A 55,990-nucleotide genomic window follows, 5' to 3' on the forward strand; every position below is an offset into this window, starting at 1 on the left:
ACGGAGTCCACCAGGGACCTGCTGCGCCTCACGGCCGTGCGCTCCGTCCCCCTGCACTTCGTGTCGACGCTCTCCGTCGCCCCGCCCCTCGGCCTCGCCGCCGAGGTGCCGGAGGCGTTCCTGCCGCCCCACGCCGGACTGCGCTACGGCTACCAGCAGTCGAAATGGGCGGCCGAACGCCTGCTGGAACAGGCCGCCGAACGGGGCCTGCCGGTCACCGTGCACCGGCTCGGCCGGATCGTCGGCCCCCACGGCACCGGATACGTGAACGAACGGGACTTCCTGTGGCGTGTGCTGCGCGCCGGCGTGCCCGCGGGCCTCGTCCCCGACCTGTTCGAGGAGGAGACATGGACCCCCGTCGACCACGCAGCCGAGGCTCTGGTCCAGCTCTGCCTCGGACAGCGCCCTCCGGCGGCCACGGTCTTCAACCACGCGTCCGGCGCCCCGGTGCGGCTGAGCGACCTCTACGACTGGCTGGAGGAGTACGGCTACCCGCTGCGCCGGGTGTCCCTGGCCCGATGGCGGGCGGAACTGCCGCGCCTCAGCGGCGATACCGGTGTGACGGCGTCCGTGCTCGCCTTCTTCGAGTCCCTGGACGCGGACCCCGCCGAGGAGACCGGGCCCGGCCTGCGCCTCGGACGGATCCGCGCGGACAACGTCGTCAGTGGCCTGCGGGACAGTGCGATCAGCTGCCCGCCCGTCGGCCGGGACCTCGTCTTCCGCTATCTGGACCACTGCGTCGCGACCGGAACACTGCCTGCCCCGCCCACCGCACACGGCCGCCCCGCCTCGCCCGCGAAGTAGCCGGCACTCCCCGGGAACTCCCCGGGCCGTCCCCCCGACTACTGCAACGGAACCCTCCACAGCACGAGCAACTCCCAGCAAGGAGCACGCATGTCGAAGAAACGGCCGGTCGCCGTCGCCCTGGCCGGAGCCCTCTGCCTGGCGACCGCGGCCTGTGCCGACTCCTCGGCCGACCGGCCCGGCGGCACCGGCGCGGGGGCCGCCGCGGACGCCGCCAGGTCCGGCTACCCGGTGACCCTGGACAACTGCGGAGTGTCCGAGAAGTTCGACAAGCCGCCCAGCCGGGTGGTCGTGATGAACGGCGCCTCGGTGGCCGAGGTGTCCACCCTGCTCTCCCTCGGCCTCGGCGACCGTGTCGTCGCCAACCAGCAGAGCTACGGAATGTCCGAGGTCCCCGGCCGAGTCAAGGCCATCAAGGCCCTGCCCACCGGAAACGTCGAGGTCAACGACGCCTACGACATCCCGCGCGAGGCGATGATCGGGCTGCGCCCCGACCTGGTGCTGTCCACGACGTCGTACGGCTTCGACGCCAAGAACGGCTTCGCCACCCGCGACCAGCTGGAACAGGCCGGCGCCGCCACCTACGTCTCCCCGCAGGGCTGCACGCAGGACACCTCCGGCATGACCATCGCCGACAGCTACACCCTGCTGCGCGACCTGGGGAAGATCTTCGCCGTGAGCGACCGGGCGGAGCGGCTGATCGCCGCCTCCGAGAAACACATCGCCGGGGTCTCCGCCAAGGTCGAGGGCACGAAGCGGCCCAGGGTCATGGTCCTGTTCTCCAACATGGCCATGGGCGGCAACGACTTCAGCTCGGTCGTCGCCAAGGGCATCTACAACGACATTCTCGCCAAGGCCGGCGGCACCAACGCCTTCGCGTCGGCGTCCAGGACCTCCTTCGCCGACCTGAGCAAGGAGAAGGTGGCCGCGACGGACGTCGACGCGCTCGTCGTCATCGGCTACAACGACCCGAACCCGGCGGCCTACGCCAGGAAACTGCTGAAGGAGTTCCCCCAGTGGCCGGCCGCGAGGAACCACACGTACGTGACGCTGTCCGACTCGATGTACCTCGGCCCCAGCAACGACCTGGCCGTCGAGAAGATCGCCAGGATCCTCCACCCCGACAGGTTCTGAGCGGCCTGCGCCTCCCGCTCTGCGTCGCCGCCCTGCTGGTCGTCCTCGTCGCCGTCATGGTGGTCGCCGTGAGCATCGGGGCGGTCGGCATCCCGGTGTCCGACGTGTGGCGGATCCTCCTGCACCACGTCACCGGCCGGGGAGCCGCCGGCGACCCGGCGCTGGACCAGATCGTCTGGACCTTCCGGGCCCCCCGCGTCGCCCTGGCCGCCGTGGTCGGCGCGGGCCTGGCCGTCGCCGGGGCGGTGCTCCAGACCCTGGTCACCAACCCGCTCGCCGACCCCGTCGTGCTCGGCTTCTCCTACGGCGCCTCGCTGGGCGCCGTCCTGGTCATCACCCTCGGCGGTGTCGCGATCGGCGGGCTGGGCGGACTGGGCGTCTCCGGGGCGGCGTTCGCCGGCGCCCTCGCGGCCGGGGCCCTGGTCTTCGCCCTCGGACAGCGCAGGGGCCGGCTTGCCCCGACCCGGCTGGTCCTCGCCGGGGTGGCGGTCGGCTACGTCCTGCTGTCGGTGACCAGCTTCGTCCAGCTGCTGGCGACCCCCACCGAACTGCGCACCGTCATGTTCTGGATGCTGGGCAGCGTCGCCGGCGCGCAGTGGTCCCAACTGCCCGTCGCCACGGGCGTGGTCCTGGCGAGCACGCTCGTGCTCACGATGCTCGGACGACGGCTCAACGCGCTGCTGGCCGGCGACGAGTCCGCCACCGCACTCGGGGTCGACGTCAACCGGCTGCGCGCGGTCCTGCTGGTGATCAGCGCCCTGCTCACCGGCACCGTCATCGCGGTCGCGGGAGGCGTGGGCTTCGTCGGCCTGATGATCCCGCACCTGGTCCGTCTCACCGTCGGCGCCGACCACCGCCGGCTGCTGCCCCTGACCGCGCTCCTGGGCGCCGTCTACCTGGTCCTCGTGGACCTGCTCTCCCGTACCGTCAACCGCCCCAACGAACTGCCGCTGGGCATCCTCACCGCCCTGCTCGGCGCCCCGTTCTTCCTGTGGCTGCTGCGCCGCGACAAGGGCCTGGACACCGCATGAGGCGGACCGCCGTATGAAACTGACAGTGGACCGGCTCCACATCACCCTGGACCGCCGGCCGATCCTCCGGGACGTGCGCCTGGAGGCGGAGAAGGGCGACATCGTCGGGCTCGTGGGCCCCAACGGCAGCGGCAAGTCCACGCTGCTGCGCACCGTCTACCGCTCGCTGCGGCCCGCCGGCGGAGTGGTCGAGGTGGGCGGCGACGACGTGTGGCGGCTGTCCGCGCGCGCGGCCGCCCGCCGCACGGCGGCCGTCCTCCAGGACACCGGGGCCGTCACCGGCCTGTCCGTCATCGAGACGGTCGCCCTCGGCCGCACCGCTCACCACGGCCTGCTGGGCCGCGACGGCGCCGAGGACCGCCGAGCGGTGGCCGAGGCCGTCGCACGCTGCGGAGTCGAGCCCTTCGCGGACCGGGACTACGCGACGCTCTCCGGCGGCGAACGCCAGCGCGTCCTGCTGGCCCGCGCCCTCGCGCAGCGCCCGCGGCTCCTGGTCCTGGACGAGCTCACCAACCACCTCGACATCCGTGCCCGCTTCGAGCTCCTGGACCTGATCCGCAGCACCGGGATCACCACACTGGCGGTGCTGCACGACCTGGACCTGGCCGCCCGTCTCTGCGACCACCTCGTGGTGCTCCACGAAGGCGCGGTGGTGGCGGCGGGCCCCGTGCTGGAGGTCCTGACGCCGGACCTGCTCGCCGACGTCTTCGGCGTACGGGGCCGCACCGAGCGGCACCCGGACGGCGTCGTGCGCCTCACCTACGCGGCCCGGCCCCTCGCCGACGGCCGGGAGGCCGAGCCCGGCCGCTGACCACCCCTCACCTGCCGTACGACACGGTCGGATCGGCCGACCGGCCGACCGGCTGACCGGCTGTCCGGCTGTCCGGGTTCGGACGGTCGGTCCCGCCCGCCGGGCGTCAGCCGTCGTGTGTCAGCCGCCGGGCGTCAGCCGTCGTGTGTCAGCCGCCGGGCCTCAGCCGTCGTGCGTCAGCCGTCGGAGGAGACCGACGGCGCGGTCGGCGTGGGCGGCCCCGCCATGGCCGCCAGCTCCTCCGCGGTGCGCGGGCCCGACGCGCCACCGGGCAGCAACCCCTGGAACCGCAGCAGTTGTGCGGCCGCGATGCCCCACGGCAGCCGCAGTCCCGCCTGCCGCAGGAGTTCCGTGCGGGCCAGTGTCGCGGCGGCGGGCCCGGTGCGCACCGCGGACGGGGTGAGCAGGGCCACGTCGTCGGCCCAGCGCAGGGCGAGGTCGACGTCGTGGGTGGCCATGACCACGGTGGTGCCGGACGCGCGCAGGCCGTCGAGGGTGCCGAGGAGCAGTTCCTGACCGTCCGGATCGAGGCCGGCGGTGGGCTCGTCGAGGATCAGCACCCGTGGCCGCATGGCGACGGCGCCCGCGATCGCGGTCCGTTTCCGCTGCCCGTAGGAGAGCAGATGGGTGGGCCGGTCCGCGAGGGCCGTGATGTCCAGCGCGGCCAGCGCCTCGTCCACCCGCGCCCGCACCTCGTCGTCGGGCAGGCCGAGGTTCAGCGGCCCGAAGGACACGTCCTGGGCCACGGAGGCGGCGAACAGCTGGTCGTCCGGGTCCTGCACGACCAGCTGGACCGTCGTTCGCAACCGGGTCAGTCCCGCGCGGTCGTACGTCACCTGCCGCCCCTCGACCGCCAACCGGCCGGTACGCGGCTTCAGTCCACCGCTGAGCAGCCGCATCAGGGTGGTCTTGCCGCTGCCGTTGCGGCCGAGCAGGGCCAGTGCGCGGCCCTCGCGCACCTCGAAGTCGAGGCCGTCGACCACGGTGGGGCCGTCCTCGTAGGCGAAGGACGCGCCGCGCAGGGCGACCAGGGCGGCCTCGGTCATGTCAGCGGCCTTTCCAGTACGAGGGTGAGGGCGGTCAGCGACACCAGCAGGACCGCGCTCGCCGCCGTGAAGCGGACGGACACCCGGGCATCGGGCACCAGCACGCGCAGAGTGCCGTCGTAGCCGCGGCCGGCGAGACCGGACTGGAGGCGGGCCGCCCGGTCGAAGGCGCGGACGAACGCCGTCGCCCCCAGCCCCGACAGCGAACGCCAGGCCGCCGTCCGGGTGGTGTGCCCGAGCCGCGCGGCCTGCGCCTCACGGATCCGGCGCAGGGAGTCCAGCAGCAGGAAGCTCATGCGGTACGTGACCAGCGCGACGTCGACGACGGGCGCGGGCACCCCCGCCCGCACCAGCCGGGGGAGGAGGTCGGACATGGGGGTGGTGAACGCGAACAGCAGGACGCCGAGGGAGGCCGCCGACGTCCGCAGCAGCAGTTGCCCGGCACGGGCCGGACCGCCCTCGGCCAAGGCCACGAAGCCGTTCGGGCCGCCGACCTGGATCAGCAGGGTGGCGGCTCCGGTCACGCAGAAGCCCAGCGGCACCCGGTACGCACGCCACAGCCGGCGCCAGGGCACCCCCGCCGGGCCGAGCAGGACCACGAGCGCCGTCACCAGCACCAGGGCCGCGCCGGGCCAGGGGGGCAGCGAGATCGCGAAGACGGTGAGGCCGAGGCCCAGCACGGCCTTGTCCACGGGATGGCGGCGGCGCCAGCGACTGCTGTGCGCCGCCGCGTCGATCGGCAGCACGTCGGGCTCAGACCTCTCGGGCCGTGGGGTCCTCGGCGCCGCGGGGCGCGGCCTCCGGGGCCGTCGCCGGGCCCCCGGCCTGTGCCAGGGCACGCTCCTCGCCTTGGCGCCGTCCGCGCCGCAGGCCGAAGTAGTAGGAGAGGACCCCGGCACCGATCGCCGCCTGGAGGGCGAAGAGCGCCGACTCGATCTCACCGGAGGGGGGTTCGTACAGCGGCGAGAACCACGGCTCGTAGTCCGGCTTGATCTCGGTGATCGCCGTCTGGGCCTCGGTGTCGGCGCCGGTGAAGGGTTCCTCCTTGTGGTCGCCGAGCCCGAGGACCAGGGGCAGTACGGCGAGCAGGACGACGGCGAGCAGCAGCAGGGAGTTGATCTTCGCGTTCCTGCTCACCGGGCCACCGCCTCGGCGTTCGCGCCGGTCTCCCGGCCGGCCACCAGGACACCGAGCCGGGTCAGTTCGCCCTTGCTGGACTGCACGAGCAGCCGCATCACCAGCACGGTGAGGAGCCCCTCGCTGACCGCGAGCGGGATCTGGGTGACCGCGAAGATGGAGCCGAACTTGCCGAGCGCGCCGAGGAATCCGCTGCCGGGGTCGGGGAAGGCGAGGGCCAGCTGCACGCTGGTGACGCAGTAGGTGGACAGGTCGGCGACGAACGCGGCCGCGAACACCGTGACCATCAGCGGCAGATCGAAGCGCCGCAGCAGCCGGTAGACCCCGTATCCCGCCCACGGACCGACGACGGCCATCGAGAAGACGTTGGCCCCGAGTGTGGTGAGGCCGCCGTGGGCGAGCAACAGGGCCTGGAAGAGCAAGGTGATGGTGCCCAGCACCGCCATGATCGGCGGCCGGAAGAGAAGGGCGCCCAGGCCGGTGCCGGTGGGGTGCGAGCAACTCCCGGTGACGGAGGGCAGCTTCAGGGCCGACAGAACGAAGGTGAAGGCGCCGGACGCGCCGAGGAGCAGCGTGCTCTCGGGGTGTTCCCTGACCTCACGGGTGAGCGACCGTACTCCGTGGACGACGAACGGGGCGGACGCGACGCCCCAGGCGACGGCATGCGCGGGAGGAAGAAATCCCTCGGCTATGTGCATGGTTCAGCAGACCCTCTCCAGCACCTCGTGGATGGTTGACGCGCCTTGGCCGGTCTCCTGGCTCACGGGTACCACCGAACTCCGCCTTCCCGGGTCCGAGGACCCAGTGGCTGCCCGCGAGGGCCGGAGCCGGACTTCCCGATCACAGTGGCGAGGGCCGCACCGGCATCACACCGGATTTCCCGTTCACCAAGGCGTGGTGACAGTAATGCCCGCACCAAGGGAGTGACAAGCGGAACACAGGGGCACACAGGGGGCGCTCGCCGCCGCCCCGGACGCCCGGTCCTTCGCCCGCCCCGAATCCGGGCGCTCTCGCGGTCCGGCGAGCGGATGACGAGTGCCACGCCTCACACTTTTCCGGCACGACATCCCGCGCGCACACGGCCGTTCACGATGTGCGCGGAGGCGAAGGAACGGAAGCGCGGCGGGGCACCGGGACGCCACCGACCGCGGTCACCGTAGCTGTACGTAACCATTCGCTGCTTTGCATAGCGCCCCGCCGAGAAGCCGGGCGTGCCCCGGCGAGGTGACCGGCCGCGCCCGCCCGGTCACACTCCGGTCGCCGGTGGGCATGGCGTCCGGAACGCGGTGACGATGAAGGTGAAAGACAGCAAACCGCCGACGTGGCGTGCTCCCGCGAGCAGGGGAGGAGTGCGGCGTATGGGCAGGACGGATGCCCCGCGGCCCGGCACACCGGGCCGGCCCCTGCCCGGTGCCGGCTCCTCGCCCACCGGCCTGCTCGATCTGCTGAACGTCGCCGCGGTCGTGCTGGACGCGCACGGGCGCGTGGTGTTCTGGAGTCCACAGGCGGAGGAACTGTTCGGCTACGCCGCGCCCGAGGCGCTGGGCCGGTTCGCGGTGCGGCTGCTGGTGCACCAGGAGCACTGGGACGAGGTGATCTCGCTGTTCGGCGAGGTCATGGAGTCCGGCGCCGACTGGGCCGGGGCGTTCCCGGTCCGGCACAAGGACGGCAGTACGCGGCTGGTGGAGTTCCGCAACATGCGGCTGCTCGACGATCTCGGGGACACCTACGCCCTGGGCCTGGCCGTGGACCAGGCGATGGTGGCCCGGGTCGAGCGGGGCCTGGCCCTGTCGGCACGGCTGGTGTCCCAGTCCCCGATCGGCCTGGCCATCCTGGATCCCGACCTGCGCTACGTGACGGTGAACCCGGCACTGGAGCGCATCCACGGCGTCCCCGCCGCCGCGCATGTGGGCCGGCATGTCCGCGAGGTCCTGACCTTCCTGGACGCCGAGGCCGTCGAGGGACGCCTGCGCCAGGTGCTGGAGACCGGGCAGCCGGTGTCCGACCGGTACGTGGTCGGCCGCACCGCCGCCGACCCGCACCGCGAGCACGCCTGGTCGGTGTCGTACCACCGGCTGGAGGACGCCGCCGGCCGGGTGATCGGTCTGGCCACGTCCGTCATCGACATCACCGAACGCCACGAGGCGAACCTGGCGACGACACGCGCCCGCAACCGCCTGGCCCTGGTAGCCCACGCGTCCGCGTCCATCGGCACGACCCTCGACGTGGAGCGGACGGCGCACGAGCTGGCCGGTGTCGTCGTACCGGACCTGGCCGACGTGGCCGCGGTCCACGTGCTCGACAGCGTTCTGCGGGGGCGGTCCCCCTCCGAGACCGGACCCGCTCGCTTCCGGGTCGCCGCCGTCGCGACGGCACCCGCCCGCGCGACGGCACAGGCGGCGGCCGACCCGCCCGGCGGACTCGCCTCGTACGACAGCGACCGTCTCCTCACGCGCTGCGTGCGCACCCGCAAGCCGGTCCTGGTGGCCGAGGCCACCCGCGGGGACCTGTGGCACATCGCCCGCACCAGCGAGGCCGCCGCCCTCCTGGAGGCGACCGGTGTGCACTCCTATCTCGCGGTGCCGCTGCTGGCCCGCGGCGAGGTCCTCGGAGCGCTCAGCCTCGAACGCGCCGGCACGCCCGAGCCCTTCGACGAGGACGACACGCTCCTCGCCTGCGAACTGGCGAGCCGCGCCGCGACCTGCATCGACAACGCCCGCTGGTACCAGAGCGTCAGCGACACCGCCCTCGCCCTCCAGCGCCGCCTGCTCCCCGAACTGCCGCCCCGCCTGCCCGGACTGGAGATCGCCTGCCGCTATCTGCCGGCCGGAGCGGTCACCGGGATCGGCGGAGACTGGTTCGACGCGATGCGCCTGCCCGGTGACAGGACCGCTCTGGTCGTCGGCGATGTGATGGGCAGCGGCATCAACGCCGCCGCCAGCATGGGCCAACTGCGCAGCGCCACCCGCGCCTTCGCCCAGCTGGACCTCGACCCGGCTGAGGCGCTCCGCCATCTCGACCGGCTGACCGAGGACGTCGAACACACCATCGCCACCTGCGCCTACTGCCGGTACGACCCCGAGCGGGGCGAGTGCCGGGTCAGCGTGGCCGGTCATCTGCCCCCGGCCCTCGTCCGGTCCGGCCGGCCGGCCGAACTGCTCGACGTGCCCTCCGGTGTGCCGCTGGGCGTGGGCGGATGGGCGTTCAGCACGACGGCCTTCCCCTTCCGCCCCGGCGACCTCCTCGCCCTGTACACCGACGGACTGGTCGAGACGCGTGAGGACCCCATCGACGCCCGCCTCGGCATCCTCCGCGACGCCCTGACCGCCATGGCCGGCGAGGACCTGGAAGAGGCCTGCGACCGGGTCCTGGAGACCCTCCGCCCCCCGGCCGGCGACGACGTGGCCCTCCTCCTGGCCCGCGCCCGGCTCTGACCGGCTCGGCTCGCCGCCTCAGCGCGCCGCCAGGGGCGTGGAGAGCCGTCCGGCCATGACGGCGTCGGCCGAGGAGAAGGGTCTGCTGCCTCTCCCTCTCAGCAGCACCGGCAGGCCCCATGCCATCCCCTCGTGGATCAACGCGATCCGCATGTCGCGGTCGGCAAGGCGCTGCCGTGCCGAGTGTGCACCGAAGTCCGGAGCACACTCTGGACGATGGCCCGGCCGGGAAACGCTGTGAATCCCCCAGAATCGGGGATGGCGTGGGCGGACGGGGCGGGGAGGCGCCTCGTCCGGGCCCGGGTCAGCGCAGTCTGCCGCGGGGCTTCAGGGGTACCGCCGGCAGTTCCGGCGCGCGCAGCGGGGCCCCGTCGTACCCCTTCACCTCGCCGAAACGGCTCCCCTTCGCCCAGTCCTCGCGGGCCTGCTCGACCTCGGCCTGGGAGCGGGCCACGAAGTTCCACCACATGATCAGCTCCTCCGCGAAGGGTTCGCCGCCCAGCAGCATGAACCCGGCGTCCGACTCCGCGCGCAGCGGGAGTTCGGTCCGCCCGCAGCCGAGGTAGAGCATCGAGCCGGGGAGCACCGGCACCCCGTCCACGTGCACCTCGCCGGACATGGCCAGCACGCCGTACTCGAAGTCGGGTTCGAGGGGCAGACGGGTCTCCGTGCCCCGGCGCAGGGCGAGGTCGGCGCCCACGATGGGGGTGTACGTCGTACCGGGCGAGACCGAGCCGTCCAGGCCGCCGAGGAGCACCGTGGCGGTCAGGCCGGGTGCCGTGACCGTGGGCAGGTCCGGGTGGTACTCGAACTTCGGGCCGGTGTCGCGGTGTTCGTCGGGCAGGGCGACCCACAGCTGCGCGCCGTGCAGGAAGCGGGCGTGCGGGCGGGGGCTCTCCTCGGAGTGGCTGATCCCGCGGCCCGAGGTCATCAGGCCCAGCTGCCGGGGCCCGATCGTCTGCCGGCTGCCCGTCGAGTCGCGGTGCAGCACCTCGCCCGCGTGCAGCCAGCTGACCGTCTGCAGCCCGATGTGCGGATGCGGCGGGACCTGCATGCCGGGCTCGTCGGCGATGTCGTCCGGGCCGTAGTGGTCGACGAAGGCCCACGCGCCGATCATGCGACGGCCGAGGTTCGGCAGCAGCCGGCGTACCTCGGTCGACTCGCCCAGCTGCACATGACGGGGGCTCAGCAGTTCGCGGACCGGCTCGGCGACGACGAAGCCGCGGCCACCGCAGACACTGGGCACGGGCGCGCGGTCAAGGTTGCTCATGCCGCCCAACTTAGCGCCGCGGGAGCCGGCCGGGGTGTGCGCGAACCCCGATGTCACCCGGTCCGGCACCGGACACGCCACGCACCCCGCCCGCCCGGAGCGGGGCTCACGGGCCGGGGACGCTCGGGGTGGGCCGGGCGGAGCGCCTCCCGGGCCGGGTCTGCTCGGGTGGGCCGGGCGGAGCGGCTCACGGGCCGGGTGTGCTCGGGGTCGGCCGGGCGGAGCCCCCTACGGGCCGGGTGTGCTCGGGGTGGGCGTGCTCGGGGTGGGCCGGGCGGCGGACGGGCTCACCGCGCTCGGGACCGGGGACGGTGTGCCGATCGGCGGGTGCGGGGAGCGGGCCGGGCCGGCCGGGCGGGGCTCCCCGCCGCGCAGCGCGAAGAACACCAGCGCCGCCACGGCGGCCAGGGCCAGCACGCCCACCACGGCACGGCGCACCGGTACGCTCCGGATCCGCGCCGGTCGGGACGGCGGGCGCAGGGGCCGCAGGTCGGCCGGGCCGACGGAGTGCGCACGTGCGGCCAGCGCGGCCCGCAGCCGCTCCTCGACCGGCGTCGCCGTGGTCCCCGTACCGGGCTCGTTCATCGCAGTCCCTCCAGACGCCGGCCCAGAGCGTCCAGGGCCCTGCTGGCCGTGGACTTGACGGCACCGCGCGACAGCCCGAGCGTCGCCGCGATCTCGGCCTCGGTCAGATGCGACCAGTAGCGCAGCACCAGCACCTCCCGCTGCCGCCGGGTCAGCGTGCGCAGCGCGGCGAGCACCTCCCGGTGGTCCTCGTGCAGCAGCACGTCCTCCTCCGGTGCGGGCGCGTGTCCTTCGGGCTCGGGGGTGTGCGCCCGTACGGTCCTGCGGCGCCGCAGGACCGAGCGGGCCGCGTTGACGACACTGGTCCGCAGGTACGCCTCCGGATCGTCCAGCGCCGCGAGGCGGTGGCCGTGCCGCCGGAACAGCGCGGTGAAGGCGTCCTGTACGACGTCCTCGGCCGTGGGCAGGTCGTCCACCAGAAGCACCGCCAGGCGCACCAGCGACAGCCGGCGGTGGTGGTACAGCTCCTCGATGTCCGGCTCGCCTCCGGCCCCGGCGGCCGGCCGGGTGCCGGCGCGGGGCTCGGCGCCGGGCGCGGCGGGTGTCGTACCCGTACCCGTGCCCGTGCGGGCGAGGACGGGCAACCGCAGCGCGTGCGTGAACCGCCGCCAGGAGGCGGGGCGCTTCGGGGTGCCGGTTCGGTCCCGGGGCAGGGCCGCCGCCGGTGGTGTCGCTGTCGTCATGGATCTCCCGGTGCCGGGTGCGGGGGAGCCGCCGCGCGACGGCTCCCCCGCACCGGCCCTGCCTCAGTGCTGCTGCGGAACCGGCGCCGGCGTGGCGTGACGGTGGTGCGGTACGGGCGCCGGGCGGGCCGGCTCCGGCGCGGCGGTGGACGGCACGGGGCTCGGGATGGCCTGTCCGGGAGTGGCCGGGACGGGGGAGGGGGTGGCGGTGCGGGGCGTGGCCGGGACGGGGGAGGGGGTGGCGGTGCGGGGCGTGGACGGTACCGGGGAGGGGGTGGCCGTGCGGGGCGTGGACGGTACCGGGGAGGGGGTGGCGGAGCTGGGCGTGGACGGCACCGGGGAGGGGGTGGCGGTGCGGGCCGGGGCCGCGGAGTGGCCGCCGTCCTGCGCCGCCTGGGCGGTCATGGTGCCGGCGACGGCCAGGGCCGCGCCTACGGCGGAGACCCCCAGCGCGGCGCGCAGCCGGTGGATGCGGTTGGGGCGCGGGGCACGGTGTGCGGACATGTGTTCCTTCGGTCGCTCGGGTCGGACATCTGGTCGAAGTGGAGGCCTCCACCCCGACAGACGTCCGACCCCGTCCGAGGTTGCAGGTGACGGCGGAGAGATTTCCCGCCCGGCCTGCCGCCCCGCCTTCACCGCCCCGGCGAGCGATCGCCCCGGGACCGATCCGGGTGGGGAACCGCCCTGCTGCCGGCGAGTGACGCCCCGGGTCCAGGGTGAGCACCAGCCCCTGCCCCGGCCGAGCGACCGTCCCCGCCCCGCCTCCGCCGCCCCGGTGCGTGTCAGCCCAGCCGCTTCAGCAGTTCCCCGGCGACCGGGGCCGAGGAGGCAGGGTTCTGGCCGGTGATCAGGGTGCGGTCCACCACCACGTGCGGCGCCCACGGCTCACCGGCGCGCACGTCCACGCCCGCCTCCGTCAGCCGGTCCTGCAGCAGCCACCTGGCCCGGCCGGCCAGGCCGCCCTGGGTCTCCTCCTCGTTGGTGAAGGCCGCGGCGCGATACCCGGCGAAGGCGTTGGTGCCGTCGGGGCGGACGGCGGCGAGCAGGGCGGCGGGACCGTGGCAGACCACGGCCAGCGGTTTGCCCGAGTCCAGGGCCGCGACCAGCACCCCGCCCGACTCGACGTCCACGGCCAGGTCCTCCATGGGGCCGTGCCCGCCGGGGTAGAACACGGCGGCGTAGTCGTCCAGGTCCACCTCCGCGAGCTTGACCGGCGTCCGCAGCTCGGTCATCTCCTCCAGCGCGCCGGCGATCTCGTCGGCCCTCTCCCGGCCCCCGTTGACCTCGGCGGCCAGGCTCGCCCGGTCGACCGGCGGCAGCACGCCGCCCGGCGTGGCGACGACGACCTCGTGCCCGGCGGCCCTGAGGGCGCGCCAGGGGACCACGGCCTCCTCCGCCCAGAAGCCGGTCGGGTGGGTGCTGCCGTCGGCGAGGGTCCAGTGATCGGCGCCGGTCATCACGAACAGGATCTTCGACATGGGGTTCTCTCTTCGGGGAGCGTGCGTCTGCGAGACCGAACGTAGGCGACCCGGCCCATAGGGAACCAATGAAGCATCGTATGGCTGGTATTGGATCTCCTATGGGGCGGGCGGGAATACCGGGAGGTGATACTCGGACCCGTGGAGACCGCTTCCCTCGACCTGAACCTGCTGCGCACCTTCCTCGCGGTGTACCGCTCCGGCTCCTTCACCGGCGCCGCCCGGCTGCTCGGGCTGTCGCAGCCGACGGTGACGACGCAGATGCGCGCGCTGGAACGGCAGACCGGCCGGGAGCTGTTCGAGCGGCTGCCGCGCGGGGTCATGCCGACCCCGGTGGCCGACGAGCTGGCGACCCGGGTCGCCGCACCCCTGGACGAACTGGCCGCCGTCGCCGGTCCCACCCCGCCGGCCGGTGCCCGGGCCGAGCCCGTCCACCTCGCCGGCCCGGCGGAACTGCTGTGCACGACCGTCCTGCCGGCGCTGGCGCCGCTGGTCGCGGCGGGCGTACGGCTGCGGGTGTCGACCGGGCTGACCGATCCGCTGCTGGACGAACTGCGCGCCGGGCGCCACGACCTGGTGATCGCCACCACCCGCCCGCGTGGTCGCACCCTGCACGCCGTTCCGCTCACCGACGAGGAGTTCGTCCTGGTCGCCGCCCCGGTCTGGGCCGAGCGGCTGAGGGGCCGTCAGCGTGCCCGTCAGTCCGCCGAGGGCGCCCGGCCCGGCGCGCGGGAACCCTTCGACCCCGCCGTCCTGCACGACGTCCCGCTCGTCACCTACGCCGAGGATCTGCCGATCGCCCGCCGCTACTGGCGGCACGTCTTCGGCCGGCGGCTGTCCCGTACCGCCGCCGTGACCGTGCCCGACCTGCGCGGTGTCCGCGCGGCCGTGGCCGCGGGCGCCGGGTTCAGTGTGCTGCCCCGTTACCTGTGCCAGGAGCTGCTGGCGTCCGGTGACCTCGTCGCGCTGCTGGAACCGGAGGACCCGCCGATCAACACCGGCTTCCTCGTCCAGCGCCCCGGCGCCCCCGACAACCCGGACGTGGCCCGCGTCCGCGCCCTGCTGCTCCGGGCGGCACGCGGCTGGTAGGCCTCGCGCAAGCACGCCGCCCGGCGCCGCCGTCACCGTCGTCGCCGGGGGAGGCCGCGAGCACGGTCACCCTCGGGCGCGAGCACCTCACCCTCGGACGGTGCGTGGCGGCGCCTAACAGCACGGCCTCGGAGTCGAACTCCAGCCCCGGGCAGTGCCGTGGCACCCGGTCCACCAGCTGGGCCGCGACGTCGTGCACCGCCCGGAGGTGGGCCACCGGCCGGGGCGGGGCGGCGACCCGCTCCAGCAGACGGACGGCCCGCGCCGGCAGGGGGCGCAGGGGCGGATCCGTGAGGTCGTCCATCGCCGTCGACGCTGTGCCGGAGGCTGTCACCGTGCCAGGGTGATCACCGGCGCGCGGCCCGCCGGAGAGCCGACCGGAACACCCGCCACGACAGCGCCCTCGTACGCCGCCGGCGCGTCGGACGCCCGCTGCCCGGCCTCGCCCGTCCCGGCTTCCGGCGGGCCGGACGCGTGCGGCCAAGAGACGGGCATCGCCGCCCCGTCCGCCGGATGGCGGCGCCGGATCGGCGGGCCGACGATGGTCTCGTGGGGCACGGCCGCCGCCGCGACGCCGGCGTCGTCCGAGGCCGCCGGGGGACGGAGGCCGGCCCCGGCCGCGGTCAGCGGCCGGAAGGGAGGACACCGTCATGCTGGAAGTGAAGGCGGTCGACAAGCCGGACGAACGGCGCGACTTCCCCCGCGGCCACCTCGAAGCGCTCCACCTGACCGGGCTCGACTTCGCGGTGGGCACCTTCGAACCGGGCTGGCGCTGGTCGGAGTCCGTGGCACCGATCGCGGGAACGGCGAGCTGCATGGTCCACCACAACGGATACGTCGTGCAGGGACGGATGCACCTCCGCATGGACGACGGCGGAGAGGGTGAGGTCGGCCCGGGCGACGTCTTCGTGTGCCCGCCCGGCCACGACGCCTGGGTGGTCGGGGACGAGCAGGTCGTGCTCTACGACTTCGCCGGGACCATGGCGAACGAGTACGCGAGGAGTTGAACGAGTAGGCGAGGAGCCGGCCGTACGGCGGTCCGTCCGCCCGCTCCCTCACCGGGCCGCACCGACCGCGGCCCGGTGGCCTGTCCGGGGCCCTCGCGGGCCGGCGGCCCCGGTGACCGCGATCCCCCTCAGTCGCCGAAGGTCCGCGCTCCCTCTTCCGCGAAGGCCACCGCGGCCGGGTGGCCGAACAGGCCGGGCAGCCCGCCGGTGTGGACGAAGACCGTCCGCTCGCCCGGGCGGACGTCGCCGTCCCGGACGGCCGCGTGAAGGCCGGCCAGCGCCCGGCCCGTGTAGGTCGGGTCCAGGACCAGGCCCTCGGTGCGGGCGGCCAGGCGGAGCGCCCGCGACACCGCGTCGGTCAGGGCCGCGTAGCCGGCCCCCACCTGGTCCCGGCGCACCCGCAGCCGCCCCGCGTCGACCTCCTCCGTCGTGAGCGGCGCGGCGAACTCCGCCACCGCCGCGGCCGGGTCGGCCAGCGCGCCCACGTCGACACCGAGCACCGAACCGCCGCCCAGGGCCGCGACCAGACCGGCCATGGTGCCGCCCGAGCCCAGCGCGACCACCGCCGTGCGCAGGCCGGGAAGCTGCTCGCGCAGCTCCGTGCCGCAGCGCGCGTAGCCCCGGGCGCCCAGCACGCTGGAACCGCCGAACGGGATCAGCGCCGGACGGGCACCGTCCGCCCGCAGCCGCGCGCCGACCTCGGCCGCCGCCCTGTCCAGCCCGGCCTGGTCCACCTCTCCGGCCCAGGCGAGCCGCGCCCCGAAGAGCCCGTCCAGGGCGAGGTTGCCGGAGCGCGAGACGCCCGGGGAACCGCGCAGGACGAGGACGACATCCAGCCCGAGCCGGGCACCCGCGGCGGCGGTCAGCCGGGCGTGGTTGCTCTGCGGCGCCCCGGTCGTCACCAGTGTGTCCGCGCCCTCGGCGAGGGCCGCGCCCACCGTCCACTCCAGCTTGCGGATCTTGTTCCCGCCGCCGCCCGGGCCGGTCAGGTCGTCCCGTTTCACCCACAGGTCGTCCGGCCCGAGCCCGAGCGCGGCGGCCAGCCGCGGAGCCGGTTCGACGGGGGTGGGGAAGGTGCCCAGCGGCACGGGAGGGTGGTGGCTCATGGCGAGGTCCTCGGGTCGGTGGCCGGCCGGGTGCGGCCGGCGTCACGCCCAGTCGATCATGGCAGGGCGCCCGGCGTCCCGTGTGTCACACCGGCAGCAGGCGGGCGATGAGCGCGCCGAGCTGCCGGGCCGTGCGGCACTCGTGCATCGCGACGAGGCCGGCGTAGGCGGGCGCGGCCGAGTCGCCGGTGCCCCAGCGGTCCCGCGGCTCGGGGTTCAGCCAGTAGACGCGCCGGGCCTGCCGGGCGACCTCGCGCACGGCGTGGAGGTTCGGGTCGCTCATGTTCGTGCGTGCGTCTCCGAGGACGAACACCGTCGTCCGCGGGCCGACCGCACCGCCGTACCGCTCGGCGAACTCGCCCAGCGCCACGCCGTAGTCGCTGCTGCCGTGCCAGCCGGTGAGCGTGGCCTCGGCACGGATCCGGGCGCCGAGGCCGTCGGGGTCGGCGCGGCCGTGGTCGAGCAGGCCGGTCACCTCGTCGAGCCGGTTGACGAAGGCGAACACGCGGACCTTGCTGAACTGGTCGTGCAGGGCCTGCACGAGGAGCATGGTGAAGTCCGAGAAGCCGGAGACCGAGCCGGACACGTCGCACAGCAGCACCAGTTCGGGGCGGACCGGGCGGCGCCGGCGCAGCACCGGCCGCATCGGCACCCCGCCGGTGGACAGCGACGAGCGCAGGGTGCGCCGGAGGTCGACCGTGCCGCGCGCGGCCCGGCGGCGGCGCGCGGCGAGCCGGGTGGCCAGCTTGCGCGCCAGCGGCGCCACGGCCCGGCGCAGCTCCGTGAGCTGGTCCCGGTTCGCGAACAGGAAGTCGACCCGGTCGGCGGTCGGCCGGACACCCCGCCGCGCGATCTCGTCCCGCCCGCGCCGCTCCGCCACCCGGCGCCGCGCCTCCGCTGCGACCATCCGCCGGAACTCCTCGATCCGGCCCCGGATCTCGTCGTCGAGGAGCCGGTCCGCGAACCCCGCGCCGCTGCCGTCCCGGCCCCGGACATCGGCCCGCACCCGGGCCAGCAGGGTCTGCGGACGCAGCCGGTCCAGGGTCTGGTACGCCGACCAGCCGTCCGAGCCCGGTGAACTCCCGTACCCGCCCATGCCGTCGACCGCCTCCGCCGCCAACCGGGCCATCAGCGCCCGGTCGTCGGCGGCCAGCGCCTCGGCGAGCCGGTCGCGCAGGGTCTCCCGGTCCAGGGGCGCCTCCCGCGGACCGCCGACCCCCCGCGGGAAGTACAGGTCGAAGACCGAGTCGAACAGGGCGCGTTGGCCGGGTCCGTGCAGCAGCGTCGCGGCCAGCCCTTCGCGCAGCAGCTCCCGGTCCGCGAGGCCCAGCGCCTCCACCGCGCGGGCCGCGTCCACGGTCTCCCCGGTGCCGATCCGCACCCCGTGCCCGCGCAGCGCGCCGACCAGGCCCGTGATCCGCTCGGCGACGGCGGTCACAGCGCTTCCAGGTCGAGCTTGGCCGCCGCCTTCTGGATGTCGTCCTGGTGCTTGAGGATCACCCCGAGGGTGTCCCGTACGACGGTCTCGTCCAGGGTGTCGGCGCCGAGCGCCAGCAGGGTGCGCGCCCAGTCGACGGTCTCGGCGACGGACGGCGCCTTGCGCAGGTCCATCGCGCGCAGCGCGCCGACCACCCGGACCACCGACTCGGTGAGCGCCTGGCCGAGGCCCGGCACCTTCAGCCGTACGATGCGCCGCTCCAGCTCCTCCTCCGGGAAGCCGATGTGCAGGAACAGGCAGCGGCGGCGCAGTGCCTCGGACAGCTCCCGGCCGGCGTTCGAGGTGAGGACGACGAACGGGCGGCGGGTCGCGGTGACCGTGCCCAGTTCCGGGACCGTGACCTGGAAGTCGCTGAGCACCTCCAGCAGCAGGCCCTCCATCTCGACGTCGGCCTTGTCGGTCTCGTCGATGAGGAGCACCGTCGGCTCGTCGCCGCGGATGGCGGTCAGCAGGGGGCGGGGGAGCAGGAACTCCTCGCTGAAGATGTCGGTGCGGGTCTCGTCCCAGCTCTCGTCCCGGCCGGCGCTGATCCGCAGCAGCTGCTTGGCGTGGTTCCACTCGTACAGCGCCCGGGACTCGTCCACGCCCTCGTAGCACTGGAGCCGCACCAGCCGGGCGGCGGCCACCTGGGCGACGGCCTTGGCCAGCTCGGTCTTGCCGACTCCGGCGGGTCCCTCCACCAGCAGCGGCTTGCCCAGCCGGGCGGCGAGGAACACGGTGGTGGCGACGGCGGGGGAGGCGAGATAGCCGGTCTCGGCGAGACGGGCGGAGACGTCGTCGACGGACGTGAACAACGGGGCCTCCGGCGGTTCGGGGAGCAGGGTCCGGGGTCGGACGGGTCCGACTTATATCTAAGCGCTTGTTCAGCGCCCGCGCCACGGTATACACCGATCGGTTTCTTTCGTGGCGCGCCACGGTAACCTCGTCCCATGGCCACCACAGAGAGGCAGCCGGGGAAGGCGTCCCCGCGTGACCGGCTGCTCGACGCCGCCGCCCGGCTCTCCTACCAGGACGGCGTCTCCGTCGGCATCGAGGCGCTGTGCCGGGCGGCGGGTGTGTCCAAGCGGTCGATGTACCAGCTGTTCGACAGCAAGGACGCGATGCTGGCCGCGAGCCTGGAGCGGCGCATCCCCTGGTACGAGGCCCAGCTCGCCCACCCCGACCCCGGCTCGGCGACCCCGCGCGAGCGCATCCTGTACGTCTTCGAACAGCTGGCGCGGGCCTCCCTGGACGCCGGCTACCACGGCTGCCCCTATCTGGCGGTGCTGGTCGAGCTGAAGGACCCGGAGCATCCGGCGAGCGTGGTCGCCCGCGGGGTCAAGGAGGCGCTGGCGGCCCGTTTCCGTACCGAGGCGGAGCAGGGCGGGGCCCGCGAGCCCGAGCTGCTCGCCCGCCAGCTGGTGCTGGTCTTCGACGGCGCCAGCGCCCGGGCCGGCGCCGGGGTGGAGCGCCTGGACGACGGCCTCGTCATGGCGACGGTGACCGCGCTCCTGGACGCGGCCGGCGTGCGCCAGGCGTAGGAGTGCCGGGGCGCCGGGGTGCCGGACCGCTGTGCCGCGGGGCGCCTCCGGGGCACTGAGACAGGTGGCGTGGCGGTAGCTCCCCGACGGGTGACCTCGGGGATTCCCGGAACACCACCCCCCCGCGAAGGCACGGGCCGCCGGCGCAGCGCCCCCCGTCCGGGTCACCACAACGCGCCGACCCGCTCGGCCGCCCGGTGGAATGGATCCGTGACCGCGCCCCCGGACGACTGCCTCGCGCGCAACGAATGGATCTGCGGCGCCTATCTGAGCACGCGTCGGCAGATCCTGTTCGACGCGGTGGTCCAGCACCTCCAGCTGACCCTCCTGTCGGTGCTGATCGCCCTGGTCGTCGCGCTGCCCCTCGCGGTACTGGCCCGCCGCTGGGGCTGGGCGGCCGGCCCGGTCCTCGCCGTGACGACCGTCCTCTACACGATCCCGTCGCTGGCGATGTTCTCCCTGCTCCTGCCCCTCTACGGCCTCTCGGCCGCCCTGGTCGTCGCCGGGCTCGTGCTGTACTCGCTCACCCTGCTCGTGCGGAACATCCTCGCGGGCCTGCGCGCGGTCCCGGAGGAGACCCGGCAGGCCGCGCGCGGCCTCGGCTACGGCCCCGTACGCCTGCTGCTCACCGTGGAGCTGCCGCTCGCCCTGCCCGCCGCGATGGCCGGCCTGCGCATCGCCACCGTCTCGGCGGTCTCCCTGGTCACGGTCGGCGCGATCGTCGGATTCGGCGGGCTCGGCAACCTCATCTACGCGGGCATGAACACCTACTTCAAGGCCCAGGTGCTCACCGCGTCCGTGCTGTGCGTGCTGATCGCCTTCGCCGCCGACCTGCTCCTGCTGGGCGTGCAGCGGCTGCTCACGCCCTGGACCAGGGCGGCCCGGACATGAGCACCCTCGCCGCGAGCTGGGACTGGCTCACCGACCCCGCGCACTGGTCGGGCGACGACGGCATCCGGCACCGGCTGCTCCAGCACCTGCTGCTCACCGTCGTCTGCCTGCTGCTGAGCTGTCTGATCGCCCTGCCCGTCGCCCTCGTCCTCGGCCACCTCGGCAAGGGCGGCGCGCTCGCCGTGAACCTCTCCAACGTCGGCCGGGCCGTCCCCACCTTCGCCGTCCTGGTGCTGCTCCTGCTGACCCCCGTCGGGAGATGGGGCGAGGGGCCCACGGTGGTCGCCCTGGTGCTGTTCGCCGTACCGCCCCTGCTCACCAACGCCTACGTCGGCATGCGCGAGGTCGACCGGGGCGTCGTCCAGGCCGCCCGGGGCATGGGGATGACCGGCCGGCAGCTGCTGTTCCGCGTGGAACTGCCCCTTGCCCTGCCCCTGCTGCTGAACGGGGTGCGGATCGCCGCCGTCCAGCTCGTCGCCACCGCCACCATCGCCGCGCTCGCGGGCGGCGGCGGACTCGGCCGGATCATCACGGCGGGCTTCAACCTGGCCAGCACGCCCATGGTGGTCGCGGGCGCGCTCCTCGTGGCCGTGTTCGCGCTGCTCGTCGAGGGCGTCTTCGAGGTCGCCGAGCGCCTGGTGCCCAGGTGGGCCCGGGGCGGCCGGTGAGGGGCCGCACCGCGGCGACGGCGGCCGCGCTGCTCGCCCTCACCGCCTGCTCCACCGGCCCCTCCCTGGAGAACCGGGGCCAGGTCACCGCGTCCCCGGGCGACAGCCACCACCTGACCATCGGCTCGGCCGGCTTCACCCAGAGCGACCTGCTCGCCCAGATGTACGCGCAGCTGCTGAACCAGGCCGGGTACCGGACGTCGATCCTCACGGTCGCCAACCGGGAGCTGTACGAACCGGCCCTGGAATCGGGCCAGATCGACGTCGTACCGGAGTACGCGGCCACCTTCGCCGACTGGCTCGACGCCAAGTCCCACGGCGCCGGCGCGAAACCCGTCGGCTCCCCCGACCTCGACGCCACCATGAAGGCCCTGCGGAGCCTCGCCACGCCCCGCGGCCTCACGGTCCTGCCGCCCGGCCGCGCGGTCGACCAGAACGCCTTCGCGGTGAGCGCCGGCTACGCCCGTGAGCACAACCTCAAGACCCTCAGCGACCTGGGCGCCTCGAAGCTGAAGGTGCGGCTCGCCGCCGGCGACGAGTGCGTGCAACGGCCGTACTGCGCGCCGGGCCTGAAGAAGGTGTACGGCATCGACATCACCGGGATCGACCCCAAGGGCGTCGGCACCACCCAGGCCAAGCGGGCCGTGCAGGACGGCCGGGACCAGATGGTGCTGACCACCACCACGGACGCCACCCTCGACCGGTTCGGCCTGGTCCTGCTCGCCGACGACAGGCATCTGCAGAACGCCGACTACGTCGTCCCGGTCGTCAACCGCTCCCGCGCGGGCAGCGAGCGCGTGGCCGGGGCGCTGAACAGACTCAACCACGTCCTGACGACCGAGGACCTGGCGCGGCTCGGCCGGGAGGTCGACGACTGGCGCCGGCTGCCCGCCGACGTGGCCCGGACCTACCTCAGGGACAAGGGCCTGCTGAAGTGATCCACGTCAGGCGTCGGACACCGAGTCGAAGCCGGCCTGCCCCCGCGTCACGCCCCGCGCGTCCGCGTCCACCGAGCGGCGCAGCGCCTCGTGCAGCTTCGCCGGGGTGAGCACACCGAGGAACCGCGCGCCGTCCAGTACGGCGACCCACCCGGCGTCGTGCTGGAGCATCACCCCGAAGGCCTGCTTCAGCGGCGCGCCCACCGGCACCCAGGAGGTCATCCGGTGCACGAGGTCCCCGACCGTGCCGCCCGCCGCCAGCTCGTCGACGCCGGCCCAGCCGCGCAGCGCACCGTCCGGGTCCAGGACCACCGTCCACCGCGCGCCCTCGGCCCGCAGCCGCTCCACGGCCCGTGCGGCGGGCTCGTCCGCGCGGGCCACGGGCGGCTGCTCCAGATCGTCCGGCTCGATCTCGGTCACCGACAGCCGCTTCAGCCCCCGGTCGGCGCCCACGAAACCGGCGACGTACGGGGTGGCGGGCGCGCCGAGCACCGCGCCGGGCGTGTCGAACTGCTCGATGCGGCCCTGCCCGTACACGGCGATGCGGTCGCCGAGCCGGACGGCCTCCTCGATGTCGTGCGTGACCAGCAGCACGGTCTTGCGCACCGCCGCCTGCATGCGCAGGAACTCGTCCTGCAACTGCTCGCGCACCACCGGGTCGACCGCGCCGAACGGCTCGTCCATCAGCAGCACCGGCGGGTCCGCGGCCAGCGCCCGGGCGACGCCGACCCGCTGCCGCTGCCCGCCCGAGAGCTGCTCCGGGTAGCGGGGCCCGTACGTCCCCGGGTCCAGGCCCACCAGATCCAGCAGTTCGGCCGCCCGGGCCCGCGCCTTCCCCCGCTTCCAGCCGAGCAGCGCGGGCACGGTCGCGGTGTTGTCCAGGACGGTGCGGTGGGGGAAGAGGCCCACCTGCTGGATGACGTAGCCGATGCGGCGGCGCAGCCGCACCGGGTCCAGGGTCGCGATGTCCTCGTCGCCGACGAAGATCCGGCCGGCGGTCGGCTCGATGAGCCGGTTCACCATCATCATGGTGGTCGTCTTGCCGCATCCGGACGGCCCGACGAGGGTGACCAGTTCCCCCTCGGACACCTCGAAGGAAAGGTCGTCCACGGCCGTCGTACCGTCCGGATACCGCTTGCTGACCTGCTCGAACCGGATCATTCCCCCACGCTACGGCAGGGGGCCCCGGGCCTCATCCCGCCGTGCCCCGACCGGCGGACGCCGGGCGGTCAGCGCCCGGCCGTCAGCACGATCTTGCCGTACTGCGCGCCCGCCTCCATGTACCGGTGGGCCTCCACCACGTCCTCCAGCGGGAAGGTGCGGTCGACCACCGGGCGCAGGGAGCCGGTGCGCAGCCCGGAGTCGACGAAGGCGACGGCGCGGCGCATCCGTTCGGGGATCGCCAGGACCTCGCGGGTCACGGTGTACGTGCGCATGTTCAGCGCGGGCATCCCCAGGTCGAACCCGGGGAACGGGGTGGGCTCACCGCTCTGCATCCCCCACAGCAGCAGCGTCCCGCCCGCGGCCACGGCCCTGCCCAGCTCCAGCACGCCCGGTCCCGCGACGGCGTCGAGGACCAGCTCGGCGCCCCGGCCGGCGGTCAGCTCCAGCACCCGGCCGGCCACGTCCTCCTCGTCGGAGACGATCACGTCGGCGGCGCCGTCGTCCAGCAGGCGCTGCCGCTTGGCGGGGGTCCGGGTGACGGCGACGGGCGTGGCGCCGAGCCGGTTCGCCGTCTGGATCGCGGCGAGACCGAGGCTGCTGGACGCCGCGTTCACGACGACCACGTCACCGGCCCGGACGCCGTCGACCTCCACCATCGCGCCGTACGCCGTCAGGTACGGCATCCAGACCGCGGCGCCGGTGACCGGGTCCACCTCGGGGGACCGGGGGAGCAGCGCGGACGCGGGCACGAGCGCGCGTTCGGCGTACACGCCGTAGTCGTTGTGCGAGAAGCTCGGGACGACGCTGACCGGCTGGCCGGGGGCGACGGTGGTCACCCCGGGGCCGACGGCCTCCACCACGCCCGCCGCCTCGTTGCCGAGCCGGGACGGGAACCGCTTGACCGGGTCGATGTACCGGCCGCCGCGGAACAGTCCGTCGGCCCGGTTCACGCCGATCGCCTCGATGCGCAGGCGCACCTCGCCGGGACCCGGCTCGCCCGGCTCCAGATCCTCCAGCCGCAGCACCTCGGGCCCGCCGGTCTCGTGGAACCGCACCGTCTTCGCCATGTCAACTCCCCCTGTCCCTAAGGTGATCACGGACCACTCTGCGGGAAAGTACGATGACTGTCAAACTACGAAGAGATTCGTACTACGGGCTGGGCGGTCGGCCGAGCAGGATCACCTCCAGCGTGCGCGGACCGTGCACGCCCTCCACCCGGTCCAGTTCGATGTCGCTGGTGGCCGACGGGCCCGAGATCCAGGTCAACGGGCGGGCCGGATCGAGGCGTTCGAGGGCCTGCGGGACGGAGGAGACCACCTGTGCGGGCACCCTGACCACGCAGATGTGGTGGTCGGGGATCAGCGAGATCCGGCGCCGCCCCTGGTCGGGAGAGCCGTCCAGGACGATCGTGCCGGTCTCCGCGACGGCCACGGCACACCCGGTCACCACGCTGCCCACCCGGTCCAGCCGGTGCGGCGTGCTCTCCGCCCGGTCGTGGATCCGCACCGGGTCCGCCGCGGCCAGCCACTCGGGCGGCAGCCCCGGCGGCACCAGCACCTCCCCGGAGCCGCGCGCGGCCAGCAGCCGCATCACCAGCAGCGGCAGCTCCTCCGCGTCGCAGCGGTGCACGATGGCCCGGTAGTCCGCCAGGTTCTCCGCGAGCAGCCGCACCGTCTCCTCGGCCGTGCGCTCCCCGTGTTCGCGCGCGTAGTCACGCGCCACGGCACGCTCGTACGGCCCCTCGGCAGGCGTGACATCGGCCAGCGCCCGCCGCACCCGGCCCAGGATCCGCTCCCTGCCGCTCACTTGGCGCCGTCCTTTCCGCCGTCGGTGCGCTGCCACCAGTCCCGGAAGGACTCCGGCGGCACGGCCGGCAGGTCCCGGGTCCCGCTCCACGCCCGGCCGGGGCCCGGCAGGGTGCGCGGGTGCAGCCGGCGCGTCCGGGAGGCCAGCCGCCGGCCCGCCCGCAGGGCGCCGGGGTGGGTGAACGCCCAGCGTGCCGCTCGCATCGCCGCCCGCTCTGCCGCGTGCCCCTTCGCCGGCCGGAGCACCACCTTGTTGCCCTGCCTTACCGCCGGACCGCCCTCGACCACTCGCTCCCGCAGATGGACGAGCACCTCGGGGATGTCGATGGCGACCGGGCACACCTCGTAGCAGGCCCCGCACAGGCTCGACGCAAAGGGCAGGGAGGCGTCGATCTCGCTCCCCGTGCCCCGCAGCTGGGGGCTGAGGACGGCGCCGATCGGGCCCGGGTAGACCGAGCCGTACGCGTGCCCGCCCGCCCGCTCGTACACCGGGCACACGTTCAGACAGGCCGAGCAGCGGATGCAGCGCAGCGCCTGGCGGCCGACCTCGTCGGCGAGCGTGTCCGTGCGGCCGTTGTCCAGCAGCACCAGATGGAAGGTGCGCGGTCCGTCCCCGTCCGTGGTGCCGGTCCACATGCTGGTGTACGGGTTCATCCGCTCGGCGGTGGAGGAGCGGGGGAGGGTCTGCAGGAAGACCTCCAGGTCCCGCCAGGTGGGCACCACCTTCTCGATGCCGACGACCGAGATCAGTGTCTCCGGGAGGGTCAGGCACATCCGTCCGTTGCCCTCGGACTCCACGACGATCAGGGTGCCGGTCTCGGCGACCATGAAGTTCGCGCCCGAGACGCCGACCCTGGCCCGCAGGAACTTCTCCCGCAGGTGCAGCCGGGCCGCCTCGGCGAGTTCGGCGGGCGTGTCCGTCAGGCCCGCCGGGGCCGGGCGGCCCCATTTGCCCATCTCGCTGCGGAAGATGTCCCGGATCTCGCCCCGGTTGCGATGGATGGCCGGGACCAGGATGTGCGAGGGGCGGTCCTCGCCCAACTGGACGATCAGCTCGGCGAGATCCGTTTCGTAGGCGCGGATGCCCTCCCGGGCGAGCGCCTCGTTGAGGCCGATCTCCTGGGTGGCCATCGACTTGACCTTCACGACCTCCGACTCGCCGGTGGCCCTGACCAGTTCGGTGACGATCCGGTTCGCGTCGTCGGCGTCCACCGCCCAGTGGACCGTCCCGCCGGCCGCGGTGACCGACTCCTCCAGCTGCAGGAGATACCGGTCGAGGTGGCGCAGGGTGTGGTCCTTGATCCGCCTGCCCGCCTCGCGCAGCTCCGCCCAGTCGGACAACTCGGCCACCGCCCCGGCCCGTCTGGCCCGGATGGTGTGGGTGGCGTGCCGCAGATTGGCGCGCAGGACGGGGTTGTGGACGGCGTCGTGCGCGGCCCGCGGAAAGGCGGGGAACGCGGGCATGCCGACGAACGTTCCGCTCATGCCGCAGGGTCCTCCTTCGTGCTCGCCAGGATCTCCGCGATGTGCACCGGCCGCACGCCCGACCGCAGCCGGCTCATCGTCCCGCCGAGGTGCATCAGACACGAGTTGTCGGCCGCGCACAGCACCTCGGCGCCCGTCGACTCCGCGTTGCGCACCTTGTCCACGCCCATCGCCGCCGACACGTCCGCGTTCTTCAGCGCGAACGTGCCGCCGAAGCCGCAGCACTCCTCCGCACCCGGCAACTCGGCCAGCTCCAGCCCCTCGACGGCCCGCAGCAGCCGGCGCGGCCGGTCACCGAGCCCCAGACTCCGCAGCCCGTGGCAGGTGGGGTGGTAGGTGACCCGGTGCGGGTAGTGGGCGCCGACGTCCGTCACCCCGAGCACGTCCACCAGGAACTCCGTCAGCTCGTAGGTCTTCGGCGCCACCGGTGCCAGCGTCCGGGCGAGGGCCTCCCCCCGCCCCTCGGCGCGTGCCCGCTCGCCCATCCGGGGGTACAGCTCCCGCACCATCGCCCCGCACGACGCGGACGGGGTCACGATCGCCTCGTACCCGCCGAAGACATCGGAGAAATGCCGGGCCAGCGGCTCGGCCCCGTGCCGGTAGCCGGTGTTGTAGTGCGCCTGTCCGCAGCAGCTCTGGCCCGCCGGGAAGTCGACCTCGACACCCAGTCTGGTCAGCAGCTTCACCACGGCCCGGCCGGTGTCCGGATACAGCGTGTCGTTGACACAGGTCAGGAACAGGGCGACACGCATCGCGGCTCCTCGGCGTCGGTCGTCGGACGAGTGCAGGGTAGTGGCCGGCGTCCCGGCCGGGGCGGAGCACGGCTCACCGCACGGCGATCCGCGCCTCGGCCTCCCGCCACCGGCCGGCGTCGCCGCGGGGCGTGTACCGGGTGAGCGGCCGGGTACGGCTGAGCAGTCGGCGCAGGGCGGGCAGGTCGCCGCCGAGTCCGTGCGCGCGGGCCTGCACCAGGACGTTGCCGAGGGCCGCCGCCTCGGCCGGCCCGGCCACCACCGGCAGACCGCAGGCGTCGGCCGTCAGCTGGCACAGCAGCGTGTTGCGGGTGCCGCCGCCGACCAGGTGGACCACGTCCACCGGACGGTCGGCCAGCCACCGCGCGTCCAGCACGGCACGCCGGTGGGCGAGGGCGAGCGAGTCCAGGACGCACCGGGTCACCTCGGCCCGCGTCGCCGGCACCGGCTGCCCCGACGCCCGGCACGCCTCGGCGATCCGCTCCGGCATCCGCCCCGGCGCCAGGAACGCCTCGTCCCCGGCGTCCACCACCGAACGCAGCGCCGGCACGCCGGCCGCCTCCGCGAGCAGCGGCCCGAGGTCCGGCCCGCCCCAGGCCCGTACGCACTCCTGGAGCAGCCACAGCCCCATGATGTTGCGCAGATAGCGGACGGTGCCGTCGAGCCCCAGCTCGTTGGTGAAGTTCGCGGCCCGGCTCTCCTCGGTGAGCACCGGAGCGGACAGTTCCAGGCCGACCAGGGACCAGGTGCCGGTGCAGACGTAGGCGAAGCGCTCACCGGTCGCCGGGACGGCGGCCACCGCCGACGCGGTGTCGTGCGAGCCGACCGCCGTCACCGGCACCGGGCCGGCGAGCCCCGTCTCCGCCAGCACCTCGGGCCGCAGCGTCCCGGCCGGATCGCCCGGCCGCCGCAGCGGCGCGAACAGGCCGAGGTCGATGCCCAGCCGCTCGGCGACCTCCCGCGACCAGGTCCGGGTCCGGGGGTCGACGAGCTGGGTGGTGGAGGCGTTGGTCAGCTCGGTGCCCAGCTCGCCGGTGAGCCAGTACGTCAGCAGGTCCGGGATGAGCAACACCCGTGCCGCACGCGCGAACTGGGCGGTCGAGCGGGCGGCCGTGAGCTGGTAGAGGGTGTTGAACGGCGCGTACTGGACGCCCGTCGCCGCGTACAGCTCCGCCGCCGGCACGCTCGCCCACACCTTCTCCGCGACCCCCTCGGTGCGGGCGTCGCGATAGTGCACCGGGTTGCCGAGCAGGGCCCCGTCGGCGTCCAGCAGGCCGTAGTCGACCGCCCAGCCGTCCACGCCCACGGAGTCGACCGGGCCCGCCGCCCGCAGCCCGTCCAGGACGCCGCCGTACAGCGCCAGCACGTCCCAGCGCAGCCCCTCCGGCACCCGCACCGGACGGTTCGGGAACCGGTGCGCCTCGCGGAGCTCCACCGAGTCCGGGCCCACCCGGCCCACCATGACCCGCCCGCTGGACGCGCCCAGATCGACGGCCGCGTACGTCCTCACGCCCGTGCTCATCGCAGGAACGCGGCCGCCACGCCCGCGTCGACCGGGATGTGCAGCCCGGTGGTGTGCGTGAGGTCCCCGCCGGTGAGCGCGAACACCGCGTTGGCCACGTGCTCGGGCAGCACCTCGCGCTTGAGCAGGGTGCGCTGTGCGTAGAACTCGCCCAGCTTCTCCTCCGGCACCCCGTACACCGCGGCCCGCCGCGCACCCCAGCCGCCGGCGAAGATCCCGGAGCCGCGCACCACCCCGTCCGGGTTGACGCCGTTGACCCGGATCCCGTGCTCACCCAGCTCGGCGGCCAGCAGCCGCACCTGATGGGCCTGGTCGGCCTTGGCGGCGGAGTAGGCGATGTTGTTCGGCCCGGCGAAGACGGCGTTCTTCGACGCGATGTACACGATGTCGCCGCCCAGTCCCTGTGCGGTCATCACGCGGGCCGCTTCTCGCGACACCAGGAACGAGCCCCGGGCCATGATGCCGTGCTGGAGGTCCCAGTCCGCGGCGGTCGTCTCCAGCAGCGGCTTGGAGACGGAGATCCCGGCGTTGTTGACGACGAGGTCCACCCCGCCGAACGCGAGCACGGCCGCCCGGAACGCGGCGGCGATCCGCTCCTCGTCGGTGACGTCGACGGTGACGGCGACGGCCCGGTCCGGCCCGCCCAGCTCCTCAGCGACCCGCGTGGCGCTCTCCGCGTCCAGGTCGGCGACGACGACGCACGCCCCTTCCGCCACCAGCCGGTGCGCGATGGCCTTCCCGATCCCGCTGCCGGCCCCCGTGACGAGCGCGACCCGGGTGGCGAGCGGCCTGGGCGCCGGCATGCGCCGGAGCTTGGCCTCCTCCAGCGCCCAGTACTCGATGCGGAACTTCTCGGCCTCGCCGATCGGCGCGTAGGCCGACACGGCCTCGGCGCCGCGCATGACGTTGACGGCGTTGACGTAGAACTCCCCGGCGACGCGGGCGGTCTGCTTGTCCCTGCCGAAGGAGAACATGCCGACACCCGGGACGAGCACGACGGCGGGGTCGGCGCCGCGCATGGCGGGGGAACCGGGCAGGGCGTGCCGGCGGTAGTAGGCGGCGTACTCCTCGCGGTAGGCGGTGTGCAGTTCCCGCAGCCGGGCGACGGCCTCGTCGAGGGGCGCGGTCGGCGGCAGGTCGAGGACGAGCGGCCGTACCTTCGTGCGCAGGAAGTGGTCGGGACAGGAGGTGCCGAGGGCGGCCAGCCGGGGGTGCTCGGCGCGGGCCAGGAAGTCGAGGACGACATCGGAGTCGGTGAAGTGCCCCACCTGCGGCCGGTCCCGGGAGGCGAGCGCGCGGACGTACGGCGCGAGAGCGGCGGCCCGCTCCCGGCGGTCGGGCCCGGGCAGCGGCTCGTAGCCCTCGGTCACGGGCCCGAAGGGCTCCGCCCTGCCCCGCCGGGCGAGGAACTCCTCGGCGGTCCGGATGATGTGCAGCGAGTTGCGCTCGCACTCCTCGGACGAGCCGCCCCAGGCGGTGATCCCGTGCCCGCCCAGGACGCACCCGACGGCCTCCGGGTTGGCCTCCTTGGCCGCGGCGATGTCCAGCCCCAGCTGGAACCCGGGCCGCCGCCACGGCACCCACACCACGCGGTCCCCGAAGCACTCGGCGGTGAGCTTCTCCCCGTCGGCCGCGCAGGCGAGCGCGATACCGGAGTCCGGGTGCAGATGATCCACGTGGGGGGCGTCCACCAGCCCGTGCATGGCGGTGTCGATGGAGGGCGCGGCCCCGCCCCGGCCGTGCAGGCAGTAGTCGAAGGCGCCGGCCATCTCGTCCTCGCGCTCGGCACCGGGGTGGACGCCGACCAGCGCCCGCAACCGGTCCAGCCGCAGCACGGCGAGCCCGTCCCCGGTCAGCGTGCCGAGGTCGCCCCCGGACCCCTTGACCCACATCAGCTCCACGTCACCGCCGGTGACGGGGTCGAGGGCGGTGCCCTTGGCGGACGCGTTCCCGCCGGCGTAGTTGGTGTTGCGGGGGTCGGCGCCGAGGCGGTGGCAGCGGGCGAGGAGGGCGGCGACTTCGGGAGGGGGTGCCATGGGTACCGGTTCCTTTCGGATCGGGGAGGGACGCAGAGGGGTGCGGGGTGGCGTCGGCCGCGCCTGGCGCCGCGGGGGTGCGAGCGGCCGCGCACGGGCCGCTCCGCGCGGCCGGCGGCACCCGGCGGCCGCTCACGCCCCCCAGCCGGCCTGCTCTCCGCCGACCCGCTCGGCGACGATGCGCTCGGCCCATCCCGAACGCCGGTACGCCGCGAGGGGATCGGGATCCAGCCCCAGCTCCTCGCGCACCGCACGCAGCAACGGGCGCACATCGGTGTCGTACGCGTCCATCAGCACGGCGTTGGCGCCCAGCACGTCCCCGGCGGCCTGGGCCCCGGCCAGCGCGGCCCGGTCGACCAGCAGTGCCTTGGCCGTCGCCTCCTGGACGTTCATCACCGACCGGATGATCGCCGGGATCTTCGGCTCGATGTTGTGACACTGGTCGAGCATGAAGGCGACCCCGGAGGTGAGTCCCCCGCCCCGCGCCACCTCGTACATGATCCGGAACAGCTGGAAGGGATCGGCCGCCCCCGCCATCAGGTCGTCGTCGGCGTAGAACCGCGAGTTGAAGTCGAATCCGCCCAGTCTGCCCTCCCGCAGCAGCGTGGCGACGATGAACTCGATGTTGGTTCCCGGTGCGTGATGGCCGGTGTCCACCACCACCCGTGCCTTCTCGCCGAGTTTCAGACAGTGGGCGTACGCCGTCCCCCAGTCCGGCACGTCCGTCGTGTAGAACGCCGGCTCGAAGAGCTTGTACTCCAGCAGCATCCGCTGCCCGTGCCCGAGCCGGGCGTACACCTCGGCCAGTCCCTCGGCCAGCCGGTCCTGCCGTGCCCGGACGTCGTCCTGCCCGGGATAGTTCGTACCGTCCGCGAACCACAGCTTCAGGTCGCGGGACCCGGTCGCGTCCATGATGTCGACGCAGCGCAGCAGATGACCGACGGCCTTGCGCCGGACCGCCGCGTCCGGATGACAGATGCTGCCCAGTCTGTAGTCGTCGTCCTGGAAGGTGTTGGAGTTGACCGTGCCCAGCCGCAGCCCCCGCTCCTCGGCGTACTTGGCGAGCGCCGCGTAGTCCTCCACGGTGTCCCAGGGGATGTGCAGGGCCACCGTCGGCGCCACCCCGGTGAAGGCGTGCACCCGCGCCGCGTCCTGGAGCTTCTCCCATGGCGAGCGCGGCACCCCGGCCTGCGCGAACACCTTGAAGCGGGTGCCCGAGTTCCCGTACGCCCATGACGGTGTCTCGACGGCCTGGGTCTTGAGCGCGGCCTTCACCGCGGCGAGGTCGGTCACTTCAGGGCTCCTGTGAGGTGGGCGGAACGACTGAGCGCATGAAACGATTCAGAACCGCAAGCTAGGGGTCACCCCCGGGGGTGTCAAGCACTGCGGCCGACCCGGCCCCTTGGCATCGGATGCGCGGCCCACGGCTGTCGGAACTTTTCGATACGGACCCATTGACGTGACATGGGTGCGGTCCCTAGCGTCCCAGGCCATCCAGTTGAAACCTTTCACGGCATCGCGCGGCCTCCTGGCCCGCCACCGGTGCCGTCGAGGAGCCCCCATGACCCACCCGCCTGACACGGGACCGGCCCCGGTGCTGGCGCTGAAGGGCGTCTCCAAGTCCTTCGGGGCCGTACGCGCCCTCAGGGACGTCTCCCTGGAGCTGCTGCCCGGCGAGGTGCACGCACTCGCCGGTGAGAACGGCGCGGGCAAGTCGACGCTGATCAAGACCCTCGCCGGAGTGCACCGCCCGGACGCCGGACAGGTGCTGCTCGACGGCGAGCCCGTCGTCTTCCACGGTCCCGGGGACGCCCGTGACGCCGGCGTCGCCGTCATCTACCAGGAACCCACGCTCTTTCCCGACCTGTCGATCGCCGAGAACATCTTCATGGGCCGGCAGCCCAGGCGGGCCCTCGGCCGGATCGACCACAAGGCCACCCGGGCGGCGACGGCCGCGCTGATGGAGCGGCTCGGCGTCGGCCTCGACCCCGACCGGCCCGCCCGCGGACTGTCCATCGCCGACCAGCAGATCGTGGAGATCGCCAAGGCGCTGTCCTTCGACGCCCGGGTCCTGATCATGGACGAGCCGACCGCGGCCCTCACCGGCAGCGAGGTCGCCCGGCTCTTCGGCGTCGTGCACGCCCTGCGCGCGCAGGGCGCCGCCGTGCTGTTCGTCTCCCACCGGCTGGAGGAGATCTTCCGGATCTGCCAGAAGGTCACCACGCTGCGGGACGGCGCCCGGATCGCCTGCGAGGCCCTCGCCGGGATGACCGAGGACGACCTGGTCCGCCGCATGGTCGGCCGCGAACTGGCCGAGCTGTATCCCGAACGGCGGGCCCGGGCCGGTGAGGTCGCACTGGGCGTGCGCCGGCTGACCCGTGAGGGCGTCTTCACCGACGTCTCCTTCGAGGTGCGGTGCGGCGAGATCGTCGGCCTCGCCGGACTGGTGGGCGCCGGCCGTACCGAGGTCGCCCGGGCCGTCTTCGGCGTCGACCGCTGGGACGCGGGCGAGGTCGAGGTCGCCGGGCGCCGGCTCCCCAGGGGCGCGCCGTCCGCCGCGATGGCGGCGGGGGTGGCCCTCGTGCCGGAGGACCGCCGGGCCCAGGGGCTGGTGATGGACCTGTCCGTCGAACGCAACATCGGCCTGACCGGCCTGCGGACGACCGCCCGCGCGGGGCTGATGAACCGGGGCGCCGAACGCAGCCGGTCCCTGGACTGGGCGGTGCGGCTCCAGGTGAAGTACGCCCGGATCGCGGACGCCGTCTCCACCCTGTCCGGCGGCAACCAGCAGAAGGTCGTCCTCGCCAAGTGGCTCGCCACCGGCCCCAAGGTGCTCATCGTCGACGAGCCGACCCGCGGCATCGACGTCGGCACCAAGGCCGAAGTGCACCGGCTGCTCGCCGAGTTGGCCGCCGGCGGAGTGGCCGTCCTGATGATCTCGTCCGACCTGCCGGAGATCCTCGGCATGGCCGACCGGGTCCTCGTCATGCACGAGGGCCGGATCAGCGCCGAGATCCCGCGCGCCGACGCCACCGAGGAGAGCGTGCTGGCCGCCGCCACCGGGAGGGCCGCCGCATGACGGTGACCACCAGGGACGACACCCCCGTCACCGAAGTACCCCGGTCGAGCGGCACCCGGCTCGTCGAGCGCGTCCTCAGGATGCGCGAACTCGCCGTCCTGGCCGTCTTCCTGGTGATGATCGCCGTCACCCAGGCGGGCAACAGCGAGTTCCTGTCCGAGCAGGGCGTCAAGGACCTGCTCCTCAACGCGACCATCCTGGTGCTGGTCGCCACCGGTCAGTCGCTGGTCGTCCTCACCCGCAACGTCGACCTGTCCGTCGGCTCCACGCTCGGGATCAGCGCCTTCGCCGCGGGCACCTGGCTGCACGGCGGCGGGAGCGCGGCCGTCGCGGTTCTCCTCGCCGTCCTGCTCGGCACCGGCGCCGGGCTGCTCAACGGTCTGCTCGTCAGCCTGGGCCAGGTCCCCGCCCTCGTCGTCACCCTCGGGACCCTGTACATCGTCCGGGGTGTCGACTCCCTCTGGGTCGGCTCCCGCCAGATCACCGCGGCCGACCTCCCCGACGGCTTCGTCGACTTCGGCTCCGGCGGCATCTCCGCGATGCCCTGGCCGGCGCTGGTCGCCCTGGCCGTGCTCGTCGCGACCGGGTACTGCCTCAAGCACTTCGGCGGCGGGCGGGAGCTGTACGCCCTCGGCTCCAGCCCGGAGGCGGCCCGGCTGGCCGGGATTCCGGTCCGCAGGCGGATCCTGACCGCGTACACCGTCTGCGGCGCCCTCGCCGGTCTGGCGGGGGCGATGTACCTGGCCCGGTTCGGCAACGTCGACTCCGGCACCGGCACCGGCTACGAACTCACCGTCGTCAGCGCCGTCGTGGTCGGCGGCGTCGCCTTCACCGGCGGCTCCGGCAGCGTGTACGGCGCCGCCCTCGGCGCCCTGCTGCTCACCTCGGTCAACAGCGTGCTGCCCGCGCTGGGCGTCAGCTCCGTGTGGGTGCTCGCCATCAACGGCGTCCTGCTGCTGCTCGCCATCGCCGCCGACCGGATCGTGGCGCTGCGGGTGGCCGCCGCCCTGAAGAAGAAGCCGGCCCCCAGGAGGACCGCCATGGCGAAGGAGAAGCCCGGTGCCTGAGTCGCTCACCCGCGCGATCCGCTGGGACACGGTCGTCGGCGCGCTGCTGCTCGTCCTGCTCCTGCTGTCGTCCGGCCTCGTCGACGGCTTCGGCAATGCCCTCAACCTGTCGTTCCTCATCGGCAACACGCTCCCGATCGCGCTGATCGCCCTGCCGATGACGCTCCTCGTCGTCGCCGGGGAGATCGACCTGTCGGTGGCGTCGACCGCCGGGCTGTCCGGGGCGGTGATGGGCAGGCTGTGGAACGAGGGCATGGCCATCGAGACGATCATCCCGCTGTGCCTGCTGCTGGGGGTGGTGTGCGGGCTGGTCAACGGCCTGCTGGTGACCCGGCTCGGGCTTCCGTCGCTCGCGGTGACGATCGGCACGCTCGCCGCCTACCGGGGGGTCGCGCAGATCGTGCTCGGTGCCGACGCGGTGACCGACTTCCCGTCGCAGTACCTGGACTTCGCAGCGGGCCGCCTAGGTGACTCCTTCCTGCCGCGGGCCTTCCCGCCCTTCCTGGTGCTGCTGGTGATCGCCGTGGTCGTGCTGCACGCCACACCGTTCGGGCGGTCGCTGTTCGCGGTCGGGGCGGGGGAGGAGGCGGCGCGGTTCGCCGGGATCCGGGTGAAGCGGACCAAGCTGCTGCTGTTCGTCGCCACCGGGCTCATGTCGGCCCTGACGGGGATCTTCTGGGCCCTGCACTACGCCAGCGCCCGCTACGACAACGCCACCGGGCTCGAACTCTCGGTCGTGGCCGCCGTGCTGCTGGGCGGGATCGACTTCGACGGGGGCAGGGGCACGCTGGGCGGTGCGATCGCCGGGGTGTTCCTGCTCGGGGCGCTGCAGAACGTCATGAGCCTGCGGGACGTCTCCGCGCAGTCGCAGATCGTCGTCACCGGTGTGCTGCTCGTCCTCTCCGTGCTCGGACCGCGGGTGGCCCGGCAGATCGCCGTTCTCCGGGCTCGGTCGTCCGGCTGACCACCGTCTCGCGGCCGGCCGCGCCCGCGCGGCGGCAGCCGCATGCCCTCCTGTAGCCCCGCCCCTGAGAAGGGGCCACACCCCCTGCAAAGGACCCTCGTCATGCCGGAATCCGTCATCCGCCGCTCCTGCGCCGCCCTCGCCGCCGGCACCTCCCTCGCTCTCGCCCTCACCGCCTGCGGCGGCACCACCAAGGACGACGTCAAGGCCGACAACGCCTCCGCCGCCACCGCAGGCAAGGCCGACCCGAACGCGGCCACCAAGAAGGGGCTGACCGTCGGTTTCCTGCCCAAGCAGGTCAACAACCCCTACTTCACCAGCGCGGACAAGGGCGGCCGGAAGGCGCTCGCCGAACTGGGCTCCCGGTACAAGGAAGTCGGTCCGTCCAGCGCCACCGACACCGCCGGGCAGGTGAGTTACGTCAACACGCTCACCCAGCAGCGGGTGGACGCCATGGCCGTGTCCGCGCAGGATCCGGGTGCGCTGTGCACCGCGCTGAAGCAGGCGATGAGCAACGGCGTCAAGGTCGTCACCTACGACTCCGACACCGAACCCGGCTGCCGCAACGCGTTCGTCTCGCAGGCGAGTGCCGAGGACCTGGGCCGTACGGAGGTGCAGCTGCTCGCCCGGCAGATCGGCTACCGGGGCAGGATCGCGGTCCTGTCGGCCGCCCAGACCGCCACCAACCAGAACACCTGGATCGGCTACATGAAGGACGAGCTGAAGGACCCGAAGTACAAGGACGTCGAGCTCGTCAAGATCGCCTACGGCAACGACGACGCCCAGCAGTCCTTCCAGCAGACCCAGGGCCTGCTCCAGGAGCACCCGGACCTGAAGGGGATCATCGCGCCGACCACCGTGGGCATCAAGGCGGCCGCCCAGTATCTGTCGGGGTCCAAGTACAAGGGCCGGGTCAGGCTGACCGGTCTCGGTACCCCGAACGACATGCGCAAGTACGTCAGGAACGGCACCGTCGAAGCCTTCGAACTGTGGGACCCGGCCGCACTGGGCGACCTGGCGGCCCGGACCGCGGTCGCGCTGGCCTCCGGGCAGATCACCGGCAAGGAGGGCGAGACGTTCCAGGCCGGGAACGCGACGTACACCATCGGCGAGGACGGCGTGATCAATCTGGGCAGGCCGACCGTGTTCGACGCGAAGAACATCGACCGGTTCGACTTCTGACCGGCTCGGCTCGGCACGGCCGTCCCGGCGCCCGCACGTGGCGGACTTCGCCCTGTCGGCGTGACGGTAATGTGAAGGTCGTCCCGCCGCCCTCGTTCCCCGGAGGTCCAAAGCCCGATGGCCCAGTCGGTGGGTATCAAGGATGTCGCGCGTGCCGCCGGAGTGTCGGTGGGCACGGTGTCGAACGTCATCAACCGCCCGGACACCGTCGCCGGAGAGACCCGCGCCCGGGTGCTCTCCGCGATCGACCGGCTCGGCTACGTCCGCAGCGAGTCGGCGCGCCAGCTGCGGGCGGGCCGCAGCCGGATCATGGGGCTGCTCGTGCTCGACATGGGCAACCCGTTCTTCGTGGACGTGGCGCGCGGCGCCGAGCGGGCCGCGCGGGAGGCGGGGCTCGGCGTGATGGTGTGCAACAGCGCGCAGAACGCGGCCGAGGAGGCGGAGTACCTGTCGCTCTTCGCCGAGCAGCGGGTGCGGGGCGTACTGCTCACCCCGGCCGACGCCACCGGCCGCAACATCGAGACCTTCCGCCGGCACGGCATCCCGTTCGTGCTGGTCGACCGGGTCGCCGAGGGCACCACCGAGTGCTCGGTCTCCGTGGACGACGTCGCGGGCGGCGCGCTCGCCGTCCGCCATCTGGTGGACGCCGGGCACCGCTCGATCGCGTACGTCAGCGGTCCGCCCGGACTCAACCAGGTCCGCGACCGGCGCACCGGCGCGCTGTCCGCCCTGACGGAGGCCGGACTGGGTCCCGAGGCGCTGCGCGAGCTGCCCACCGAACGTCTGGACGTGGCCGCCGGCCGGGACGCGGGCGCCCGCCTGCTCGGCCTCGCGGACCGTCCCACCGCCGTGTTCTGCGCCAACGACCTGCTCGCCCTCGGCGTTCTGCAGGCCCTGTACGCGGCCGGCGTGAGCGTCCCGGACGAGCTGGCGATCGTCGGCTACGACGACATCGAGTTCGCCGCGGCCGCGGCGGTACCCCTCACCTCCGTACGCCAGCCCGCCGTCACCCTGGGCGCCCTCGCCGCCGAACTGCTCCTGGAGGAGACCGAGCAGGGCGAGGGCGGACGGCCCCACGAGCACCGCCGGGTGGTGCTCCAGCCGGAGCTGGTGGTGCGCCGCTCCAGCCTGGTCGGGCGCTGACCCGAAGTTCAGTAACAATCCATGATCCCGGGGCTCCGCCCGGGCTCGTTCCTGTGCTGAACTGGGACGCGTCCGTGCCGTCCGTCCCGGGAGCCCCGTTGAGTCACAGCTACCGCCAGCCCGGCGTCGTCCTCACCGACCGCCACTTCACCGTGCCCCTCGACCACGCCGACCCGGGCGGCGAGACCATCGAGCTGTACGCCCGCGAGGCGGTGGCGAGCGACAAGTCCGGGCAGGACCTGCCCTGGCTGGTGTACCTCCAGGGCGGCCCCGGGTTCGGAGCGAATCGTTTCGTCGGACGTCAGGCGTGGCTCGACCGGGCCCTGAAGGAGTTCCGCGTCCTGCTGCTCGACCAGCGCGGCACCGGCCGCTCCACCCCCGCCACCCGGCAGACACTCCCGCTGCGTGGCGGCCCCGCCGCCCAGGCCGACTACCTCACCCACTTCCGCGCCGACTCCATCGTCCGCGACTGCGAGGCCATCCGGCCCCGGCTCACCGGCGGCGCCCCGTGGACGGTGCTCGGCCAGAGCTTCGGCGGCTTCTGCACGGTGTCGTACCTCTCCCTCGCCCCCGAGGGCGTCCGCACCGCGATCGTCACCGGCGGCCTGCCCTCCCTGCACGCCCACGCCGACGACGTCTACCGCGCCGCCTACCCGCGCATCGAGCGCAAGGTCGCCGCGCACTACGCCCGCTACCCGCAGGACGTGGAACGGGCCCGCCGGATCGCCGACCACCTCCTCGGCCACGACGTGGTGCTGCCGAACGGCTACCGCCTCACGGTGGAGGCCTTCCAGTCCCTCGGCCTGATGCTCGGCACCGGCGACGGCAGCCACCGGCTCCACCACCTGCTGGAGGACGCCTTCGTCCGCGCCGCCGGCGGCCCGGAGCTGTCCGACGCCTTCCAGGAAGAGGCGCAGGCCCTGCTGTCGTACGCCTCGCACCCCCTCTACGCCCTCGTCCACGAGTCGATCTACGGCCAGGACGTCCGCCCCACCGACTGGGCCGCCGAACGCGTCCGCGCCGAGTTCCCGCAGTTCGACGCGGCCAAGGCGCTCGCGGGCGACGGACCCGTGCTCTTCACCGGCGAGACCGTCCACCCCTGGACGTTCGACACCGATCCGGCCCTGCGGCCCCTGCGCGAGACGGCCGAACTGCTCGCCGCCCGCACCGACTGGCGCCCGCTGTACGACCCGGCGCGCCTCGCCGTGAACGAGGTCCCCGTCGCCGCGGCCGTCTACCACGACGACATGTACGTCGACACCGCCCACTCGCTGGGGACCGCCCGCGCCATCCGCGGCCTGCGCACCTGGGTCACCGACGAGTTCGAGCACGACGGCCTGCGCACGGGCGCGCCGCGCGTCCTGGACCGGCTGCTGGCCCTGGCCCGGGACGAGGTCTGACCCCGCGCCCCGACCGGGCGCGCGCCGGTGTGCGCGTAGTGTGCCGCCCATGACCGAGGCGAAGATCACCGAGCTGCTGCCCCTGCCCGACGACTGGCGGCGCGCCCTGGCCGTGGTGGCCCACCCCGACGACCTGGAGTACGGCTGCTCGGCGGCCGTCGCCGCCTGGACCGACGGCGGCCGCGAGGTCGCCTATGTGCTGGCCACCCGGGGTGAGGCCGGCATCGACACCCTGGACCCCGCCCGCTGCGGCCCGGTGCGCGAGCGCGAGCAGCGGGCCAGCGCGGCCGTGGTCGGCGTCGACACGGTGGAGTTCCTCGACCACCGGGACGGCGTGATCGAGTACGGCCCCGCGCTGCGCCGCGACATCGCCGCCGCGATCCGCCGTCACCGCCCCGAACTCGTCATCACCCTCAACCACCGTGACACCTGGGGCGGTGTCGTCTGGAACACCCCCGACCACGTCGCCGTCGGCCGCGCCACCCTGGACGCCGCGGCCGACGCCGGCAACCGCTGGATCTTCCCCGAACTCGCCGAGCAGGGCCTCGAACCGTGGAACGGCGTCCGCTGGGTGGCCGTCGCCGGCTCCAGCGCCCCGACCCACGCCGTCGACGCCACGCCCGGCCTGGAACGGGCGATGCGCTCGCTGCTCGAACACCGCACCTACCTGGAGGCGCTGACCGAGCAGGAACCGGAGGCATACGTCCGCGACTTCCTGACCGAGACCACCACCGCCACCGGGAAGCGCTTCGGCGGCCGGCCCGCGGTGTCCTTCGAGCTGTTCGGCCGATAGCCGGCACCCTGCCGAGTTGACCCTCCCCCTACGTCAGGCTCAAGGCTGTGAGCGGACGAAAGGGCGGGCGGATGGGCTACTCGGTCGGGCAGGTCGCGGCGTTCGCCGGGGTGAGCGTGCGGACGCTGCACCACTACGACAAGGCGGGGCTGCTCTCGCCCGGCGAACGCAGCCCCGCCGGCTACCGCTTCTACAGCGACGCCGACCTGGCCCGGCTGCAGCAGATCCTCTTCTACCGCGAACTGGGCTTCCCGCTCGAGGAGATCGCCGTCATCCTGCGCGACCCGGGGGCCGACGCCCTGCACCACCTGAGGGAGCGGCAGCGGCGGCTGCGTGAGGAGATCGCCCGGCTGGAACGCCTCGCGGAGGTGGCCGAGCAGGCCATCGAGGTGCAGCGGACCGGGGTGGCGCTCACCCCCGAGGAACGCTTCGAGGTCTTCGGCGAGATCTCCTTCGACCTCAGCTACGCCACCGAGGCCCAGCTGAAGTGGCGGGACTCGGCCGCGTACCGCGAGGCGATGGCACGGGCCCGGGCCCACACCAAGGAGGACTGGCGGCAGCTCATGAACGAGGCCGCCGCCTGGCGGGCCGAGCTGCTCGCCGCCTTCGACGCGGGCCGGCCGGCCGACGGCGAGCGGGCCATGGACCTCGCCGAGCGCCACCGCCGCCACCTGAGCCGGTGGTTCACCCCTTGCACATCGGACACGCACCGGCGCATCGCGGACGACCTCGCCGCCGATCCGCGCGCCTTCGCCCTCCTCGTCCCGCCGTCACAGCAACGTCCCGGCCTCGCCGCCTATGTGAGCAAGGCGATCCACGCCAACGCCTCCCGCCGTGACGGCTCCCGCACCGATCCCGAGGAGCACCCATGAGAATCCTGATCGCCACGGCCGGATCCCGCGGCGACGTCGCGCCCTACACCGGCATCGGCGCCGGACTGGCCCGCGCCGGGCACGAGGTGACGCTGGCCGCCACCGGCGGCTTCGCCTCCCTCGTCCAGGACGCCGGCCTGGGCTTTCGGCGGCTGCCCGCCGATCCGCGGGCGCACGGGAAGGCCGGCGGCCGGCGCGAACTGATGCGCACGGCCGCGGGGTTCGTCACCGAACTCGGCCGGGGATTCGCCGACGCCGTCGCCGACGGCACGGACCTGCTCCTGCTGTCGGCCACCACGGCCCAGCTCGGCTGGCACCTCACCGAGGCCACCGGCATCCCGAGCCTCGGCGTGTACCTGCAGCCGACCGCACCGACCGGCGACTTCCCGCCCGTGGTCACCGGCACCCGCTCGCTGGGCCGGGCCGGCAACCGGGCGGCGGGCCGGTTCGCCCTCCGCATGGCCGACCGTGTCTACGAGCCGGCGGTCGCCGCGCTGCGCCGCCGCCTCGGGCTGCCGCACCTGTCCGCCGCGGCGATGCGCCGGCGCCGGGAGGAGGCGGGCTGGCCCGTGCTGCACGGCTTCAGCACGGCCCTCGTGCCCCGGCCGGCCGACTGGCGGCCCGGACTGGAGGTCGCCGGCACCTTCTGGCCCCACGTCGGCTCCGGTGAACGGCTGCCCGCCGCCCTGGAGGACTTCCTCGTGGCCGGACCCCGCCCCGTCCTCGTCGGCTTCGGGAGCATGGCGTCCGGAGAGGGGGAGCGGCTGAGCGAACTCGCCGTGCACGCGCTCCGGCGCGCCGGGCTGCGCGGCATCCTGCAGTCGGGTGCCGCCGGGCTCTCCGCCGAGGGGGACGACGTGATCACCGTCGGCGAGGTGCCGCACGCCCTGCTGTTCCCGCGGCTGGCCGCGGTCGTCCACCACGCCGGGGCGGGCACCACGGCCGCCGCCCTGCGCGCCGGAGTGCCGGCGGTCGCCGTGCCGGTCACCGCGGACCAGCCCTTCTGGGCCGCCCGGCTCGCCGCGCTCGGTGCCGCCCCCGAGCCGATCCCGCTGCGCGCCCTCACCGCCGAACGGCTCGCCGTCGCGCTCGATCTGGTCACGAGCCGGCAGACGTACGCCCGGGCCGCCGCCGGGGCCGCGCGGCACATGGCCGGCGAGGACGGGGCGGGCCTCGTGGCCAAGGCGGTCGAACGTCTGGTCCGGGCCCCCGGCACCCCGGTCTGACGGGTGCCGCGCGCGTCGCCCGGTCGCACGGGGTCCGTCACCGTGCCGCGGGCGGTGACGGGCGGGGCGGCGGTGCAGGTCAGTAGGCTGTGGGCATGCCGGACCAGATAACCGACCCCTCCGACCTGCGCGGCGACTGCGCACAGTGCTTCGGGCTGTGCTGTGTCGCCCTGCCCTTCGCCCGCTCCGCCGACTTCGCGCTGAACAAGCCCGCCGGCAAGCCCTGCCCGAACCTCCAGGGCGACCACCGCTGCGGCATCCACGCCGACCTGCGGCAGAAGGGATTCAGCGGCTGCACGGTCTACGACTGCTTCGGCGCCGGTCAGAAGGTCTCCCGGATCACCTTCGGCGGACAGGACTGGCGTACGGGCTCCAAGGAGGACGCCCGCCGGATGTTCGACGTGTTCCCGGTCGTACGGCAGCTGCACGAACTGCTGTGGTACCTCACGGAGGCGCTGGGCCTGCCCGCCGCCCGCCCCGTCCACCCCGAGCTGCGGAAGGCGCTGGAGCGGACCGAGCGGCTCACCCGGGGGACCCCCGGGGAACTGGCCGCGCTGGACGTGGCCGCGCACCGGCAGGAGGTCAACGTGCTGCTGCTGCGCACCAGCGAGCTGGCCCGGGCCGGCGCCGGCGGCAAGGGGAAGGGCAAGGGCAAGGACCGGCGGGGCGCGGACCTGATCGGCGCCCGTCTCAAGGGCGCCGACCTGCGCGGGGCGAGCCTGCGCGGTGCCTGTCTGATCGCCGCCGACCTCACCGGAGCCGATCTGCGCGGCGCGGACCTCATCGGCGCCGACCTGCGCGACACCGACCTGACCGACGCCGACCTCACCGGCGCCTTCTTCCTCACCCAGCCGCAGGTCAACGCGGCCCGGGGGAGCGCCGGTACCCGGCTGCCGGAGTCAGTCGGCCGACCGGTGCACTGGACAGCGGGAGGCTGACGCCGGGGGCGCCGCTTGTGTGGCCGCGCCGTGCGTGGGCCGTGACGCGCCCTCGTCCGTCCGCGGTTCCGTCGTGGCCGCTCGCGCGGCCCGCGCCCCTTCGTCATGCTCCTCGCCGGCCCCGCTCGGCGGTACCGGCCGCCGTTCCAGCCGCAGCCGCAGGCCCTCCGGCATCAGCGTCAGGCGCTCGGCGACGGTCAGCCGGTAGCCGGGGTCCAGACGCAGCTCGTAGCGGCGCAGCAGCAGGCCGAGGACGAGGGTCGCCTCGTGCAGGGCGAACTGGCGGCCGATGCAGGCCCGCGCGCCGGTGCCGAAGGGCTTGAAGGTGTGCGGCGGCCGGGCCCGGACCGCCGCCGCGGTGAAGCGGTCCGGGTCGAACCGCTCGGCGTCCTCGCCCCACACCTCCGGTTCGCGGTGCAGCATCGGCGTCAGCACCAGGGCCCACGCGCCCCGGAGCATCGGATGGTCCCCGGCGAGGACGGTGTCCTGCCGGGCCTCGCGGGCGAAGGCCGGCGCGGTCGGCCACAGCCTCAGCGACTCGTCCAGCACCCGGCGGACGTAACGCAGCTTGGCGACCTGCTCGTAGCCCGGCAGCGGGGTGTCGCCCCAGACGCGGTCCACCTCGGCGCGGGCCCGGGCGGCGATCTCGGGATGCCGGGCGAGGTAGTAGAGGGCGAAGGAGAGCGCCCCCGAGGTGGTCTCGTGGCCCGCGACCAGGAACGTGATCACCTGTTTGCGGACGTTCTCCGCGGACAGCTTCTCGCCGGTCACCGGATGCGCGGTCGCCAGCATGCGGTCCAGCAGGTCCCCCTCGCCGCCGCCGGACCGCCGCCGGGCGGCGACCAGGCCGTCGACGGTGCGGTTGAGGTGGTCCATGTCGGCCGCGTTGCGCCGGGCGGCGGCGCGCAGCAGCAGCGGGGCCAGCGGCCCGGGCACGCTGTTCAGCCGCTGCGCGTAGGTGAGCGTGCCGACCATCGCCGTGACGAAGGGGTGCGGCCGGTCCCGCTCGAAGGAGCCGAAGTCGTGCCCGAACCCGGTCCGGGCGATCGTCTCCAGCGTCAGCCGGGTCATGTCCCCGGGCACGTCCACCGTGTGCCCGGCCGCCTGCCGCCGGTCCCAGTGGTCGGTGAGCCGGCCGGCGACGGCCAGCATCATGCCGTGGTAGCCCGCCATGGCCTCACGGCTGAACCCGGGTGCGAGGACGTCGTGGGCCAGCTGCCAGTTGGGCTCGTGGTTGTAGGCGGTGAACAGGCCGTCCCCGGCCACCGGCCGCAGGTTGGCGACGCCCAGTCCGACGTGCTTGGCGAACCGCGACTCGTCGGCGAGGTCGGCGGCGAGCCGCGCGCCCCACACGAACACGAACTCCTTGCCGAAGGCCCGCCGCCGGTAGATCGGGCCCAGCGCCCGGGCGAAGCGCATCGAGTCCTGGAGGGGCCGGTGCCGGTCGGCGCCCAGCACATCGCCGAGCAGCGGCACCCGGTGCGGGGGATGCGGGATGCGGTGCAGCTCGGGCCAGCCCTGCTCGGCGCTCCGGAATCCCTTGGGCAGCCCGGCCTCCGTGGTCTGCGTCGTCGCGGCCATGACGCGATCTCCCTTGATCCAGCGGATGGTTGGAACGGTGGCGCCGTGTTGTACGTGGGTTCAATAACGTGTTTCCAGTGTCGACCTGTTGTTGAACCGACGTCAAGTAGAGTGACGGCATGCCCGCGAACCAGGGGGAGCGCGCCCGGCGCCGGCTCAGCACCGAGGAGCGGCGCGAGCAGTTGCTGTCGGTCGGCGCGCGGCTGTTCTCGGAGGACCCCTACGACGAGGTCCGGATCGAGCAGGTCGCCGAGATCGCGGGGGTCTCCCGCGGGCTGCTGTACCACTACTTCCCGACCAAGCGGGACTTCTTCGCCGCCGTCGTGGAGCGGGAGAGCGCCCGCATGCTGCGGATGACGGCGGCCGAGCCCGGTGTGCCGGCGCGCGAGCAGCTCACCGCCGGCCTCGACACCTACCTCGGCTACGTCCAGGCCCACGCCCACGGCTTCCGCGCCTTCCACCGGGCCGACGCGGCCGGCGACCAGGCCGTGCGCCGGGTCTACCGGCAGGCCCTGGCCGCGCAGGAGAAGCAGATCCTGGCCGCGCTCGCCGCCGACCCCGAGTTCGGGCCGGCCTTCGCGGCCGCTCCCGAGGTGCGCCTGGCGGTGCGCGGCTGGCTCGCCTTCACCACCGCCGTCTGTCTCGAATGGCTGCGCGGCGAGGGTGAGTTGGGTCGCGAGCAGGTGCGCGACCTGTGCGCCCGCGCCCTGCTGGGTGTCCTCGCGTAACCCTGTCCGCCGGTGCGGAGTGGTTGGCGCGCGCCCGGATCTCCGATAGGTTAGGCAAGGCTTACCTAAGGAGGCCCGGGATGGGTGACAGGCAGGACTGGACGGCCGCCCCCGGCGCGGCGGAACGGGCGCGCTCGGTGCCGGCCACCGCGTGGTCGTGCGCGGTGACCGCGGACGGCGTGCGCGAGGAGTACGTCGGCGCGCACACCGTGACCGAGGACGGCGCGGTACGGCTGGCGGTACCCGACGACAGCGGCCTGTTCGCGGCGGCCCTGTGCGCCCCGCGCCAGGAGCCCTCCGCCCTGCTGGAGTTCGCCGACGTGGCCCCTGTACCCGTGCGCAACCGCATCCGCGCCCGGCTCTGGCTCTCCGGCTGGTTCGCCCCGTCCGGGGGCGCCCTCCTCTTCCGGCCCACCCGGGTGGTGCTCCGGCAGGCCTCCGGCCCGGTGGTCGTCGACCTGGACGAGTTCACCACGGCCCGGCCCGACCCGCTCGCGGATGCCGAGGCCCGGCTGCTCACCCACCTGGCCGACGCCCACCCGGACGCCGTCGAGCGGCTCACCCGTCTGGTGCGCCCCGAGAGCCTGCACGCCGCGACCCGGGTGGTGCCCCTCGCGGTCGACCGGCACGGACTGACCCTGCGCATCGAGCGCACCCGCGCCCACGGTGACGTCCGGCTGCCCTTCCACACGCCCGCCGACGACGTCACCCAGCTCACCGAGCGCATGCACGCCCTGCTGGCGCAGGCCGGTGCCGCCGGCTGCCCCCGCGCGCTACAGCGGCAGCGCGCAGACGGCGACGGGTGACGCGAACGGCTCGCCGCCCAGGCGGAGTCCGCCGCCGTCCGGATCGACATGGAAGACGGTGACCGTGCCGGAACGCTGGTTCGCCGCGAACAGCAGCCGGCCGTCGGGCGAGAACGCGATCTGCCGCGGGAAGTCCCCGCCCACCGGCACGGTGCCGAGCAGCCGCAGCCGGGCCCCGTCGGCCTCGACGGCGTACCGCGCGAGGCTGTTGTGCCCCCGGTTGGCGAGGAAGGCGTACCGGCCGTCCGCCGTCACCAGGATCTGCGCCGGATAGTTCGTGCCGCCGTCCGACCCCGTCGGCCGAGGCTCACCGATGTCCAGCCGGCCGGACCGCGGGTCGTAGGCGCACACGGCCACGGTGTCGTCCACCTCGTTGGCCAGATAGGCGTACCGGCCGCCCGGATGGAAGGTCAGATGGCGGGGACCGGCGCCCGGCCGCGTGTGCGCCCGCGCCACCTCCGTGAGCGTGCCCTTCCCGGGATCGAGGCGATAGCTGTAGACGGTGTCGGTGCCGAGGTCCACGGCGAGGACGTGTCCGCCGTCGGGGCCGGTGACGAACTGGTGGGCGTGCGGGCCCCGCTGACCGGGGCCGGGTGGCGGGGAGCCGTGCGTGACCTGGTCGGTGCGCTCACCCAGGGCGCCCGAGGCGTCGATGGGATGCACGGTGACACTGCCCGAGCCGTAGTCGGCGCTCAGCAGCCAGCGTCCCGTGGGGTGCACCGACAGATGGCAGGTACCCGCGCCGCCCGTGCTCCGCGTACCGAGGACGCGCCGGTCCGCCAGGCGTACGGCCGTCACCCCGCCGTCCTGCCGCTCGTCCACCGCGTAGAGCGTGCGGCCGTCCGGGTGCACGGCGAGATACGACGGGTCGGGGACCCCGGCGAGCGTGCCCGACCCGGTGATCCGGCCCGACTCCGGGTCGTACGACGCCAGGCCGATCCCGGTGCCGCCGCCCTCGACGGAGGTGTAGGTGCCGAGGTACAGCGGGCGTGGCCCGGACGGCTTCCGGGACGGCGCGGCCGCCCTCGGCCCGCTCTCCGTGGACGGCGACGGTGTGCCCGCCGGCGGGGCAGCGGGGGACGGCACCGCCACGACGGCCGCCGCGCCGGCCGCGGCCCCGACGAACCGGCGCCTGGTCCAGCCGCCACCGTGCCGCCGCTCCCGCCGGGGCGCGGGAGATCCCTCTCCCGCCGCCCGTGCCTCCGTGTCCATGCCGCACCTCAGGTCGTCGGTCGCCCCGCTCGTGACAGACACCCTGGCCCGCGCACACCCTGAAGGGCAAGAAGGGCAACGAGCGTTGCGCAGGAAGCAACCCGTGGGGAGGTTCTCGATCAGCCGCCCGGCGCCCGCGGCGCCCGCCGGTGACCGCGAGGCCGAACAGGACGAGTCCGCGGGCAGGCGGGTCGAGGCGGCCGGGGCAGGGGGACGGGGGCCGGACCGGACGGCCCTACCAGTCGCCGTCCTCGACCGGCTTGCCCGGCGCGTCCTTCAGCGGCGTCACCTGGCCGGTGGAGGGGTTCTGCCACGGGTCCAGGTCGTCCCCGAGCCACTCGCCGACCGGCTTGACGCTCCCCAGGGTGTCCGTCGGGGCGAGGTCCTCGGCATCGTCGTCGTAGTAGTCGTACCAGGGCAGGCCCGCCCGGGTGTACGCCGCCCGGTCCACCGGCGACGGCGGGGGCGCCTCGCCGGTGATCCGGCGCCACTCGGGGGGAGTCACCAGGTGGACGAACACCCGCCCGGCCGGTTCTCCGGCCCAGTCCTTGAGCGACCGGTCGTCCCGGTAGACCTCCTGCCGCATCGAGCCGCCGACGCCGAGCCCCATGGCCGCGGCGCGCCGCGGGGCGGCGGCCGGCGGCGGAGGCGCGCCGAAGGCCATGGCGGGCGCGGGCGGCGGCGACCCCGGAGGGCCGCCGGGGGCCGGCGCGGCCACGGGCGCGGCCGCGCCGTAGCCGCCGAACGCCGCGGCCTGCCGCTCGCGCTCCCGGCGCCGCCACTCGGCGAGCACCTCCTCCTTCAGCGGGAAGGACTGGAGCTGCACCCCGCCCCACACCTCCTCACCGGTGACCTGCCCCTCCACGGTCGCACCCAGCCCCAGCGGCACGGCCACGAACTGGCGGACCGTGCCCTTGCCGGAGTTGATGCCGTCCAGCCAGGGCTGGCGGGGGAGCACCACGTAGTTCTGCGGGCGCCGGGACAGCCGGTTGCGCCACGGCTTGCCGGACACCGCGCACACCTTGCCCACGCCGACCTGGAGCGCGGCCGGCTCCGTCGTGCCGGCGAAACTCAGCCACATCGCCTCGCGCAGATACACCGGCAGCATCACGCCGCCGCGCTCCCGCCACTCGTCCGGCACCCGGTCGGCGAAATCGGCCACCCGCCGGACCGGGAACTCGCCCAGCCCCGGCGGCAGCGGATGCGTCCCGGTCTCCGGGAGCCGCAGCGTCCGCACGAACCGCACCACCACCCCGCCCGGCAGCCGCAGGCTGTTCCCGTCGATCCGGACCCCGGAACCGCTCATCGGCCCGACCTCTCGCTCCCCGCGCCGGCCGCCCCGGCGCCTCCCTCACCGATAACGCTCACCGAAGCCCGCGTGGTTCCGCCACAGCTCCTCCTGGACGCCCAGCCGGTCGCGCAGCCGGGCCATCCGGGGCAGCCTGGCCCGCTGCTCGCGGGAGACCCGGTCGAGTTCCTCCAGCAGGCGGCGGGTGCGGTGCTCGGTGTCCAGCTCGTCGATGATCCGGGTCGTCTCGGTCAGTACGGCGCCCAGCAGCTGCCAGTTCGCCCAGTCCTTGCCGATCTCCTCCCGGAGCAGCTCGGCCAGCCGGTCCCGGGTGCCGGCCGCCGTGTGCAGCTCGGCCGTCAGGCGTGCCTCCGCGGACTCGGCGTTCTCGCTCAGATGGGTGGTCACCAGCACGGCGAAGCTGACCACCGCGTCGGCGATCTCCGACAGCAGCTGTTCCACGGTGGCCCCCACCCGGGGCGGGAACAGTTCCTCGGCCCCGCGGGCCTTCGCCAGGTCCGTGAACGAGCGGGCCAGCACCCGCAGCACCACCGTGCAGATCTCCAGCGTGTCCAGACCGGTGCGCAGCACCACCCGGTGCAGCAGCCCCTCCTTCACCCGCGGATTGAGCCGCAGGCTGTCCTCGGCCTGCCGCAGCGCCGCGTCGACCCGCACGATGTCGTGATCGAGCCGGCGTGCCTCGTGCAGCCGCTCGGCCGCCCGCTGCCAGGGGATCCGGCTCGCGGCCTCCTCGCCCATGCGGAGCATCAGCTGGCGCACCCGCCGCGCCAGGTCCTCGATGGACCGGCCGGCCGCGTCCACCCACACCGGGGGCGGCAGCAGCAGGTTGCAGGCGGTGCCGACGACCGCGCCGATCAGCGTCTCCACGATCCGTGCCCAGGCGGTGAACCCGACCGTGGTGACGCCGAGCACCAGCATGGCGCTGATCGCCACCTCGGCCACGTACTCGTCGACCCGCACCAGGTGTCCGACGGCCAGCGCGGCGACGATCAGCAGCGCGAGGCTCCACCAGGTCAGCCCCACCAGCACGCTGAAGGCGATGGCGACCAGCACGCCGGCGACCACCGAGTTCACCCGGCGGATGCCGTTGGTGAGCGTGGCGTAGAAGGTCACCTGGACGACCAGCAGTGCGGTCAGCGGCGCGGTCAGCGGGGCCGGCTCGGGGCTCAGCCGGAGCGCGATGACGTAGGCGACCGTGGCGGCCGCGGCCGAGCGCAGTGTCTGGACGACCACCGGTTCCCGGCGACGCCGCACCAGGCGCAGCGCTCCCGTGGTCCACTTTCGTACGTCGAGCATCCCTTGGCCTGTTCCCATTCCTCGGGTGCATCGAACGTCGCTATTTGCGGACTGTTTCCGACCGTAAGTGTTCGCATCGGGGCAGGTGGCCGGAGTCACGCCCGCCACTGCGGCCTTCGACGGGTCGGTGACGGCCCGGCTGCGCGGCCGATATCCGGCCACCCGCGAGGTCACGCGCGACGGCGACCCCGGTGCCGGGCGGCGGTCACACGTACAGCTTGTCGACGAAGGCGTACAGATTGCGCCTCGTCCGGGCGATCTGCTCCTCCAGGGTCAGGCTCTCCTCGAACCGGGTGCCGGACTGGGGCACCTTCCTGCCGCGCACGTACAGCGAGCACGCCAGGTCCGTGCACATGTACAGCCCGACCGAGTTGCCCTCCCGGCCCGCCGCTCCCGCCTTCCGGGCGGTCATCAGCGACACCCCGCCGCCGGGATGCGTGGTCAGGCAGACGGAGCACATGCTGCGGTGCAGGAAGCCGCGCTGCGAGGCGGGGAAGCGCAGGGCGACACCGGCGGGCCGGCCGTCCCGTTCGGTGACCAGATAGCTGCGGTCGGGGGCCCCGGGATCGCGCCAGCCGAGGAAGTCCAGGTCGTCCCACGGGCGTTCGCCGAGGTCGCGCGGGACGGCCAGCCGCTTGGCCTCGCCCTTGGAGCAGTTGATGAACGAGTTGCGGATGTCCTGCTCGGTGAGCGATCTCATGGGGAAGGGTCCTTCCGGATTCCGTGGCCGGTCTGCCTAGGAGCTCTAGGCAGAGGGCTATCGTATTTAGCCAGAGAGGGACGGGCCAATGGATTTCCGGCACGGGCTGTGCCGCAGCGCCCCCGGCGGCGCTGGACCAGGTCACGGCGCGAGCGTCCGGCCCCCCGCTCGAACCCGCCCTGCGCCTCACCCTCGACTTTCACCCCGACCGCGCCTCCACCGGCCTGCCGATCCTGGAATCCCCGGCCCGGGACGGCGGGGCACCGCCGGCCGGAGCCGAGGCCGGGGTGGGGGCCGGAGTCGGGGTGGAGCTGGGGCCCACGGGGTTCACGGGAGGTGGGTGATGGTTACTCCTCGTCTCCCTCGGCGGGGGTCGCTCGCGGGGGCCACACCCCGGGGGTGAGGACGCCGCAGGCGTAGGCGCGGGCGACCAGCTCGGTGCGGTTGGCCGCGCCCCACCGGGCCGACAGGCGCCGCAGGTGGTACGTCAGGCCGTCCCCGCTGAGGCCCAGCTCGCGGGCGGCCCGGGCGGTGGTCGCGCCCCCGGCCAGCAGGACCAGCACCTGCCGCTCCACCGCGCTGGCCCGTACCGGCTCCAGCGCGCCGGCCCGCACCGGCTCCGGCGCGGGTGCCGGGCGCTCGTTCAGCACGCGCAGCATCACCAGCAGCGCCGGTGTCTCCTCCACGCTGTCGCTCACCGGATCCGCCGTCAGCTCCCCGTACCGCTCGGCTCCGCCGGGTGCCCGCCAGCACACCGACACCTGGTAGCGGGAGCGGTGCCGCAGCCGCAGCGCCTCGACGATCCGCTCCACCTGGGTGGCCTCCTGCGGACGGAACAGCTCCAGCACCTGCCGGCCGCGCAGCCGGCCCGGGGTCGTATCGCACTCCGCGGCCATCGCCGGGTTCGCCAGCGCCACGAGGCCGTTCACATCGCACACCGCGACCGGTACCGACACCCGGTCGAACACCATGAGCGCACGGTTGCGCCACACCACCGCGTCGGCCTGCCCCGCTTCCATGTCACCTCCCGATCGGTCGGCCGCCCGCCATCAAAGAGGAAGCCACAGGTCAGCGGCAACTCGACGGGGCGGCCGGCAGCGCCTCGTACGGCCCGGCAGACGCCCGGCGCGAAAGTACGGCCCGCCCGCACGCACGGCCCGCCGCAAGGCACCGCCCGCCCCAGCGCACGGTCCGTCCGCACGCGCGGGGCGCCCTGGTGTGGACCGGTCGGCCCGCGCAAGCCCCGCCACCCACTTTCCACTGCACGATCGTGTAGTGCCACGGCCCGGGCACGGCCCGCCCGTCGACCACCCTGGAAGCCGTACGCCCGCTTCCGCGAAAGGCAGTTGTCGCGTCATGCCCCCCACCGCACTGCACCCCGAACCGGCCGGCACCCTGCCCGGCGTCCCCGTCGTGGACATCACCGCCACCGGCCCGGGCCGCACCCCCGTCCAACAGGTCATGGAACTGATGCGGGCCCACGGCCCGGTGCTGGTGCGCCGGCTGCACGGCCGGGACGCGCTGTTCGTCGCCGACACCGACCTGGTCGCCGAGCTGGCCGACGAGGAGCGGTTCGCCAAGCACATCGGGCCCGCCCTGGAGAACGTGCGGGAGTTCACCGCCGACGGCCTGTTCACGGCGTACGACGACGAGCCCAACTGGGTGAAGGCGCACGACATCCTGATGCCCGCCTTCGCGCTCGGCTCGATGCGCACGTACCACCCCGTGATGGTGAAGGTGGCCCGGCGGCTCATCGGCTCCTGGGACCGGGCGGCGCGCGCCGGACAGCCCGTCGACGTGCCCGAGGACATGACCCGCATGACCCTCAACACCATCGGTCTGGCCGGCTTCGGCTACGACTTCGGCTCGTTCGAACGCGACGAGCCGCACCCGTTCGTGGAGGCGATGGTCCGCTGCCTGGAGTGGAGCATGACCCGGCTGGCCCGTGTGCCGGGCCAGGACCACTCGGCGGCCGACGCGGCCTTCCGGGCGGACGCCGGCTACCTCGCCGGGGTCGTGGACGACGTCATCGCCGCCCGCACCGGCACCGACCAGAGAGGCGCCGAGGACCTGCTCGGGCTGATGCTCAGCGCCCCGCACCCGGCCGACGGAACCACCCTGGACGCGGCCAACATCCGCAACCAGGTCATCACCTTCCTGATCGCCGGCCACGAGACCACCTCCGGCGCGATGTCCTTCGCCCTGTACCACCTCGCCAAGCACCCCGCCGTGCTCCGGCTCGTACAGCGCGAGGCCGACGCGCTGTGGGGTGACACACCCGACCCCGAACCGACGTACGACGACATCGGCCGGCTCACCTACACCCGCCAGGTCCTCAACGAGGCGCTGCGGCTGTGGCCGACGGCCGCCGCGTTCAGCCGGCACGCCCGCGAGGACACCCTGCTCGGCGGCCGGATCCCGCTGCGCGCCGGCCAGGCCGTCACCGTGCTCGCGCCGATGCTGCACCGCCGGCCCGTCTGGGGCGACAACCCGGAGCTGTTCGACCCCGAACGGTTCACCCCCGAAGCCGAGGCGGCCCGCCCCGTGCATGCCTTCAAGCCGTTCGGCACCGGTGAACGCGCCTGCATCGGACGGCAGTTCGCGCTGCACGAGGCGACCATGCTGCTCGCCCTGCTGGTCCACCGCTACCGGCCGCACGACCACGCCGGCTACCGGCTCACCGTGAAGGAGACCCTCACCCTGAAGCCGGAGGGCTTCACCCTCACGCTCACCCCGCGCACCCCGGACGACCGCCGCCACGCCCCGCTGCCCGGCGCCGCCCCCGCCCGGTCCGCCGAGACCCCGGTCCCGGACACCCTCCCGGCCCGGGTCCGCCCCGGCACCCGCGCCCTCTTCCTGCACGGCAGCAACTACGGCACCTGCCGGGACTTCGCCGCCCGGCTCGCCGACGAGGCCGCGGCCGCCGGCTGCGCCACCGAGGTCGCCGCCCTGGACGCCTACGCGGACGGCCTGCCCACCGACCGGCCCGTCGTCATCACCGCCGCCTCCTACAACGGCCGCCCCACCGACGACGCCGTCGCCTTCACCGCCTGGCTCGACGGCACCCCCGACCTGACCGGCGTCACCTACGCCGTCCTCGGGATCGGCGACCGCAACTGGGCCGCCACCTACCAGCAGGTTCCCACCCGCGTCGACGCCCGGCTCGCCGAACTCGGCGCCACCCGGCTCACCGACCGCGCCGCCGCCGACGCCTCCGGCGATCTCACCGGCACCGTCAGGGAGTTCACGGCCCGGCTGCGCACCGCGCTGCTCCAGCAGTACGGCGACCCGGACGCCGGGACCGGCACCCCGGCCGAGCCCGCCCGTGCCTACACGGTGCGCACCCTGACCGGGGGCCCGCTGGACGCCCTCGCCGAGCGGCACGGCCTGGTCCCGATGACGGTCACCGAGGCGTACGACCTCACCGCCCCGGACCACCCCCGCACCAAGCGGTTCCTGCGCATCGCCCTGCCCGAGGGCGTCACCTACCGCACCGCCGACCACCTGACCGTGCTGCCCGTCAACACCCCGGAGCTGGTGGACCGCGCCGTCGCCGCGTTCGGCCTCGACGCGGACGCCGTCCTGGACATCCGGGCCACCCGCTCCCACGGACCGGGGGCGCCGCGAGCGGGCGGAGCCGGCCACGGGGGAGAGCTCGCCGTCGACCGACCGCTGACCGCCCGCCAACTCCTGACGCACTACGTCGAGTTGCAGGAGCGCCCGGCGGAACGGCAGCTGTCCCTCCTCGCCGAGGCCAACCCCTGCCCGCCGGAGCGGGCCGCCCTCGCCGCCCTGACCGCCGACGATCCGCGCACCCTGGTGGAGCTGGCCGAGGACCACCCCGCGCTGCGCGGCGCCCTCGGCTGGCCGATCCTGCTCGACCTGCTGACCCCGCTGCGCCCCCGCCACTACTCCATCTCCTCCGCGCCGGCGCCCGGCGCCCGGCACGCCGACCTCATGGTGTCCGTGCTCGACGCCCCCGCCCGGTCCGGCCGGGGCAGGTACCGCGGCACCGGCTCCGGCCACCTCGCCTCGCTGCGGCCCGGCGACACCGTGTACGCCCGCGTCCAGCCCTGCCGCGAGGCGTTCCGGATCGACGGCTCGGCACCGGTCGTGATGGTCGCCGCGGGCACCGGACTCGCGCCGTTCCGGGGCGCCGTCGCCGACCGGCTGGCCACCCGCCGCGCGGGCACCGAACTCCCCCCGGCGCTCCTCTACTTCGGCTGTGACGCCCCCGACGCCGACTATCTGCACGCCGACGAGCTGCGGGCCGCCGAGCGGGCCGGCGCGGTGTCCCTGCGCCCCGCCTTCAGCGCCGCCCCCGAGAACGGCGCCGCCTTCGTCCAGCACCGCATCGCCGCCGAGGCCGAGGAGATGTGGCGGCTGCTCACCGCCGGGGCGCGGGTGTACGTCTGCGGCGACGGCGCCCGCATGGCACCCGGTGTCCGCGAGGCGTTCCGTACCCTGTACCGGGAACGCACCCCCGGCGCCGACGAGACGGCCGCCCAGAGGTGGCTCGACGCGCTGGTGGCGGACGGGCGCTATGTGGAGGACGTGTACGCGGCGGGCTGAGGGGCGCGGGAGGGGCGCGGTGGGTGAACCGGAGGAGCGCGCGCGGCGGATCCCGGACGTGGGCGGATCCCGGACGCGGGGGGCTCACCGCCCGTCCGGCCGGCCCCGGCACGCCCCGCGACGGTGACCGCGACGGTCCCCCCCCCGGTGGCCGGCGCCGGTGGATCCGGCAAATCGTCGCCCTCGGACGGGCCGCCCCGCCGGCCGGCATCCACCCCCGTCCGTCTC

The 55,990-nt window shown here is 74.3% G+C and carries 52 protein-coding genes and 1 riboswitch (1 of these 53 only partly in view); of the genes, 24 read left to right on the forward strand and 28 right to left on the reverse strand.

The window, feature by feature from the left end:
* The 4 genes from FHS34_RS19130 to FHS34_RS19145 all read left to right on the forward strand — a co-directional run.
* Nucleotides 1-804 carry the end of a non-ribosomal peptide synthetase gene (locus tag FHS34_RS19130; RefSeq protein ID WP_184966900.1) on the forward strand. The gene continues 3,498 nt to the left of window position 1, outside the view, so the window shows 804 of its 4,302 coding nt (coding positions 3,499-4,302); its start codon lies beyond the left edge, outside the window; the stop codon is at nucleotides 802-804.
* A gap of 90 nt (nucleotides 805-894) precedes the next feature.
* Nucleotides 895-1,938, forward strand: coding sequence for an ABC transporter substrate-binding protein (locus tag FHS34_RS19135; protein WP_184966902.1), 1,044 nt, complete (start codon nucleotides 895-897; stop codon nucleotides 1,936-1,938).
* Nucleotides 1,939-1,994: 56 nt separating this feature from the next.
* Entirely contained in the window at nucleotides 1,995-2,969 is a 975-nt protein-coding gene (locus tag FHS34_RS19140; protein WP_184966904.1) for a FecCD family ABC transporter permease, read from the forward strand.
* Between the two features lie 13 nt (nucleotides 2,970-2,982).
* Nucleotides 2,983-3,780 carry an ABC transporter ATP-binding protein gene (locus FHS34_RS19145; protein WP_184966906.1) on the forward strand — a complete coding sequence of 266 codons (798 nt, stop codon included), beginning with the start codon at nucleotides 2,983-2,985 and terminating at the stop codon, nucleotides 3,778-3,780.
* A 176-nt stretch (nucleotides 3,781-3,956) separates the two neighbouring features.
* Here the strand turns inward: FHS34_RS19145 and FHS34_RS19150 are convergent, their stop codons facing one another.
* From FHS34_RS19150 to FHS34_RS19165, 4 genes are read right to left on the reverse strand one after another with little or no spacing between them, the layout of a single operon-like run.
* A complete protein-coding gene (locus FHS34_RS19150) occupies nucleotides 3,957-4,826 on the reverse strand; it encodes an energy-coupling factor ABC transporter ATP-binding protein (protein WP_184966908.1) in 870 nt (289 codons plus the stop codon).
* Nucleotides 4,823-5,572, reverse strand: a complete 750-nt coding sequence (gene cbiQ, locus FHS34_RS19155) for a cobalt ECF transporter T component CbiQ (RefSeq protein ID WP_184966910.1) — start codon at nucleotides 5,570-5,572, stop codon at nucleotides 4,823-4,825. The genes FHS34_RS19150 and cbiQ overlap by 4 nt, the downstream gene beginning before the upstream one ends.
* Nucleotides 5,573-5,579: 7 nt before the next feature.
* Nucleotides 5,580-5,963 (reverse strand): energy-coupling factor ABC transporter substrate-binding protein, encoded by a 384-nt coding sequence (locus FHS34_RS19160; protein ID WP_184966912.1) that lies wholly within the window; start codon nucleotides 5,961-5,963, stop codon nucleotides 5,580-5,582.
* Complete coding sequence (locus FHS34_RS19165) at nucleotides 5,960-6,661, reverse strand: energy-coupling factor ABC transporter permease (RefSeq protein WP_184966914.1); 702 nt, start codon at nucleotides 6,659-6,661, stop codon at nucleotides 5,960-5,962. Before FHS34_RS19165 ends, FHS34_RS19160 begins: the two co-directional genes overlap by 4 nt.
* A gap of 30 nt (nucleotides 6,662-6,691) precedes the next feature.
* A riboswitch (cobalamin riboswitch) is annotated at nucleotides 6,692-6,870 on the reverse strand.
* 451 nt (nucleotides 6,871-7,321) lie between these two features.
* Here FHS34_RS19165 and FHS34_RS19170 point away from each other — a divergent pair.
* A complete protein-coding gene (locus FHS34_RS19170) occupies nucleotides 7,322-9,397 on the forward strand; it encodes a SpoIIE family protein phosphatase (RefSeq protein ID WP_184966916.1) in 2,076 nt (691 codons plus the stop codon).
* A gap of 18 nt (nucleotides 9,398-9,415) precedes the next feature.
* On the opposite strand, the gene FHS34_RS43475 is transcribed toward FHS34_RS19170, so the two are convergent.
* The 6 genes from FHS34_RS43475 to FHS34_RS19195 all read right to left on the reverse strand — a co-directional run bounded on the left by FHS34_RS43475 (nucleotide 9,416) and on the right by FHS34_RS19195 (nucleotide 13,413).
* Entirely contained in the window at nucleotides 9,416-9,550 is a 135-nt protein-coding gene (locus FHS34_RS43475; RefSeq protein ID WP_263978403.1) for a hypothetical protein, read from the reverse strand.
* Between the two features lie 151 nt (nucleotides 9,551-9,701).
* Nucleotides 9,702-10,667, reverse strand: a complete 966-nt coding sequence (locus tag FHS34_RS19175; RefSeq protein ID WP_184966918.1) for a pirin family protein — start codon at nucleotides 10,665-10,667, stop codon at nucleotides 9,702-9,704.
* 228 nt (nucleotides 10,668-10,895) lie between these two features.
* Nucleotides 10,896-11,252, reverse strand: a complete 357-nt coding sequence (locus tag FHS34_RS19180) for a hypothetical protein (RefSeq protein ID WP_184966919.1) — start codon at nucleotides 11,250-11,252, stop codon at nucleotides 10,896-10,898.
* Entirely contained in the window at nucleotides 11,249-11,935 is a 687-nt protein-coding gene (locus FHS34_RS19185) for an RNA polymerase sigma factor (RefSeq protein ID WP_184966920.1), read from the reverse strand. The genes FHS34_RS19180 and FHS34_RS19185 overlap by 4 nt, the downstream gene beginning before the upstream one ends.
* A gap of 63 nt (nucleotides 11,936-11,998) precedes the next feature.
* Entirely contained in the window at nucleotides 11,999-12,439 is a 441-nt protein-coding gene (locus tag FHS34_RS19190; protein WP_184966922.1) for a hypothetical protein, read from the reverse strand.
* A 278-nt stretch (nucleotides 12,440-12,717) separates the two neighbouring features.
* A complete protein-coding gene (locus FHS34_RS19195; protein WP_184966924.1) occupies nucleotides 12,718-13,413 on the reverse strand; it encodes a type 1 glutamine amidotransferase domain-containing protein in 696 nt (231 codons plus the stop codon).
* Nucleotides 13,414-13,554: 141 nt separating this feature from the next.
* On the opposite strand from FHS34_RS19195, the gene FHS34_RS19200 reads away from it, so the two are divergent.
* A complete protein-coding gene (locus FHS34_RS19200; RefSeq protein ID WP_225817511.1) occupies nucleotides 13,555-14,502 on the forward strand; it encodes a LysR family transcriptional regulator in 948 nt (315 codons plus the stop codon).
* A gap of 330 nt (nucleotides 14,503-14,832) precedes the next feature.
* On the opposite strand, the gene FHS34_RS19205 is transcribed toward FHS34_RS19200, so the two are convergent.
* Nucleotides 14,833-15,060, reverse strand: coding sequence for a hypothetical protein (locus FHS34_RS19205; protein WP_184966926.1), 228 nt, complete (start codon nucleotides 15,058-15,060; stop codon nucleotides 14,833-14,835).
* Nucleotides 15,061-15,152: 92 nt separating this feature from the next.
* Between FHS34_RS19205 and FHS34_RS19210 the strand changes: the two genes are divergently transcribed.
* Complete coding sequence (locus FHS34_RS19210; RefSeq protein ID WP_184966928.1) at nucleotides 15,153-15,509, forward strand: cupin domain-containing protein; 357 nt, start codon at nucleotides 15,153-15,155, stop codon at nucleotides 15,507-15,509.
* Nucleotides 15,510-15,637: 128 nt separating this feature from the next.
* On the opposite strand, the gene FHS34_RS19215 is transcribed toward FHS34_RS19210, so the two are convergent.
* From FHS34_RS19215 to FHS34_RS19225, 3 genes are all read right to left on the reverse strand, one after another.
* A complete protein-coding gene (locus FHS34_RS19215; protein WP_184966930.1) occupies nucleotides 15,638-16,615 on the reverse strand; it encodes a D-cysteine desulfhydrase family protein in 978 nt (325 codons plus the stop codon).
* 85 nt (nucleotides 16,616-16,700) lie between these two features.
* Entirely contained in the window at nucleotides 16,701-18,053 is a 1,353-nt protein-coding gene (locus tag FHS34_RS19220) for a vWA domain-containing protein (protein WP_184966932.1), read from the reverse strand.
* Nucleotides 18,050-18,907 carry an AAA family ATPase gene (locus FHS34_RS19225; protein WP_184966934.1) on the reverse strand — a complete coding sequence of 286 codons (858 nt, stop codon included), beginning with the start codon at nucleotides 18,905-18,907 and terminating at the stop codon, nucleotides 18,050-18,052. Before FHS34_RS19225 ends, FHS34_RS19220 begins: the two co-directional genes overlap by 4 nt.
* Nucleotides 18,908-19,042: 135 nt before the next feature.
* On the opposite strand from FHS34_RS19225, the gene FHS34_RS19230 reads away from it, so the two are divergent.
* The 4 genes from FHS34_RS19230 (at nucleotide 19,043) to FHS34_RS19245 (ending at nucleotide 22,130) form a co-directional block, all read left to right on the forward strand.
* Entirely contained in the window at nucleotides 19,043-19,633 is a 591-nt protein-coding gene (locus tag FHS34_RS19230; protein WP_184966936.1) for a TetR/AcrR family transcriptional regulator, read from the forward strand.
* Between the two features lie 210 nt (nucleotides 19,634-19,843).
* A complete protein-coding gene (locus FHS34_RS19235; RefSeq protein WP_184966938.1) occupies nucleotides 19,844-20,524 on the forward strand; it encodes an ABC transporter permease in 681 nt (226 codons plus the stop codon).
* The gene (locus tag FHS34_RS19240) at nucleotides 20,521-21,192 is read left to right on the forward strand and encodes an ABC transporter permease (protein WP_184966940.1); all 672 of its coding nucleotides are present in this window, start codon (nucleotides 20,521-20,523) and stop codon (nucleotides 21,190-21,192) included. The genes FHS34_RS19235 and FHS34_RS19240 overlap by 4 nt, the downstream gene beginning before the upstream one ends.
* A complete protein-coding gene (locus FHS34_RS19245; RefSeq protein WP_184966942.1) occupies nucleotides 21,189-22,130 on the forward strand; it encodes an ABC transporter substrate-binding protein in 942 nt (313 codons plus the stop codon). The genes FHS34_RS19240 and FHS34_RS19245 overlap by 4 nt, the downstream gene beginning before the upstream one ends.
* Nucleotides 22,131-22,136: 6 nt before the next feature.
* Here FHS34_RS19245 and FHS34_RS19250 read toward each other — a convergent pair whose 3' ends face one another.
* From FHS34_RS19250 to rhaI, 8 genes are all read right to left on the reverse strand, one after another.
* Entirely contained in the window at nucleotides 22,137-23,291 is a 1,155-nt protein-coding gene (locus tag FHS34_RS19250; RefSeq protein ID WP_184966944.1) for a betaine/proline/choline family ABC transporter ATP-binding protein, read from the reverse strand.
* Nucleotides 23,292-23,359: 68 nt separating this feature from the next.
* Entirely contained in the window at nucleotides 23,360-24,361 is a 1,002-nt protein-coding gene (locus FHS34_RS19255; RefSeq protein WP_184966946.1) for a zinc-dependent alcohol dehydrogenase family protein, read from the reverse strand.
* Nucleotides 24,362-24,443: 82 nt separating this feature from the next.
* Nucleotides 24,444-25,100 carry a LutC/YkgG family protein gene (locus tag FHS34_RS19260; protein WP_184966948.1) on the reverse strand — a complete coding sequence of 219 codons (657 nt, stop codon included), beginning with the start codon at nucleotides 25,098-25,100 and terminating at the stop codon, nucleotides 24,444-24,446.
* A complete protein-coding gene (locus FHS34_RS19265; protein ID WP_184966950.1) occupies nucleotides 25,097-26,584 on the reverse strand; it encodes a lactate utilization protein B in 1,488 nt (495 codons plus the stop codon). Before FHS34_RS19265 ends, FHS34_RS19260 begins: the two co-directional genes overlap by 4 nt.
* Nucleotides 26,581-27,336: a (Fe-S)-binding protein gene (locus tag FHS34_RS19270; RefSeq protein WP_184966952.1), complete on the reverse strand. Its 756-nt coding sequence runs from the start codon at nucleotides 27,334-27,336 to the stop codon at nucleotides 26,581-26,583. The genes FHS34_RS19265 and FHS34_RS19270 overlap by 4 nt, the downstream gene beginning before the upstream one ends.
* A gap of 73 nt (nucleotides 27,337-27,409) precedes the next feature.
* Nucleotides 27,410-28,858, reverse strand: coding sequence for a rhamnulokinase (locus tag FHS34_RS19275; RefSeq protein ID WP_184966954.1), 1,449 nt, complete (start codon nucleotides 28,856-28,858; stop codon nucleotides 27,410-27,412).
* Nucleotides 28,855-30,894 (reverse strand): bifunctional aldolase/short-chain dehydrogenase, encoded by a 2,040-nt coding sequence (locus tag FHS34_RS19280; protein WP_184966956.1) that lies wholly within the window; start codon nucleotides 30,892-30,894, stop codon nucleotides 28,855-28,857. Before FHS34_RS19280 ends, FHS34_RS19275 begins: the two co-directional genes overlap by 4 nt.
* Before the next feature lie 132 nt (nucleotides 30,895-31,026).
* Nucleotides 31,027-32,187: an L-rhamnose isomerase gene (rhaI, locus tag FHS34_RS19285; protein ID WP_184966958.1), complete on the reverse strand. Its 1,161-nt coding sequence runs from the start codon at nucleotides 32,185-32,187 to the stop codon at nucleotides 31,027-31,029.
* 268 nt (nucleotides 32,188-32,455) lie between these two features.
* Between rhaI and FHS34_RS19290 the strand changes: the two genes are divergently transcribed.
* The 10 genes from FHS34_RS19290 (at nucleotide 32,456) to FHS34_RS19335 (ending at nucleotide 43,558) form a co-directional block, all read left to right on the forward strand.
* The gene (locus FHS34_RS19290; RefSeq protein WP_184966960.1) at nucleotides 32,456-33,973 is read left to right on the forward strand and encodes a sugar ABC transporter ATP-binding protein; all 1,518 of its coding nucleotides are present in this window, start codon (nucleotides 32,456-32,458) and stop codon (nucleotides 33,971-33,973) included.
* Nucleotides 33,970-35,040 (forward strand): ABC transporter permease, encoded by a 1,071-nt coding sequence (locus FHS34_RS19295; protein ID WP_184966962.1) that lies wholly within the window; start codon nucleotides 33,970-33,972, stop codon nucleotides 35,038-35,040. Before FHS34_RS19290 ends, FHS34_RS19295 begins: the two co-directional genes overlap by 4 nt.
* A complete protein-coding gene (locus tag FHS34_RS19300) occupies nucleotides 35,033-36,004 on the forward strand; it encodes an ABC transporter permease (RefSeq protein ID WP_184966964.1) in 972 nt (323 codons plus the stop codon). Before FHS34_RS19295 ends, FHS34_RS19300 begins: the two co-directional genes overlap by 8 nt.
* 102 nt (nucleotides 36,005-36,106) lie before the next feature.
* Nucleotides 36,107-37,186 carry a rhamnose ABC transporter substrate-binding protein gene (rhaS, locus tag FHS34_RS19305; protein ID WP_184966966.1) on the forward strand — a complete coding sequence of 360 codons (1,080 nt, stop codon included), beginning with the start codon at nucleotides 36,107-36,109 and terminating at the stop codon, nucleotides 37,184-37,186.
* Nucleotides 37,187-37,303: 117 nt separating this feature from the next.
* Nucleotides 37,304-38,329 (forward strand): LacI family DNA-binding transcriptional regulator, encoded by a 1,026-nt coding sequence (locus tag FHS34_RS19310; RefSeq protein WP_184966968.1) that lies wholly within the window; start codon nucleotides 37,304-37,306, stop codon nucleotides 38,327-38,329.
* Nucleotides 38,330-38,427: 98 nt separating this feature from the next.
* Nucleotides 38,428-39,729, forward strand: a complete 1,302-nt coding sequence (locus FHS34_RS19315) for an alpha/beta fold hydrolase (protein WP_184966970.1) — start codon at nucleotides 38,428-38,430, stop codon at nucleotides 39,727-39,729.
* Between the two features lie 49 nt (nucleotides 39,730-39,778).
* A complete protein-coding gene (locus tag FHS34_RS19320) occupies nucleotides 39,779-40,522 on the forward strand; it encodes a PIG-L deacetylase family protein (protein ID WP_184966972.1) in 744 nt (247 codons plus the stop codon).
* 71 nt (nucleotides 40,523-40,593) lie between these two features.
* On the forward strand, nucleotides 40,594-41,394 hold the full coding sequence (locus FHS34_RS19325; RefSeq protein WP_184967218.1) for a MerR family transcriptional regulator: 801 nt from the start codon (nucleotides 40,594-40,596) through the stop codon (nucleotides 41,392-41,394).
* Nucleotides 41,391-42,620, forward strand: coding sequence for a glycosyltransferase (locus FHS34_RS19330; protein WP_184966974.1), 1,230 nt, complete (start codon nucleotides 41,391-41,393; stop codon nucleotides 42,618-42,620). The genes FHS34_RS19325 and FHS34_RS19330 overlap by 4 nt, the downstream gene beginning before the upstream one ends.
* 95 nt (nucleotides 42,621-42,715) lie before the next feature.
* Nucleotides 42,716-43,558 carry a pentapeptide repeat-containing protein gene (locus FHS34_RS19335; protein WP_184966976.1) on the forward strand — a complete coding sequence of 281 codons (843 nt, stop codon included), beginning with the start codon at nucleotides 42,716-42,718 and terminating at the stop codon, nucleotides 43,556-43,558.
* Here FHS34_RS19335 and FHS34_RS19340 read toward each other — a convergent pair.
* Nucleotides 43,520-45,139: a cytochrome P450 gene (locus FHS34_RS19340; RefSeq protein WP_184966985.1), complete on the reverse strand. Its 1,620-nt coding sequence runs from the start codon at nucleotides 45,137-45,139 to the stop codon at nucleotides 43,520-43,522. The two genes, FHS34_RS19335 and FHS34_RS19340, sit on opposite strands and share 39 nt — an antisense overlap.
* Nucleotides 45,140-45,258: 119 nt before the next feature.
* Between FHS34_RS19340 and FHS34_RS19345 the strand changes: the two genes are divergently transcribed.
* Nucleotides 45,259-45,867: a TetR/AcrR family transcriptional regulator gene (locus FHS34_RS19345; protein ID WP_184966988.1), complete on the forward strand. Its 609-nt coding sequence runs from the start codon at nucleotides 45,259-45,261 to the stop codon at nucleotides 45,865-45,867.
* 80 nt (nucleotides 45,868-45,947) lie between these two features.
* The gene (locus tag FHS34_RS19350) at nucleotides 45,948-46,673 is read left to right on the forward strand and encodes a DUF2470 domain-containing protein (RefSeq protein ID WP_184966990.1); all 726 of its coding nucleotides are present in this window, start codon (nucleotides 45,948-45,950) and stop codon (nucleotides 46,671-46,673) included.
* Here FHS34_RS19350 and FHS34_RS19355 read toward each other — a convergent pair.
* The 5 genes from FHS34_RS19355 to FHS34_RS19375 all read right to left on the reverse strand — a co-directional run bounded on the left by FHS34_RS19355 (nucleotide 46,641) and on the right by FHS34_RS19375 (nucleotide 52,209).
* The gene (locus tag FHS34_RS19355) at nucleotides 46,641-47,885 is read right to left on the reverse strand and encodes a lactonase family protein (protein WP_184966992.1); all 1,245 of its coding nucleotides are present in this window, start codon (nucleotides 47,883-47,885) and stop codon (nucleotides 46,641-46,643) included. The two genes, FHS34_RS19350 and FHS34_RS19355, sit on opposite strands and share 33 nt — an antisense overlap.
* A gap of 235 nt (nucleotides 47,886-48,120) precedes the next feature.
* The gene (locus FHS34_RS19360; RefSeq protein ID WP_184966994.1) at nucleotides 48,121-49,191 is read right to left on the reverse strand and encodes a hypothetical protein; all 1,071 of its coding nucleotides are present in this window, start codon (nucleotides 49,189-49,191) and stop codon (nucleotides 48,121-48,123) included.
* Nucleotides 49,192-49,236: 45 nt separating this feature from the next.
* Complete coding sequence (locus FHS34_RS19365; protein ID WP_184966995.1) at nucleotides 49,237-50,490, reverse strand: aromatic acid exporter family protein; 1,254 nt, start codon at nucleotides 50,488-50,490, stop codon at nucleotides 49,237-49,239.
* A gap of 205 nt (nucleotides 50,491-50,695) precedes the next feature.
* On the reverse strand, nucleotides 50,696-51,190 hold the full coding sequence (locus tag FHS34_RS19370) for an FBP domain-containing protein (protein ID WP_184966997.1): 495 nt from the start codon (nucleotides 51,188-51,190) through the stop codon (nucleotides 50,696-50,698).
* A gap of 347 nt (nucleotides 51,191-51,537) precedes the next feature.
* Nucleotides 51,538-52,209, reverse strand: a complete 672-nt coding sequence (locus FHS34_RS19375; protein WP_184966999.1) for a PAS domain-containing protein — start codon at nucleotides 52,207-52,209, stop codon at nucleotides 51,538-51,540.
* A 337-nt stretch (nucleotides 52,210-52,546) separates the two neighbouring features.
* On the opposite strand from FHS34_RS19375, the gene FHS34_RS19380 reads away from it, so the two are divergent.
* Entirely contained in the window at nucleotides 52,547-55,762 is a 3,216-nt protein-coding gene (locus FHS34_RS19380; protein WP_184967009.1) for a bifunctional cytochrome P450/NADPH--P450 reductase, read from the forward strand.
* Nucleotides 55,763-55,990 lie beyond the last annotated feature (228 nt).

Origin of the sequence: Streptomyces echinatus (assembly GCF_014203595.1) — a bacterium.
Lineage (GTDB): Bacteria > Actinomycetota > Actinomycetes > Streptomycetales > Streptomycetaceae > Streptomyces > Streptomyces echinatus.

Bases quoted from the DNA above. Each gene is read 5' to 3' on its own strand.
- FHS34_RS19135 (WP_184966902.1), top strand. From the start codon at position 895: ATGTCGAAGAAACGGCCGGTCGCCGTCGCCCTGGCCGGAGCCCTCTGC.
- FHS34_RS19140 (WP_184966904.1), top strand. From the start codon at position 1,995: ATGGTGGTCGCCGTGAGCATCGGGGCGGTCGGCATCCCGGTGTCCGAC.
- FHS34_RS19145 (WP_184966906.1), top strand. From the start codon at position 2,983: ATGAAACTGACAGTGGACCGGCTCCACATCACCCTGGACCGCCGGCCG.
- FHS34_RS19150 (WP_184966908.1), bottom strand. From the start codon at position 4,826: ATGACCGAGGCCGCCCTGGTCGCCCTGCGCGGCGCGTCCTTCGCCTAC.
- FHS34_RS19165 (WP_184966914.1), bottom strand. From the start codon at position 6,661: ATGCACATAGCCGAGGGATTTCTTCCTCCCGCGCATGCCGTCGCCTGG.
- FHS34_RS19170 (WP_184966916.1), top strand. From the start codon at position 7,322: ATGGGCAGGACGGATGCCCCGCGGCCCGGCACACCGGGCCGGCCCCTG.
- FHS34_RS43475 (WP_263978403.1), bottom strand. From the start codon at position 9,550: ATGCGGATCGCGTTGATCCACGAGGGGATGGCATGGGGCCTGCCGGTG.
- FHS34_RS19175 (WP_184966918.1), bottom strand. From the start codon at position 10,667: ATGAGCAACCTTGACCGCGCGCCCGTGCCCAGTGTCTGCGGTGGCCGC.
- FHS34_RS19180 (WP_184966919.1), bottom strand. From the start codon at position 11,252: ATGAACGAGCCCGGTACGGGGACCACGGCGACGCCGGTCGAGGAGCGG.
- FHS34_RS19185 (WP_184966920.1), bottom strand. From the start codon at position 11,935: ATGACGACAGCGACACCACCGGCGGCGGCCCTGCCCCGGGACCGAACC.
- FHS34_RS19190 (WP_184966922.1), bottom strand. From the start codon at position 12,439: ATGTCCGCACACCGTGCCCCGCGCCCCAACCGCATCCACCGGCTGCGC.
- FHS34_RS19195 (WP_184966924.1), bottom strand. From the start codon at position 13,413: ATGTCGAAGATCCTGTTCGTGATGACCGGCGCCGATCACTGGACCCTC.
- FHS34_RS19210 (WP_184966928.1), top strand. From the start codon at position 15,153: ATGCTGGAAGTGAAGGCGGTCGACAAGCCGGACGAACGGCGCGACTTC.
- FHS34_RS19215 (WP_184966930.1), bottom strand. From the start codon at position 16,615: ATGAGCCACCACCCTCCCGTGCCGCTGGGCACCTTCCCCACCCCCGTC.
- FHS34_RS19230 (WP_184966936.1), top strand. From the start codon at position 19,043: ATGGCCACCACAGAGAGGCAGCCGGGGAAGGCGTCCCCGCGTGACCGG.
- FHS34_RS19240 (WP_184966940.1), top strand. From the start codon at position 20,521: ATGAGCACCCTCGCCGCGAGCTGGGACTGGCTCACCGACCCCGCGCAC.
- FHS34_RS19250 (WP_184966944.1), bottom strand. From the start codon at position 23,291: ATGATCCGGTTCGAGCAGGTCAGCAAGCGGTATCCGGACGGTACGACG.
- FHS34_RS19255 (WP_184966946.1), bottom strand. From the start codon at position 24,361: ATGGCGAAGACGGTGCGGTTCCACGAGACCGGCGGGCCCGAGGTGCTG.
- FHS34_RS19265 (WP_184966950.1), bottom strand. From the start codon at position 26,584: ATGAGCGGAACGTTCGTCGGCATGCCCGCGTTCCCCGCCTTTCCGCGG.
- FHS34_RS19270 (WP_184966952.1), bottom strand. From the start codon at position 27,336: ATGCGTGTCGCCCTGTTCCTGACCTGTGTCAACGACACGCTGTATCCG.
- FHS34_RS19275 (WP_184966954.1), bottom strand. From the start codon at position 28,858: ATGAGCACGGGCGTGAGGACGTACGCGGCCGTCGATCTGGGCGCGTCC.
- FHS34_RS19280 (WP_184966956.1), bottom strand. From the start codon at position 30,894: ATGGCACCCCCTCCCGAAGTCGCCGCCCTCCTCGCCCGCTGCCACCGC.
- FHS34_RS19290 (WP_184966960.1), top strand. From the start codon at position 32,456: ATGACCCACCCGCCTGACACGGGACCGGCCCCGGTGCTGGCGCTGAAG.
- FHS34_RS19295 (WP_184966962.1), top strand. From the start codon at position 33,970: ATGACGGTGACCACCAGGGACGACACCCCCGTCACCGAAGTACCCCGG.
- rhaS (WP_184966966.1), top strand. From the start codon at position 36,107: ATGCCGGAATCCGTCATCCGCCGCTCCTGCGCCGCCCTCGCCGCCGGC.
- FHS34_RS19310 (WP_184966968.1), top strand. From the start codon at position 37,304: ATGGCCCAGTCGGTGGGTATCAAGGATGTCGCGCGTGCCGCCGGAGTG.
- FHS34_RS19320 (WP_184966972.1), top strand. From the start codon at position 39,779: ATGACCGAGGCGAAGATCACCGAGCTGCTGCCCCTGCCCGACGACTGG.
- FHS34_RS19325 (WP_184967218.1), top strand. From the start codon at position 40,594: ATGGGCTACTCGGTCGGGCAGGTCGCGGCGTTCGCCGGGGTGAGCGTG.
- FHS34_RS19330 (WP_184966974.1), top strand. From the start codon at position 41,391: ATGAGAATCCTGATCGCCACGGCCGGATCCCGCGGCGACGTCGCGCCC.
- FHS34_RS19335 (WP_184966976.1), top strand. From the start codon at position 42,716: ATGCCGGACCAGATAACCGACCCCTCCGACCTGCGCGGCGACTGCGCA.
- FHS34_RS19340 (WP_184966985.1), bottom strand. From the start codon at position 45,139: ATGGCCGCGACGACGCAGACCACGGAGGCCGGGCTGCCCAAGGGATTC.
- FHS34_RS19345 (WP_184966988.1), top strand. From the start codon at position 45,259: ATGCCCGCGAACCAGGGGGAGCGCGCCCGGCGCCGGCTCAGCACCGAG.
- FHS34_RS19350 (WP_184966990.1), top strand. From the start codon at position 45,948: ATGGGTGACAGGCAGGACTGGACGGCCGCCCCCGGCGCGGCGGAACGG.
- FHS34_RS19355 (WP_184966992.1), bottom strand. From the start codon at position 47,885: ATGGACACGGAGGCACGGGCGGCGGGAGAGGGATCTCCCGCGCCCCGG.
- FHS34_RS19360 (WP_184966994.1), bottom strand. From the start codon at position 49,191: ATGAGCGGTTCCGGGGTCCGGATCGACGGGAACAGCCTGCGGCTGCCG.
- FHS34_RS19365 (WP_184966995.1), bottom strand. From the start codon at position 50,490: ATGCTCGACGTACGAAAGTGGACCACGGGAGCGCTGCGCCTGGTGCGG.
- FHS34_RS19370 (WP_184966997.1), bottom strand. From the start codon at position 51,190: ATGAGATCGCTCACCGAGCAGGACATCCGCAACTCGTTCATCAACTGC.
- FHS34_RS19375 (WP_184966999.1), bottom strand. From the start codon at position 52,209: ATGGAAGCGGGGCAGGCCGACGCGGTGGTGTGGCGCAACCGTGCGCTC.
- FHS34_RS19380 (WP_184967009.1), top strand. From the start codon at position 52,547: ATGCCCCCCACCGCACTGCACCCCGAACCGGCCGGCACCCTGCCCGGC.